Below are 57,671 nucleotides of genomic sequence, written 5' to 3' on the forward strand. Positions count from 1 at the left end.
ACATGAGACGGGAAGATGTGCAGAAATTATATAAAGAAGCGTCAAGTACGAGGATTTCTCCTACAAGAAAGAAAAAAGTAAAAGCAACTCCCCAAAAGTCCTCTTTCAAATTCAAAGGGTGCGGCTGTGGAGCTAGGTAAGCATTCACCGCCATGTTTTTTGATGAAAGAAGCTTATGATGAAATGATTCTTCACTGTATGCAAGAAACACCATTCGAAGCTTGCGGCCTTCTCTCGGGCAGGGGAAAGAACTGTGAAACGGTCTGGAGAATGAAAAACGTGGAAAGAAGTGAACATTCGTTTGCCATGGATCTGGGTGAAATGGATAGGACTTTTGCTGCAATGAATGAAGCCAAACAGAATTTCAATGGAATCTATCATTCCCATCCAACCGCCCTTCCGACTCCTTCCACAGAAGACATTCAGTATGCGGTGTATCCGCACGCTTTCTATTTCATCGTTTCATTGAAAGAACCCAAACCGGAAGTGGCCTGTTATCTTATTGACAAAGACGGCGTCACAGAAGTGGAGATCATCATTTTATAGAATGGCCTGCTGCTGCCATTTTAAAAGGCAGCGGCTCCTTCCTGGCCGATTGCCGGTAAAAGGCTGAGTGAAAGCAGAAAACACTACCTGGCAAGGTATGAGTGTAAATTTTTAAAAAGAGGTGATGAAATGAAAGTTTCTATTATTATTCCATTTTACAACTGCCCATATGTTGACCAGGCTGTCAAAAGTGCTCTCAACCAGACCTATCCCAATATCGAAGTCATCGTGGTCAACGATGGGTCCACGAAGCATAAAGAAAAACTTGCTCCTTTTCTTGATAAGATAAAATATATTGAAAAAGCGAATGGAGGAACTGCAACCGCCCTTAATGCGGGCATTGATGCGGCGACCGGGAATTATTTCTCATGGTTAAGTTCCGATGATCAGTTTTTGCCGGACAAGACTGCTGAACAATTGGCTTTTATGCAAAATTCGAAAGCTCAGGTATCCTATACCGCCTTCCGACACATAGATCCGAATAGTATAGTAACAGGTGAAATACGATATAAATCATTAAATTGGCGGAAAACCATTAATACATTGGCAGCAAGGTGCCCAATCAATGGGTGTACGGTCATGGCGGATATGAATTTGATCAGACAGGCCGGAAAATTTGATGAAAGTTTAAAGTACACCCATGATTACGATATGTGGTGCAAACTCTCCCTTCGTGTCCATATGTTGTATTTTGATAAATTCACTGTACACTACCGGGTCCATGATGAAATGGGGACGAAGAAGCATTTTCCGAAACTGGAGCAGGAAGCGAATGAGGTCCGCATGAGATATAAAAAAGCATTTCTAGAATTCAATGAGAGTAAAAGAGCAGCCGCGAATGTGGGAACAATTCCTTTAAGGAAAATGCGGAAACCTCTGAAGTAATCTGGATTTACGGAAGGAGGTGTACTGTAGTGAGAATGAGCATTGCGCTCCTTCAGAAACTAACCAGTCTGAGAAGGGACAGGGTGCTGCCTGCTTTCACCCCGCCAGAAGGTATATTGTATTGGCGGGAAAAATCAGGAATCTTTTATTAGGGATAGTTTAATATCCGTACCGCTCAACAAGAGGAGTGACATCATGAAAATATTATTGGCAACGGTATATCCGCTTCCCGGCGGCGGGGGCATATGGTCCTTTGTTTCCAATCTGCGTAATAGCCTGGAGCGGAATGGACATACGGTGGACATCTTAAGTACGGATGAAAAGAATACAAAAGTGAAGATATTGAACAGCGGCGTGGAGGTGAAGTTTGACACTCATCAGGATGCGGTCAACCACAAACTGCAAACAGCATTACCTGACATTCCACAGGCTTCTTTTAAATACTTCTGGGAAAAACACCGGTCCTTGTTTGAGGCTGCAGTTTCAGAAATTTCAATGGAGGCGTATGACATTATCCATGCGCAGGATATTACAGCTGCCCTCGCCATCAGCGCTATTAAGCCTCCGTCCGTTCCATTGGTCACTTCAGTGAACGGATACTTGGGCGGTGAAATTTTCTTCGAGTGGAAATTTCAAAACCCTGGCAAAACGGATGAACAGATCTGGAGCATGCCCGAGTTACTATACTCCCAGGAAATCGAACGCCTCGGCTGCCAAGCAAGTGACAAGATCCACGCTGCTTCAGAATGGCTGACGAAGGTGCTTGCAGGAAAGTATGGCGTTCCCCTCTCAAAAATCAGCACCTTCCCCTATGGAGTAGATATAGGTAAGCTGCAAAAGAAAGGAGCAGCCGCCCCTGTTAAAAAAGAAGGAGGAAAAAAGATCATCCTCTGTATGGGGAGGCTGGTATACCTTAAAGGGATTCACCATTTAATCAGCGCACTGCCTCACCTGCAAAAGGAAAGAAATGACTGGGAATGCTGGATTCTCGGGGAAGGAGACATGAAGGAAACCCTCAAGAAGCAGTGTGAAGAACTTGGGGTTCGGAATTCTGTGAAATTTAAAGGGTATGTGAAAGACGCAGTGCCCATCTTACAGCAAGCAGATATACTTGTTCATCCAAGTCTTCAGGAAACGCTCCCGCATACTGTCATTGAAGCGCAGCTTGCCGGGATCCCGGTCATTGTCAGCGACGCCTCAGCCATGCCCGAGATGGTCATTCACGGAGAAACAGGTCTTGTCTTTCCTCATGGAAACAGCCATGCTCTGTACACACAGATATCAACTCTCCTGAAAGCCCCGAAAATGAGGGAGGAGATAAGCATTAAAGCATTAAATAGAGGAAGACAAAATTGGGATTTAGACAGGATGACCCTCAACATGGAGAAGTTTTACCGGGATGCCATCCAGGAGAAAAAAGGAAGCTGAGTGAAGCCTCAAGCAAGGTTCACAGGGGCAGGCACTCACAAGGGTGAAAGCCCCTGATTTGTTTAATATTAAAAAAGTTGTTTCATCCACTGCAGCTTGATGATCGCATTCAAAGTCATATCAACGGAAAACCAACCCCCGTTAGCTCCGATGCTGTGAAAAGCACTTTTATTAAATTTGTACAAGAGCTGCCTCTTTTATTAAGACCCTTTTCTATGAGATTATTGCTTTTTAATACTATTTTATCTTCCTCCCCTTTTTCCTGGAAGGATTGGAGCGGAAGGAGTGCGACCTCCTGCGGGAGTAGCGGGACAGGTGAGAACCCGCAGGCGAAGCCGAGGAGGCTCAACGCCCGCCTGGAGCGGAAATCCATTACTATTAATAGACAGAATCTTTGTGAAAAAGATTTTATTAATTAGAAAGTTTTACAAGAGGCATCTTTACCCGAAACAGTTTAATGTTTAGGCCAAGTAGATTATAATAGTAGATTGTGAGCTTTATTTAAGGTACGAAAGAGAGCATCAGGAGGTACGACTTATGAAAACAATCGGCCGGAACGATCCGTGTGAATGCGGAAGCGGTAAAAAGTATAAAAAATGCTGTGGAAATCAGTCAGCTGTCAATATTGATGATTTGGTCCTTGGGGAACTTGAGATTCTGCAGGCCCAGGCTTATGACTATATTGCCGTACATAAAAGTGATGAACTTGAAAATGATTACCATCGTTATTTCTCCGAGATGACGATGATGAATAAAGACCAGGAAATTTATGAGATGGCGTTCTTAAGCTGGTACGGTGTGACGAAAAAGCTTGAAGAAGGACAGTCGCTTATAGAAATGTTTGTGGAGAAACAGGGCAAGGCTGTCGGAAGGCCGCAAACGCTGGAAAGCCTGGAAGAGTGGAAATCCCCGCGTCTTGCGGCTGGGATTGTGACATCCGCAAAGGGCTCGGAGCTTGTGATTCAGGATACCGTTGAAGGTGAGACATTCAATGTTGAAGGAGCCAACCCGGAAATCGTCGAAGGCTGCTTCTTTATCGGAATCCTTCTGCAAAACGGAATCAGTTATCTTCCGTTTGCACAGTACTTTGTGTATCCGGGGATTGCTGAGACTTGTAAAGATGCAATGGTTGAAAAAATGAGAAAAGCCGGCAGGGATTCTGTGGAAGAATATCTCGCTTCGGATTATCTTTATCTCGCCGATCATTGTTTCGACCTTTTCACCGGACGAGGAAAAGGTGTTTCTGAGGAGACGGAAGCTGTGAAGGAAGAGAAGGAGAACATTGATAATCCTGCTTATGCAGAGGCGATCGACTCCATGAAAGCTTTCTTGACGGAACAGGCAGAATCCTCTTTCAGCATTGAAAAAGCTGCTAAGCTTCTGACTCAATACTTCGAGAGCGAAACTCCGAAGATCCGCAACCCGCAAATCTATTCAGCTTCAATAGTGGAAGTCATCAAGGCTGATACAGAATTGAAAAAAGATTATTTGCAGAAAGACCTGGCCGAAGCGTTCGGCGTATCCGCCAACAGCATTTCCAGACGTGCGAAGGAAATGAAGAAAATTTTGCTGACCGCAGTTTAATGCGTCACCAAGTAAAGAGGGGCAGTCCCTATTAGTGCTTTAGAGCATTAAAAGGGACTGTCCCTCTTTGTGCTTTAAAGGGTTAAAGTGTCTTTCTCCAGACGCATTGTAAAGATTTTATTAAGAGAGTCGATATATATGGAGAGTCATTATTTTACATTTTGGAAGAAAGAAGGAATTATTGATGAATGCAGTAGAGCAGCTTAGATTAGGCGATGTGAAAAAGAAGAATTTACTTATGTTTATCACGTTTTTGATTTCTCTGGTTGCAGCCGGTACTTCTTCGGCGGTATCCGGTGAATTTTCTAAGACCCTATTATACTTAACAGAATCAATTGTTTTCACACTCATATTTGTTGCAGTTCAACTTGTAATGAAGAAGTACAGGCTTTTTCCTTTGGTAAGCATCATAGTCATTCAGGCCTTTACGTTCTCGGCACTATTCATCCTGTCACCAACTTGGGATATCATCCCGATTTTATTTGTGATTGCACTGATTTCGGCACTGCACTTTAGCAAGCTTGTCTTTGGCATAGGGTATCTGTTGGGTTTGGTCATTCTGGTTACCAACTTGGCACTAATTGAAAAAAAGCCCTTAATGGAGACTTTCATCCCTACATCTATTTTGGCGTATGTATTGAGCGGTGTGATTATGGGAGTGATGATTTTCCTAAACGCAAAGCAGGACCAAAAGCTGCAGGAAATGATGCTGACAGCCGAAGAAGAGGCTGAAAGGCAAAGAGAACTCAAACTGAATCTTGAAGAAAAGGTAAGCGGAATCATTGGAGATTTATCGGCGGTGAACCAGCAGGTACAGACAAATCTGGCTTCACAGGAAGAGATGAAAACAGCCATCAGCGAAGTTGCTTCCGGGAGTCAGGTCCAAACTGAGCAAATTACGGATATTACCGACAATGCCCTCAATACGAAAAGCTCTATGGATCATTTATTCTCTGTTTCAACCCAGCTCCAAGAAGAAACGGACAAAGCAAATCAGCAGATCACAGAAAGTGAAGAGAAAGCCAGTGAGTTGAACGAAGATACCCAGGAGCTTGCTGTATTGGTAAAAGAATTAAACCAAACGTTCTCCGTCCTGACAGAAACAATCAAGGAAACCAATACGTTTACAGGCACGATCAAAGAAATAACCGATCAGACTAATCTTCTTGCTCTCAATGCATCCATCGAAGCCGCACGTGCAGGCGAAGCGGGGAAAGGCTTTGCCGTAGTGGCTGAAGAAATCCGAAAGCTCGCTGAGATGAGCAGCCGGACAACAGACCGAATCAACGATAATTTGGTGAAGCTGAACCAAAACAATGATGAAGCACTGCTGAAAGTTAAAACAAGCAGTGAGTTCATCACCAAAGGCATTCAGTCAACCAAGCACGTGACCAATTCATTCGGCCAGACATCTTTAGTTTTCACCAACCTGCAAGAGCATGTGAGAACACTTCTTCAACTGGCAGAAGAAGTCGGCAGACAATCTGAAAAGACGCAAGGATCCACAGCTGAATTGGCAGCAATCATTGAACAATCTTCGGCCAGCCTTGAAGAAATGAGTGCTACCGTCGAAAGCTTAACAAACGATAACCATTCCATTGCTGAATTAATGGGTGAAACAAGCGAAAAAGCCAATTCCATCTTAAATACCTAAAGTCTATATCCAGAGTGGCCTGCGCAACTGATGCAAGCCACTCTTTTAATGTTTGAGCTCTGTTGCTTTAAAGCGCTGAAAGGGACTGTCCTTCTTCGTGCTTTAAAGTGCTAAATCGGAGGCCTTTGCCGGTTGTTGTCACTCTTTGACGATAGTGGTAATATTAATAGGGAATATTGCGTTTTTTTAAAAGAGGATTTTGCTTTTAAATAGAGAAGATTAATTAGTGTATATTGATCTTGTTTGCGAAGGCAGATGCTCTGCCTGTATATATGAAGGATAATTCAATGGCTGCAAAATTGGGCAGCTTTTTACAATACTATTTCGACTAGAAGGAGCGCTCATAGATGATTGGAATTTTAAATAAAGTGTTCGATCCCAACAAACGCGAGCTGAAGAAGCTTGAGAAGTATGCAGACCAGGTTGAAGCCCTTGGTCCGGATATGGCCAAGCTATCTGATGACGGCATCCGCCAGAAAACGGAGGAATTCAAGAAACGCTATCAGGATGGCGAACCCCTGGATAGTCTGCTTGTCGAGGCGTTTGCTGTTGTCCGGGAAGCGGCTAAGCGCGTCCTTGGTCTATATCCATACCGCGTTCAGCTCATGGGTGGTGCTTCCCTTCATGAGGGTAACATCTCCGAGATGAAAACAGGTGAAGGTAAAACATTGACATCCACCATGCCGGTCTACCTCAACGCTCTGACAGGCAAAGGGGTCCACGTTGTTACCGTCAATGAATATCTGGCCAGCCGTGACGCCGAAGAAATGGGAAAGTTATATAACTTCCTGGGTCTCACTGTAGGCCTGAATCTGAACTCCTTGTCGAAAGAAGAGAAGCGTGAAGCTTATGAAGCAGATGTCACGTACAGCACAAACAATGAGCTCGGCTTTGACTATCTGCGAGATAATATGGTTCTTTATAAAAATCAAATGGTGCAGCGCCCGCTTCACTTTGCCGTCATTGATGAAGTGGATTCCATCCTGATCGATGAAGCACGTACACCGCTGATCATCTCAGGACAGGCACAAAAATCGACACAGCTCTATATGCAGGCGAATGCGGTTGTACGTCTGCTGAGCAAAGACACAGATTTTACTTATGATGAAAAACAAAAGGTGTTCAGTTGACAGAAGAAGGGATCACGAAGGTCGAAAAAGCCTTCAATATCGAAAACCTCTTCGATTTGTCCCATGTCACATTGAACCACCATATCCTCCAAGGATTAAAAGCACATGTCAGTATGCACAAGGATGTTGACTATGTAGTCCAGGACGATGAAATCGTTATTGTCGATTCCTTCACCGGCCGTCTAATGAAGGGCCGCCGTTACAGTGACGGTCTTCACCAGGCGATTGAAGCCAAGGAAGGCGTAGAGATCCAAAACGAAAGCATGACAATGGCAACAATCACGTTCCAGAACTTCTTCCGTATGTATGAAAAGCTTTCCGGCATGACCGGTACAGCCAAAACGGAAGAAGAAGAATTCCGAAACATCTATAACATGAATGTTGTCGTGATTCCAACGAACAAACCGATTGCCCGTGATGACCGCGCAGATTTGATTTATGCGTCCATGGAAGGCAAGTACCGCGCAGTGGTGGAAGAAATCGCTGAACGCTATCACAAAGGCCAGCCGGTGCTGGTCGGTACGGTTGCGGTTGAAACATCCGAATTAATCTCCAGGCTTTTGACGAAAAAAGGAGTACGCCATAACGTATTGAACGCGAAAAACCATGAACGCGAAGCGGAAATCATTTTGGAAGCAGGTCAACGCGGTTCGGTGACCATCGCGACGAACATGGCCGGCCGTGGTACGGATATCAAGCTGGGAGAGGGTGTCATCGACCTTGGCGGATTAGCCGTCATTGGTACAGAACGCCATGAATCCCGCCGTATCGATAACCAGCTTCGCGGACGTTCCGGACGTCAAGGCGACCCGGGTGTGACGCAGTTCTATCTTTCTATGGAAGATGAATTGATGCGCCGCTTTGGTTCAGATAATATGAAATCCATGATGGAACGATTGGGCATGGCAGATGACCAGCCAATCCAGAGCAAGATGGTCAGCAGAGCCGTCGAGTCTGCACAGAAACGTGTCGAGGGTAACAACTTCGATGCCCGTAAACAGCTTCTTTCTTATGATGATGTTCTTCGCCAGCAGCGCGAGATCATCTACAAACAGCGTTTTGAAGTTCTGGACTCCGAAAACCTTCGCGGAATCGTCGAGTCCATGATCAAATCGGTCATTGCCCGCTCAGTGGAGGCACACGCACCGATCATCGAAGAGGAAGAAAAGTGGAACCTCAAAGGAATGGTTGATTACATTAATGCAACTCTCCTGCAAGAAGGTGACATTACCGAAGCAGACTTGAAAGGCAAAGAGCCTGAAGCAATGATCGAAATGATATACGCTAAGGTTCAAGAACGATACAACCAAAAAGAAGAAGAACTGACATCAGAGCAAATGCGCGAGTTTGAAAAAGTTGTCCTTCTTCGCGCCGTTGATACTAAATGGATCGACCATATTGATGCAATGGATCACCTCCGTCAGGGTATCCACCTGCGTGCCTATGGACAGACAGATCCTCTTCGCGAGTACCAGCATGAAGGATTCGCGATGTTCGAAAACATGGTGGTTGCCATCGAAGAAGATGCTGCCCGCTATGTGATGAAAGCAGAAATCCGCAACAACCTTCAGCGCCAGGAAGTCGCGAAAGGCCAGGCCGTCAATCCAAAAGAGGATACGAGCGGAAAAACCAAGAAGAAACAGCCTGTACGCAAAGCAGAAGATATCGGCCGAAATGACCCATGTCCTTGCGGCAGCGGCCAGAAATATAAAAACTGTCATGGGAAAGTAGAGTAGTTTTTATTCATTTAGCTTGCTGAATTTTTGCTCAAGTGATGATGAGGATTTCCTCACGCTTGTTATGATGAGTGAGTTCCTGTCTAATTTACCTCATATTAATTCACTCTAGATGAGAATAAGAATAGTAGATTGTTGCGGAAGTGAGAAATTCGAGTACTTCGTTATAAAAGATGTGATTTGAGGAAAGTTTTATAAAATTCATTCTCACTACATTTCTTTATATATGACGGATTGAAGCGGAGTCGGACGCCTGTAGCGGAAACCCACTGGTTTACTAACTAGAATAATACGTACGTTAATAACGAAAAAAACTACCTGATGCCCTTATAGCTAAAAGAGTGTCAGGTAGTTTTTTGCAGAAAGAACAACCATGAAACTTTGCTAATACTATGAAATAAACGTTATAATTAAACTTATGCTTACTAATTAAACAGAGGTGAATTTGATGGAACTTTTTGAAGTGAAATCACAATTGGAAAATACAGCTAGGAAACTTGCGGACTTCAGGGGGTCTCTTTGACCTCGAGAACAAAGAAGCACGCATAGCTGAACTGGATGAAGTCATGCTCCAGCCTGACTTTTGGAATGACCAGCAGTCAGCACAGGGAGTCATCAATGAAGCGAACGGATTGAAAGAGCTTGTCAATGAATATAGAGACATGCAGGAGATGCAGGAAAATCTTGAAGTGACGCTGGAACTTGTCAAGGAAGAAAACGATGCAGAGCTTCAGGAAGAGCTGGTAGAAGAGACAATGGATTTAAACAAACGTTTGAATGAATATGAACTTCAGCTTCTGCTGAGCGAACAGCATGACAAAAACAACGCAATCCTCGAGCTTCACCCAGGTGCAGGCGGAACGGAATCGCAGGATTGGGGCTCCATGCTGCTGCGTATGTATCAGCGCTGGGCTGAGAAAAAAGGATTCAAGGTGGAGACGCTTGATTACCTTCCTGGAGATGAAGCGGGAATCAAAAGTGTTACCCTGCTGATCAAGGGCCATAATGCTTACGGATATCTGAAAGCTGAAAAAGGGGTTCACCGTCTTGTCAGGATTTCACCATTCGATTCATCTGGACGCCGCCATACTTCATTCGTTTCTTGTGAAGTGATGCCGGAATTCAATGAAGAAATCGAAATTGAAATCCGTACCGAGGATCTGAAAATTGATACGTACCGTGCGAGCGGTGCCGGCGGACAGCATATCAATACAACTGACTCGGCTGTGCGTATCACTCACCAGCCGACAGGAGTAGTCGTGACTTGCCAATCTGAACGGTCCCAGATCAAGAACCGTGAGCAGGCAATGAAAATGCTGAAAGCGAAGCTCTATCAGAGACGGATTGAAGAGCAGGAGCAGGAGATGCTGGAAATCCGAGGAGAACAAAAAGAAATCGGCTGGGGAAGCCAGATCCGTTCGTACGTATTCCATCCTTACTCTATGGTCAAGGATCACAGGACCAATACAGAGGTGGGGAACGTGCAGGCGGTCATGGACGGAGACATCAACAGCTTTATCGATGCTTATCTTCGTTCCCGCATTAATTAAATAACATATTAAAGCCTTCCTTATAATAAGGAAGGTTTTTTTCGTGAATATAATCCTTTACCTCGCTAAAAGGGACAGTCCCTCTTTACGCGGTGGTGCATTAACACGTTAAAGTGGCAATATTTACAGCCCCCATCCCTCATGCTATACTCTCAAAGGCTGAATCATAAATCGGCAAAAGTTCACACCTGTTTCAAAATCGATAGATCCCTTTAATCCTTTAAAGCAAAAAAGGGACAACCCCTATTCGTGCTTTAAAGTACTAAAGCGTTATCAATAATAGTGAATCTGGTGTTGTTGGCTATACTAACTATTACTACATCAAAGGAGAATGACTGAGATGGGAAAGAAGGAAAGAAGACGCCGCGGGAATACTTATAATCCCGGGCTAGAGAAGTTTTTGGAATATGTCTATGTACTCGTTGGATCGGCGATAGTCGGGATTGCCTTCAACGTATTTTTACTCCCGAATGAAGTGGCATCCGGAGGCGTGAGCGGAATTTCCACCATTACGAAAACGGTCTTTGACTGGAAGCCAGCCTTTGTTCAGTGGGCATTCAACGTTCCTCTGTTCATTGCAGGGTTGATTTTCCTGGGTTTTCAGTTTGGTTTCAAGACTGCATTGGGAACCATTTTCCTTCCGTTTGTCGTTTATTTGACAGAAGACTGGGAAGCCTGGTCGATGGATCCTCTTCTAGGTGCTCTTTTCGGAGGTATAGGGGTCGGCCTGGGACTTGGAACAGTTTTTAGAGGAAAAGCTTCCACGGGCGGAACCGATTTGGCTGCTCAGATCATCAACAAATATTCCGGCCTTTCGCTCGGTACGTGTGTGGCCATCATCGATGGAATGATCGTTCTGGCTGCCGCCATAGTTTTCGATATTGAAAGAGGGTTATACGCCCTGATTGGATTATATGTGACAAGTAAGACCATCGACCTTGTGCAAGTCGGCTTCGGCCGTTCCAAGATGGCGATGATCATCACGAACCGCCAAGAGGAAATCCGGGAAGGCATCCTGAATAAAATCGACCGTGGTGTGACAAAACTATCTGCATACGGCGGATACACCGATGATGAGCGTCCGATCCTGATGGTTGTGGTCGATCAGAGAGAGTTCACAAGATTGAAACAACTGGTCAAAAGCATTGACCCATCTGCGTTCGTCGTCACAATGGATGCTTCAGAGGTCCTCGGGGAGGGTTTTAAACGGGTGTAATCCTGGTATAATAAGGAATGAGAGGAAGTACCATTTCTCATTCGGGAGGAATTACAATGAAAAAACATTATTGGCATTTTTACTGGGTTCAACCTTAATATTAGGAGCGTGCGGTAACAACAATGAAGATAATGCTTCAGAAGAAGCGAGTGACGCCAACAATCCGCAGGAAGCTGCAGAAGGTGCGATGGGGACTGATATTGATCCGGAAAAGATTGTTAACCAGAAATGTTCCAGCTGCCATGGCGGCGACCTTTCAGGAGGAATGGGGCCGGCTTTGAAAAACATAGGCTCTGAGTTAAGCGAAGATGAAATCCTATCAGTCATCCAAAATGGTAAAGGCTCGATGCCTAAGAATATCATTGAAGGCGATGAAGCGGAAGCCGTTGCTGAATGGTTAGCGAATAAGAAGTAATTAAGAAAGAGAGTCTTCGGACTTTCTTTTTTTGTTGAATCCTAACCAAAAATATCGCACACCTTCAGACTTTCAGCTTATCAACACCGAGTTAAAAAAGTTGAGGAAGCCTTTTGCAGCAAGAGAGGAGACCCCTCCATCCAATCTTTCCAGCGGAATACCCGGGGATATATGGTAAGGTTTTCGTAAAAAAGTATAAAACGGCATTAAATTGGTTAAACTTCATATTAATTGGCTCCTTCCGTAATGCAGCTCTGATTTGGGAATCCCAAATTAACCTGCAATCTTACGAGTAAGCGGCCAATTTTTTTCATGATGAAATTGGGTAATTCGGATTTAATTTATTTAAACTGCAGTGAAATTCAGCTATGATGAACCAACATATTAAAGAAAAATGTTTTTAAAAGAGTTTATGAACATTCTGTGAGGGTATAGATGAATAAAGAATGCCACCCAACGCATTTTATATTAATAAAACACTCCTCCAATAATCCGACAGCGAAATCCTTCCTTAAATCTTCAATGGCTCTCCTGCCGCCTTACAAAAAACATCATATAGTGATATTCTCCTATAATAAATCTTCCTTATTCTCGTATTTTCGTTAAATTTTCCCATTGTAATTCTGAATAAAAAAACCAATTCTTTAACTAATTGATACCAAACTGTAATATAAATTATCCTTAACTTCTTAGGCAATGATGTTATAATACTTTTAGAAACTTTTTAATTCGAGTTTTTTCTACATTATATTTTATAGTTAACTTCTTATTCCTTGTGAAAATAACATCTTCGCTAGAACACTATAAATGTTTAACTTGGGTGGTTGAAAAATGATCAAAATGAAAGACGTATATAAGCAGTACCCAAATGGAATCATGGCTGCTAATGGATTCGATGTACATATCAAACAAGGTGAATTCGTTTATGTAGTAGGACCAAGCGGGGCTGGCAAGTCGACCTTCATCAAAATGATGTACAGGGAAGAAAGGGCGACAAAAGGAGAGATCATAGTTAGCGGCATTGACTTGGTCAAGCTCAAGAACAAACGTGTTCCTTACTTAAGAAGGAATATCGGTGTGGTCTTCCAGGATTTTAAACTCCTGCCTTCTCTTACAGTCTTTGAAAATATCGCTTTTGCTCTGGAAGTCATAGAGGAAACACCAAAAAACATCCAGAAACGGGTCATGGAAGTCCTTGACCTTGTAAGGCTTAAACACAAAGCAAGGATGTTTCCGGATGAATTGTCAGGCGGGGAACAGCAAAGGGTCTCACTTGCACGCTCAATCGTTAACAAGCCGCACCTAATCATCGCGGATGAGCCAACAGGTAACCTTGATCCTGAAACTTCCTGGGAAATCATGAATGTATTCGAAGAAATTAATACACAGGGCACTACGGTCGTAATGGCCACACATAACCGTGAAATCGTCAACACAATCAAGCATCGGGTAATCGCCATTGAAAATGGCCGGATTGTCCGGGATGAACAGCGAGGTGACTACGGTTATGAAGCCTAGAACAATTTTAAGGCACTTTCGTGAAAGTTTGAAGAGCCTGGGGCGTAATGGCTGGATGACCTTTGCATCGGTAAGTGCCGTAACAGTCACGCTGCTTCTAGTAGGCGTGTTCGTCGTCCTGATGCTCAACATGAACAAGATTGCTTCAGACATTGAAAAAGATGTCGAGGTAAGGGTGCTTGTAGATATAGGTACCGAGAAGGCTCAAGTAGAAGAGCTGCAGACAAAAATAGAGCAAATAAATGGCATAGACAGTATCGAATTTTCCTCTAAAGAAGACGAGTTGAGAAACTTGATGGAAGATATGGGGGAAGATTTCAGCCTGTTTGAACAGGATAATCCGTTATACGACGTGTATGTTGTAAAAGCGGTCAATCCGGTTGAGACACAAAGGATTGCCAATGAAATAAAAGGGTTTGAAAATGTAAATGATGCACTTTATGGGGAAGCGAAGATCGAAAGGCTTTTCAGTTTCCTGCAAATGAGTCGCAATGTTGGTTTGGTATTGATAATTGGCCTTCTTTTCACTGCAATGTTCCTAATCTCCAATACAATTAAGATTACAATCGTTGCAAGAAGGAAAGAGATTGAAATTATGAAACTTGTCGGCGCTACCAACTGGTTTGTCCGCTGGCCGTTCATACTCGAAGGTTTATGGCTGGGGGTACTCGGTTCCGTTGTCCCAATTGCAGTAATATCAACAGGGTATTACTACGCACATCAGTTCATTGAACCAAAATTGCGAAATCATTTTATTCAGATATTAGATTATACCCCGTTCATCTATCAGGTAAACTTCCTGATTATCCTTATGGGATGCCTGATTGGCGCTTGGGGAAGCTTTATGTCCGTCAGAAAGTTTTTAAGAGTTTAATAGGTTGAGAGAACCGAAAGGAGCATGTCGCTTGAAAAGGAAAACATTAGTCACTTTATCAATTGCTGCAACACTAACAATCGGGGGTCTTCAAACTACTGGGAGCACAGCCAGCGCTCATTCTTCAGTCTCAGATTTGAAGAATAAACAAGAGGACGTAAAAAGCAAAAAAGATGATGTTAATCAAGAGATTGATAAGAAAGAAAGTGAAATCTCTGATAATATAAACCGTCAGGAGTCCATTAAAAAAGAAATTGCCGAACTTGATAATAAAACACGCGATACAGAAGACCGCATTAAAGAGAAAACAGCAGAAATTGAAAAAACAAATGCGGAAATCGAAAAGCTGAAAGCAGAGATAGAAGAGCTTAAGAAAAAGATCGCCGAAAGAAATGAACTTCTTAAAGAACGTGCCCGTTCCATGCAGGAAAAAGGCGGTTCTGCAAGTTACATGGATGTTTTGCTCGGAGCGGAAAGCTTCGGTGATTTCATCAACCGTATCACAGCTGTCAATGCGATTGTAAGCGCGGATAAAAAAATCATTGATGAGCAGAAGGCAGACCAGGCTTCCCTGGAGAAAAAGCAGGCTGAAGTAGAGGACAAGCTTGCGGAGTTGGAAGACGCTAAGGCAAACTTGGTTTCCCTTAAGAAAGATTTGGAAAGCCAAAAGGGCCAGAAACAAGAGTTGTTCAAGGAATTAGAAAAGGAACAATCACAGCTGAAAGTTGAAAAAACAGAACTAGTGGCTCATGCAAGTGAGCTTGAAGAAATGGAAAAAGAAATAGGCGGCCAAATCCAGGCTGAACAGGCACGTCTGGCTGAACTTGCACGCCAGAAAGAAATCGAGCGCCAGAAAGAACTGGAAGCACAGCGCAAAGCTGAAGCTGAAAGATTGGCAGCACAGCAAGCCGCTCAACAAGCAGCCCAGAAGAATTCAGGCAGCAGCAATACAGCTGTGTCTACACCTGACCCTGTTCAATCTAAACCTGTATCCGAAGGCAGATGGACAAGACCGTCAGCAGGTTATATCACAACGGAATTCGGACATGATATGTTGAATGGCAAGCCTCGCTTCCATTATGGAACTGATATTGCCGCAGGCGGAAATGTTCCTATCGTTGCAGCGGCTGATGGATATGTCATCAAAAGCCATTACAGCTCAAGCTATGGAAATGTAGTTTACATCACTCACTCCATAAACGGTAAGACATTTACGACAGTTTATGCTCATATGTCTGGAGCTGGCGTAAGCAGCGGACAGTTTGTTGAAAAAGGACAAAGAATCGGAACAATGGGTAATACTGGTTACTCTTTCGGTCAGCATCTTCACTTCGAATTGCATGCCGGAGAATGGAATAACAGTAAATCCAATGCAGTCAACCCGCGTCAATATATCAATATGTAATAATGCCAAAACGGCGAAAAGGAATTTTCCTTTTCGCCGTTTTTTTAGCCTAAAAATTTATAAAATCTCCTGTGTGGGTCATTCTTTATTGTCATCCACGTCCAGTTCAGCGTTCCAGGATGCGCACCAATTGGACAGGACTTATCCAATCGGTTTCTAAATAAGGAGAAGCATTACTGCTAATTAGACCAACTCGGGTATCCACCTGTCTCCAGTGGATACATATCTTCGCATAAAAAGTCTAACTCATGTATCCATCCGGCTTCAGTGGATACATATCTCCTCATAATAAGACCAACTCATGTACCTAGCCAGCTCCAGTGGATACATATCTCCTCATAATAAGACCAACTCATGTATCCATCCGGCGCCCGTGGATACATATCTTCACACAGAAAGTCTAACTCATGTACCCACCCGGCTCCAGTAGATACATATCTTCGCACAAATAGACCAACTCATGTATCCACCGGGCTCCAGTGGATACATATCTTCGCATAAAAGTCTAACTCGTGTATCCACCCGGCTCCAGTGGATACATATGTTCGCGCAAAAAGCCTAACTCGTGTATCCACCGGGCTCCAGTAGATACATGACTTCGCGCAAAAAGCCTAACTCATGTATCCACCCGGCGCCAGTGGGTACATATCTTCGCCCCAAAAGTCAAACTCATGTACCCACCCGGCGCCCGTGGATACATATCTTCGCGCAAAAAGCCTAACTCATGTACCCACCCGGCGCCAGTGGATACATGACTTCGCGCAAAAAGCCTAACTCATGTACCCACCCGGCTTCAGTGGATACATATCTTCACAGGAAAAGTCAAACTCATGTATCCACCCGGCGCCCGTGGATACATATCTCCTCATAATAAGCCCATAAGGCCACCTTTTTGTCTCTCCAGGAAAATTTTCCTGACAGATGGACAGGCTGCTTTCATTTATATCCTTCATTTGTCCAAAAACAACCAAAAGTTAAGGAAAGGCATTGTGAATAATATGATTGCCAATAGTCCGACCATGGAAGCTCCAAGTTTATTTTTGTCTTTCCAGACGAGCCTTGCATAACGGAGGGAGTAATTGCTTAAATAAGCACAGAGTATAAGTGTTAACCAGAACATGATATCACCCCTTTTTAATCAATGATTGCCTCTTTTGAACGAGGGCGGAGTATTTTGCCGAAGCTTTCAATGTTTGTGTGGACCTTAATTGTCACTTTGGCATCGGGATAGGAGTGCATCCAATCATATTCCTGGTATTCTTTAACCGTGAAGAACTTTTTGCGCGCAGCAAGAGACCAGTTGAATGCCTCTGCTTTTAATTCAGTTTGTGTTTTTTCTACCAGTTCGTCTGCGCGTTCTTTAAACCTTTTTTCAAGTGAATCATCGAGGACTTCTTGTTTTTGTGAATCTTCAACGTAGTTGATCATACTGGGGATTCCAAGTATCTTTACACTCAGCCAAACATCCACTGTTATATCAGGTGCTGGTTTGCTGACATCGACTTTAACTTTGGTTTTTGTATTGGTCAACTTTCCTGTAACACGAAACTCCTCATTCAATGGATCAGGAAAGGTAAAGGTGACTTCCTTTGGCTGCAGGTGTTCTGTCAGCATGGCTCTGGCTCGGACAGCCTCGCCAGTCAATGCCCCAACCATCTTTCCGTCCCTGAAGGCGGCTGCACCGATGATTTGGACAGGTGTACCTCCTTTTTTCAGTAACTCACCTGGATAGTAGTTGTCTTCATTCGTTTTTAAATTCACATCTTCTTCAGTAGTTGCATAAATAGCCAGTGCCAGTCCTGCATCCGCTTCTGTATCATGTATGATCGTATGAAGGGTGGCTCTTGGAACCAAAGAGTTATTTTCCCACCTCCTGGTAACAAAGTCATAAAATTTATGAGGACTTGCTTCAAAAGCAGGGTCATTATTATTCAGGAACTTATTCGCTCTTTCCTTGGATATCAGTAGGTTCATATCCCTTCTTGACTGAGTATCACGGGCAATAGTGGATAGGACCTCAAGGAATTGATCCGACCTGGCCAGGTCTTCACTGATTATCATTGCTTTTGTATGGTAAAAATTAATATTCCTTGTTTCAGAGACATTCAGCATATCTCTGGCGGCGATAAGGTCCGGCACGCGGATCATGACGGTTTTGAACTCTGTAGAGCCAGGCTGGCTGCCCGGATTGCCTGCCTGAGGGTCCGCCATTTGAAAGGTAATGTCATATCCTGTTCCTCCCTCCTCAGGAAGGTCTACTCCAATCACCAATACGAATCCTTCTTCTTCCACTTCTATTTTGTCTGCGCATCCAGCCAATAGCAGTATGGATAAAAAAAATGCAGCCCGTATTTTCACCTGTTTAATTCCCCCTTAAGTTTAGCGGTCAACAATAATGCCACTGGAATGGTGAATATGATAATGGAGGTTACCATTAAAATGGCCTGGCTTCTTAAAATAAGGACATTTTGGACGACATTTTCCGGTATGAGGCCAAGCATGATTGTCAACCCCGCAAATGGCAGGATCAATGGTTCAAACTCTTTGATTTTCACAGTATAAGAAAAAATCGCAGTAGAGATATACAGATAAAGAGCAAACCGTATCAAACTGGCAACACTCCAAAATGCAAAGAATAGAGCCTCAATATTAGAGACATACCTCCCGAAGGTGACCATACGGGTAATTTCATGAAATGGGTAGGCGATATATTTGATCAATGGGTAGTCAAAAAAAGCAATGAATACGGCAAAAAAGACCGCCAATTCTATACTTGCCAAAACAATTCCTAAAATGGTCGCTTTTTTGAAAGATTTATAACCTTTGAAGAATGGGTAAAGGACAGTCAGGAAAAGCAAGTCACTGGTAATGGACGCGTAGCTTACTCCATTGTGTGCAATTTCCTTCAGACCATATCCACCAAAAGGAAAAAGATAGCCGAAAAATAACTCATTCCAAATCAGTACTATAATAAAGAATAAGGAAGCCTTTATGTATGGAAGCGATATCCAGGCTGTCCTTCCGATAGCGAGCAATCCCCTGTTGGCCAGGAAGTAGCTTGCCCCTACCAGGATAAAATAGATTTGGGTGGTACTCGTCGATGTAAAATACATGGTATTGATGATATCGATATAGCTTCTGCTATCAACGACAGTTGCAGAAAATGCAATATAAAAGAGGACCATTCCAATAAAGAAGCCTATATACTTGCCAGTGATCTGGTAAGTAATGTCGATGATGTTTCTATCCTTGAAGTTTTTAACTAGTTTGAGCAGGCATATCAATGGAATCGTCATGACCGCCCCTGAAATAAGGGGGATCATCCAAGCAGCTTGAGCTGTTTCTTTGAATAGAAGAGTAGCTGTCATATCTGTAAATTTAATACCCAGCGTAATGGTCACCAGGGCAAAGAGCTCTCGGGTCCCAAGTGTTCTGTCTGCAGGAGAAATCATTTATTGTTCTCTCCTTCCGGTTCTTTCATCTTTTCCTTCTCAATCGGGAAAATATTCAATGGGCGCAGCCACTGTTTCCATATTGGCGGACGGACTATCAAATCTTTTGAGGAAGGATAGTGGGGGGCCATTGGTGAAAGGTATGGAACATCAAATGAAGTGACTGTTGACAGATAGCCGATGCATAATGTTATACAAATACCCAAACCGAGAAACCCCCATAAACTGCCAAACAAAAGAAAGATATAAGTCGATAATCTGATCATGTAATTGAAGGAGAGGTTGGGGACTGCAAAAGAGGCCAGTCCCGTCACTGCAATGACAATGACAAGAATCGGGCTGATGATATTAGCCTCTACTGCAGCCTGGCCCAGGATCAAAGCTCCTACAATTCCGATTGTCGGACCGATTGGGTTAGGCACCCTGACTCCACCTTCTCTTATCAGTTCAAAAGCAAGCAGGAGCATAATCACTTCAAAAATAGCCGGAAAAGGAACTTCTTCCCTTGTGGCCGCGATAGCCAAAACTAGATCAGTTGGCAGCATTTCGATATGATAATTTGTTACTGCGATATAAATCGCAGGAGTCAAGATAGTAATAAATATAGCTGCAATTCTTAGAAGTCTTGTGAAGTTTCCATAAACCCATCTTGCATAGTAATCCTCTGATGTATGGAAAAATGACCAGAATGTCACAGGTGCAATCAGGCTGCTGGGTGAACTGTCCATTAATAAGACTACATGCCCTTCATTAATAAAGCTGACTGCTCTATCCGGCCTTTCGGTGTACAATACAGTCGGAACCAGCGAGTAAGGACGTTCCTCAATATGCTGTTCGAGAAGACCGAGATTCTGCACCTCATCAGCTTTGATTTCCTTTAAGCGTTTTTTCATTTTTTCAATCAGGGTGGGGTTTGCTACATCCCTTAAGTATAGAATTGCTATTTGGCTCAAGCCTTTTTCTCCAACGGTTACATATTCTGTAGTCAGTTGGGATGAACGAAGCTGCTTGCGGACAAGCGAAATATTAACGGCTATTGACTCAATGAAAGCTTCTTTAGGTCCTTTTAAAATGTTTTCATCTTCTGCTTTTTCTACTCCGCGTTTTTCAAAGCCTGATGTTCCAAAGATGTAAGCTTCCTTTTTTCCATCTATAAAAAGAATAGCGTTTCCCAATAATAATTGGTTGACCACCATGCTGTATGTGTATTCTTCTTTAATGTCACTTAGAGGAACATGATTTGAAATGAACTCTAAATCCAATTCGGCATCCATCACATTGAGTGAGAGCAGATTAGGAATCAGAACTTTTTCAATGATGTCACCCTCACACATACCGTTGAGAAAATATAAGACCGCATTCCGGTTGCAGCCGGAAAGCGTTAATTTCCTTACTGAAAAGTCTTGATTAAGAGGAAAGTTGAAAACAGCTTGAATTCTTTTAGTTTTCTCCTCTAAAGAAATGGGGATTTCTGTTCCGTCTTGTTGTTTTTCTTCCTGAATCTGGCGCCGCCTTGATTTGAACATGCTTCCACCTCCTCTAGTCCTTAGAATGTACAATAATTACTTTGTTATGTAATTATTGGGTCCCCAATTTGTTTCACTTTGTTCAAACTTTGGAGTCCGATGGAGGAGCGGCGCTGGTATGATGGAAGAGAGAAACTTTTCGTTAGGGTGGTGTCGGTTTGAAGTGGTACAGTATTGGGGCCTTCACGTTTCCTTCGTCATGGGCAGCGCTGGTGGCGTCGTTTATAGTGACGGGCGTATTTCTATGGCTCTATTATGGAAAAAATAAGACAGAATGGTTTGGGAATAGTGTGTTCTGGTTTATCGTCACATGGAAATTCAGTGTGATTTTGTTCGACTTTACGGGTTTTATTCAACAGCCTCTGACCGCGCTGTATTTTAACGGCGGTTCTAAAGGCTTTTGGCTTGGTGTAACAGTCGCTTTGATTTACATATATTTTAAAGGAGAAAGACAGCAGTTGATCAGTGGATGGCTGCTGGTTGTCCTGGTGTATGAAGGCGCTTCTGAATTTCTTGCCGACAGCGGTTCAATCCTCAGTGCTGTAAATATCCTGATTGGCTTCTCCCTGTTTTTTCTTCTTTTGAAAAAAGGGAAAGAGGCAATATGGCTTTTGGTTTTCATAAGCTGGCAGCTGCTGGTCAATTTAATGCAGGGGAATATAACCTCTGCAGAAAGTATGGCTTATATCGTGGTTACTATAGCCGTGCTGTCCATCAGCAGGCTAAGGAGGGATTCTCATGAATAAAAGAGTTTTGGGGATAGCGCTGATTGCTGTCCTTGTGGGTCTTTTTGTACTTAATATTATTCAAAATCAATCTTCCCAGAAGAAGATGGATGAACAGGTTGCTGAGCAAATGGAATCTGGTCTTGAGGCAGAGTTTGGAAGTGAAGGACCTGGTGAAGGAGATGCAGCTCCTGACTTCACATTGACAACATTAGCGGGAGAGGAAGTTTCGTTATCCGATTATAAAGGGCAGAAGGTAATACTGAATTTCTGGGCGACATGGTGTCCCCCGTGCAAGGCGGAAATGCCGCATATGCAGGAGTACTACGAACAATACCATGAGAAGGCGAATGTCGAAATGCTGGCTGTGAATTTGACCACTATCGACAATGGGAAAGAAGCTATTGAAAAATTTGCCGGGGAATACGGATTGACCTTCCCGATTCCATTGGATGAAGAAGGAGTGCAGGGAACCGTCTACCAGGCCCAGACCATTCCCACCTCCTATATGATCGACACCGATGGAATCATCCGTCACAAAATCCTCGGCCCCATGAACAAAGAAATGATGATTCAGCTCGTAGAAAATATGGATTAATAGGGGTGCTTTATTCCATTAAAGCACTGAAAGGGACAGTCCCCTGTGATGCTTTAAAATATCACAGGGGACTGTCCCTCTTCGTGCGCTAATGCGTTAAAGTGATAAAGACTGACAGGCTTGAATCGTTGTCGTATAATGGGGAAAAAGGTGTTTTTACTAGATAAAGGGGTTTTTTACAGATGAAGTTCAATACAAAAGTCGTGCACAGCACAATGCATAATCGCAGCATCAAAAGCAAATCCACTCCGATTTATCAAACCTCCGCATTCACTTTCTCGTCTTTGGAGGAACTGGAAGGTTTCTATGAAGGAAAATCTCCCTACCTTTATTCAAGATCCGGAAATCCAAATACAGATGAACTGGGCGAAATGGTGGCGGCTCTTGAAGAGGCACCGGCAGGAGTGGCGGCAGCATCGGGACTGGGAGCCATCCTTGCGGGAATCCTTGCTGTCACCCAAAGCGGGGACCAGATTATTGCGGCAGAAGATATTTATGGAGGGACCTATCAGCTTTTAAATGAAGAGCTGAAGTCCTTTGGAATTACCACCACTTTTGTGGACTTCCGTAACCCTGAAGAAATCGAAAGCAGCATCACACCGCGGACGAAGCTGCTGTATAGTGAAAGCATTACAAATCCCTTTCTAAGGGTGGAAGATATGAATGAGATGGTTTCGATTGCGAAAAAACATGGCATTCATACAATGATTGATAATACATTTGCGACTCCATATTTGATGACTCCATACAGCCAAGGAGTGGACATTGTCGCACACAGCGCTACAAAATATATCGGCGGCCACAGCGATGTGACTGCTGGAGTGACGGTTGGATGCGAAGAGATTATTGCTAAAGCGAGAACGAAAGTCATCAATCTGGGGATGAACCTAAGTCCTCATGAAGCATGGCTGACGGTCAGAGGCTGTAAAACATTGTCTCTGAGAATGAAGCAGCAATGTGAAAATGCCGCTGAACTTGCTGAGGCACTCAATGGATATGTAGGTGTAAAAACAGTTTATTATCCTAAGAATACATCTGAAAAAGGCAGCGGAGCCATCGTGACGATCGAGCTTTCAGAACAAAATGATATCCACAGGTTTTTCACAGGTTTAAGCTGGGTGAAAATCGTCCCGACACTTGCCGGCGTGGAAACGACTGTTTCCTATCCGCAAGGAACATCACACCGCGCTTTGTCACAGGAAGCCAGGGAGAAAATCGGCGTGAACCAGCAGGTTGTCCGTATTTCTGTGGGGATTGAAGATTCTGAGGATATCATTAAGGCATTTAAGGATGCTGTTGATTCTTCGAGATGACCTAACCTTTGTAAGTTTAAGCTTAAGACGGACGCCAAAGAGCTTTGGTATGGATATAGGTGTCTTATCGTCTGCCAGTTGAGTACATGAGATGTACTTTTTGTAAGGAGATATGTATCCACCGAAGCCGGGTGGGTACATGAGATGGACTTTTAGAGAGGAGATGTGTATCCACTGGAGCCGGGTGGGTACATGAGTTGTCCTTTTTATGCGAAGATATGTATCCACTAAAGCTGGGTGGATACATGAGTGGGTGTTTTAGAGAGGAGATGTGTATCCACCGGAGCCGGGTGGATACATGAGTTGGTCTTATAGAGTAGAGATATGTATCTACTAGAGCCGAGTGAGTACATGAGTGGGTCTTTTAGAGAGGAGATATGTATCCACTGGAGCCGGGTGGATACATGAGTGGGTCTTTCTGAGAGGAGATGTGTATCCACTGAAGCCGGGTGGATACATGAGTGGGTCTTATAGAGTAGAGATATGTATCCACTGGAGCCGGGTGGATACATGAGATGGTCTTTTAGTGAGGAGTTGTGTATCCACTGGAGCCGGGTGGATACATGAGTGGGTCTTTTAGAAAGGAGATATGTATCCACTGGAGCCGGGTGGATACATGAGTTGGTCTTTTAGAAAGGAGATATGTATCCACTGGAGCCGGGTGGGTACATGAGTTGGACTCTTAGTGAGGAGATATGTATCCAGTGAAACCGGGTGGATACATGAGTGGGTCTTTTAGAGAGGAGATATGTATCTACTAGAGCGTAGTGGATACGTGAGTTGTCGTTTTAGTGCAAAGCCATGTATCTACAAAAGCCTAGTAGATACATAAGATGAACTCTTTATGTAAACATATGTCTACATAGAAGCCAATTCCGCGACAAAAACTTTCGTTGCAACAGTGACTTCACCTCAAATTCGATCCCTCAGCAAAAAGCTCTAATTACTCCAAACTAAAACCAAGAAAATAAAAAATTCAGATAAATCATTGACCATACAAAAATAGTCAGTTATAATCCAATTCATACGACATATATATTTTCATAAGCAATTCGATACTCTTATCGAGAGCGGCGGAGGGAATAGGCCCGATGAAGCCCGGCAACCAACAGGCAGTTTACTGCTTGGAAAGGTGCTACATCCTACAGGCTCACGCAGTCTGGAAGATAAGAGGAGGAGCATGGACCTTTCAAGCCCTCTTCTTAGCGGAGAGGGCTTTTTATATTGAGCAAAATAACCTCTTCGCGTCAGGCTAAATAAATTTTAAAAAATTTGAGGAGGAACTAATTATGACAAATCATCAATTCGATCAGGAAACTTTATTATTGCATGGAGGCCAGGAGCCGGACCCTGTCACAGGATCCCGCGCAGTGCCGATTTACCAGACGACTTCCTATGTTTTTAACGACACAGAGCATGCCCAGAATCTTTTTTCCCTGAGTGAGCCGGGAAATATCTATACAAGGATCGGCAACCCGACTGTGGATGTTTTTGAAAAGAGAATCGCGCTTCTTGAAAAAGGGGTTGCGGCAGTGGCGGTGTCGTCAGGAATGGCGGCGATTTCCCTTGCGATTTTGAATATAGCTGGAGCTGGTGATGAGATTGTTGCCTCTTCCAAGCTATACGGAGGCACTTATAATTTGTTCGCGGTCACCCTTCCTCGTTATGGAATCAAGGTGAAGTTCGTTGACAGTACGAATCCGGAAAGTATCCAGGACGCCATCACGGAAAAAACAAAAGCAGTGTTTGCTGAAACAATCGGAAATCCGAGCTTGAATGTGCTGGACATTGAAAAAGTGGCGGACATTGCCCACGCCAACGGTATTCCATTGATCATCGATAATACGTTCCCGAGCCCGTATGGCTGCCAGCCGATCCATTTTGGAGCCGATATTGTCATTCATTCTGCAACCAAGTGGATCGGAGGACATGGAACAGCGATTGGAGGAGTGATCGTGGATGGCGGCCGATTTGATTGGAACAGCCCGAAATTCAAGGATTTCACTGAACCGGATCCAAGCTATAACGGCCTTCGCTATGTGGACGTTGGCGAAGCGGCTTATGCCGTCAAACTGCGGGTCCAGCTGCTGCGCGACCTGGGAGCCTGCATAAGCCCGCATAATGCTTTCCTTCTCCTTCAGGGTCTTGAAACACTGCACTTGAGAGTACCGAAACATAACAGCAACGCACTTGAAATCGCCCGTTATCTGGAAGATCATCCTTCTGTCGACTGGGTCAGCTATCCCGGCCTGGAAAATCACCCGGCAAATGCCCTTGCGGAAAAATATCTGTCCCACGGTCACGGCTCCATTGTGAATTTTGGCATTAAAGGCGGCAGGGAAGCGGGCAGGAAGCTGATTGACAATATTACGCTGTGGTCGCATGTGGCCAATGTCGGCGATGCCAAGTCACTGATCATCCATCCGGCTTCCACGACACATCAGCAGTTGAACAGCGAGGACCTGAAAACGACGGGCGTGACAGAGGAATTAATCCGCTTGTCCATTGGACTGGAATCTGTGAAGGATTTGCAGGCTGATCTCAATCAGGCGATTACAAAAGCAACGGCAGCCGCTGCTTCTGTATAAAAATGAAAGAATTCATCTGCAAAACAGGAACGGTTTCCATAGGAAACCTGAAGCTGGAAAATGGAGAGGCCCTTCATAAAGCTAGTCTTGCTTTTGAAATGTGTGGAAGAAAGGACGGTCCTGCCATCCTTGTCTGCCATGCGTTGACAGGCAGCCATCTCAGTGTCGGAACGGAAGAAAGTCCAGGCTGGTGGAGGGGGCTGATCGGCCCTTCCGCCAATATTGATACCGACCGGTTCTTAGTCATCACATTTAATATATTGGGAGGCTGCGATGGTTCTACAGGCCCCCTTTCACTCAATCCGGAAACAGGGGGAGCTTACAGGACCTCTTTTCCGGAAGTGACTGTAAGGGACATCGTCCATGCTCAATATAAGGCACTGGCTGAACTGGGGATTCCTTCTTTGGAAGCTGTAATCGGAGGTTCGCTGGGAGGTATGCAGGCTCTGGAATGGGGCATGCTTTATCCTGGTTTTACGAGGAAAGTGTTCCTGCTGGCAAGCACACCTTATTTTTCCGATTATGGTATTGCGTTCAATACGATCGGAAAAACCGTGATTACGTCGGATCCCCATTGGCGTAATGGACATTATGAAAGAGCAGAAGAGTTATCAGGATTGAAAGTCGCAAGGATGGCCGGTATGGTCACCTATCGTTCCCCGGAACTCTTTGAAAAAAGGTTCAATCGCAGCAAGACGGAAAATGGATTATTTCAGGTTGAGTCCTACCTTGCTTATCAGGGAGAGAAACTGGCGGGCCGGTTTGATCCCAACAGCTACCTGTATCTCATGGCGGCTATGAACAGCCATGACATCGGAAGGGAACGGGGCGGATGGAAAGAAGCTGCTTTACAGTTTCAGCCCGAATTGATTGCCCTGGCCTATAGCGGCGATTTGATTTATCCTCCATCACTGATCAGGGAGTTTGCCAGCCTTGTCCCTGGCTCAGTCTTCTATGAAATAGATACGCTCTTCGGTCATGATGGCTTTTTAACCGAATTTGAAAAATGGGGTAATATTATTACACAGCATTTAGAAAGTTAGATAACAAGACTCATAACTTGTCCCTCCGAGGCATATATTTTCAGTAGCAAAGACATCGCACCGCTTTTAAGCGTTTTTTGTGTGGTGTCTTTTTTATCCGGAAAATCTCAAGGATGCTGAAAAGCTTAACTATAGGAGGGAATGGAATGGAGCAGAGGAAAGGACTGATTATAATCGCGGCCGCCTCTCTTTTGGCAGGGGCAGGGGGGATGTACGGCGGGATGAGTTTACTGGATGCATTTGAGAGGGATGCAGAGAACGGAGTGGCCATTGAAGGCGGTCCATTGAGTGACAGGCTGCATAAAGTGGAAGTCGCCTATGATCTCATAGCGGATAAATATGTAGAGGAAGTGGACAAGGGAGAACTTGTCGAAGGGGCGATCCAGGGAATGCTGGCAACGCTTGAGGACCCTTATTCGGTTTACATGGATGCCAAGACCGCCTCGCAATTCAATGATTCTCTTGGATCTTCTTTTCAAGGGATCGGAGCAGAAATCACCGTCATGGATGGGAAGCTGCTGATCGTGGCGCCGTTCAAGGATTCTCCGGCTGAAAAAGCAGGCCTGCGTCCCAATGACCAAATTCTGAAAGTGGATGGAGAAGATATCACCGGCCTCGACTTATATGAGGCTACTCTGAAAATCCGCGGTGAAAAAGGGTCCAAAGTAGAGTTGGAGATTAAGAGAGAAGGGCTGTCCAACCCTGTGAACGTCAGTGTGAAAAGAGATGAGATTCCTCTTGAGACAGTCCACTCTGATATAAAAAATGAGAACGGTAAACATTATGGCGTCATTGAAGTTTCTTCCTTTTCGGAAAACACCTCCAAGGATTTTAAAAAGCAGCTGAGTGAACTGGAAGAGAAGGGGCTGGCCGGGCTTGTAATTGATGTACGCGGCAATCCGGGGGGCTTGCTGTCGAGTGTCAATGAGATGCTCGAAGTACTGGTCACAGAAGAAAAGCCATATGTGCAGGTGCAGGAGCGGAATGGCGAGACACTGAAATATTTCTCGGAAAACAAAGAGAAGAAGGCGTACCCGATCACCGTACTGGTGGATGAGGGAAGTGCTTCCGCTTCTGAGATACTTGCAGGGGCTTTAAAAGAAGCCGGTGACTATCCGTTGATCGGAACAAAAACGTTTGGAAAAGGAACAGTCCAGCAGCCGGTGCCGATGGGGGATGGAAGCAACATCAAGCTGACTATGTTTAAGTGGCTGACTCCCGAAGGCAACTGGATTCATAAGAAGGGAATCGAGCCCGATATCCCGGTGAAACAGCCAGCCTACTTCTATGCCCATCCTCTCGAAGCAGAAAAGCCGCTCGTCAGGGAAATGAACAATGAACAGGTCAAAAACGCACAGCAGATGCTCGAAGGCCTCGGTTATAAGACCGCCCGCAGCGATGGCTATTTCAATTCAACGACAGAAGCTGCCGTAAAGAGTTTTCAAAAGAAACATGAACTTGAAGCAAACGGCAAGATTGACAGTGAAACGGCCGCCAAGCTTCAGGAGGAAATTTATCAAGCGGTTAAAGATGAGAAGAATGACGTGCAGTTGAAGGCAGCCTTGGAGTATTTGAAAAGGTTGAATTAAGCTTATTGAAGCCCGGGACATTTGTCCGGGCTTTTTTATATATTAGGGAAAAAGCAAAGTGGAAATAAAAGGAATTAAATATTATAGACCAAATTATTTTTGAAATAAACTCCAATTCTTCCAAATTAACAGAAAAATCGTCAATTATTTACTCTGATTTACAAAATTACAATAAAGTCTAAATATCAATGCGTTAGGGTTAGAAGGCATGATAATAGTTTACTATTTTAGGAGGAGAAGAATGAAGTTGAACATTTTTAAGAAGATTACGGTCTTATCACTCGTTTTCATGTTGGTTATTCCTTCGTTTTTAGCTAACTTTGCAACTAAAGCAAGCGCGGCAGCAGTTGCTGAGGACTTATTTATTTCAGAATACATAGAGGGCAGCAGCTTTAATAAAGCCTTCGAAATCTTCAATGGTACTGGAGACAGTGTAGATCTCGCTCAGTACAGTGTAGAACTTTACTCCAATGGAGGCACTGAGGCTGGCAGCACTGTTAATCTAGAGGGCGCCCTCCAAGACAATGACGTGTATGTTATTGCTCATGGAAGTGCAGCAGATGCCATTAAGGGCCAAACTGACCTTACAAGCGGAGTGGCCAATTTCAATGGAGATGATGTTCTTGTATTAAAGAAGAATGATCAGATCATTGATATATTCGGAGCCGTGGGATCTGCAGATAAGTTTGCCGCAGACCAAACATTTACAAGACAATCCGGCATCATGAATGGAAGCACAGTTTATTCTGCAGCGGAATGGAACGTACATCCCTCAGACACCTTTTCTTTCTTGGGAACGCATGACTTTGCTGGAACAGAAGTAGTTGAACCAGACCCGGAACCAGCGCCAGAGCCAGATCCAGCACCGGAACCTGAGCCGGAACCAACCCCCGAGCCAGACAAAGGCTATCTGACAGTAGCTGAAGCAATCGCTGATAACACCGGAGAGGCATCGGTGCAGGGGTATATTGTAGGAACGAAGAATGAAGCAGAGGCACCTTTTGGAACTGCCACTAATTTGATGCTGGCAGATTCTCCAACTGAAACGGATGCTTCTAAAATGATTCCCGTTCAATTAAGTTCAGGTTCTTCAACAAGAGCGGCATTGAATCTTGTGGATAATCCTGAAATGTATCTTGCCAAGGTTCAAATTACAGGAAACCTGGAAACTTATTATTCAATGCCGGGATTAAAAAGCCCGAAAGAATTTACAATCCTCGAAGAAGTACAAGCACCTGAAGAGGAGAGAGATTACCTTACTGTAGCAGAAGCAATTGCTGATAACAGCGGCGATGCAAAAGTACAGGGGTATATCATCGGTACTCAAAACGAAACAGAAGGACCTTTTGGAACTGCCACTAATTTGATGCTGGCTGACTCTCCAACAGAAACAGATACATCTAAAATAATTCCCGTCCAACTAAGCTACGGTTCTTCAACAAGAGCCGCTTTGAACCTGGTCGATAATCCTGAAATGTATCTTGCCAAGGTTCAGATTACAGGAAGCCTGGAAGCTTATTTTGGAATGCCTGGCTTGAAGAGTCCATCTGACTATTCCATCCTTGAAGAAGGACAGGCACCTGAAGAACTGCCACAGCCTGAGCCGGGTGAAGTCATTTCCATCCAAGAAGCCCGCAGCATGGGCAATGGATCTGAGGTTACTGTAGAAGCGGTTGTCACTGCGGATAATTCCGCCATCGGAGCAGGCAAGCTCTCTACCTACATCCAAGATGAAACAGGCGGAATCAATATTTTTGATTACACTTCCCAAGATCTAAAAGAAGGCGATAAAGTAAAGGTTACTGGAAAAATCGCTGAATACAAAAATTAAAAGAAATTATTTCACCGCAAATCGAAGTACTTGGTTCCGGTGAAGCTATACCAGAACCAAAAGAAATCACACTAGAAGAATTGCAATCTGCTGAGAAAGCAGAGGAATTGGAAGGCCAGCTTGTAACAGTGAATGGTTTTGTAAAAGATGTTCCTGCCACTCCTGTTGGAGGCGGATATAACGTCAACCTTCTAGATGAGGATTATAACGGAGCTACACTGCGTGTTATTGAAGAAACAAACAGCATTGACTCTATAGAGTCTGGAAAATGGTATGAAGTTACAGGGATACTCAGTCAGTATGATTCCTATCAGATCCTTCCGCGTAAAGCAGGAGACCTGAAATTAGCAGATGAGCAGCCTGAAGCGCCATCCGCTGCAGGAGAGTATACTTCAGAGGTCTCTAGAGTCGTTGATGGAGATACCATTAACCTTTCTGATCCTGTACTGGGATCCACGAAAGTGCGTTTTCTGAATATCGACACGCCTGAGACTTATGCGGCTCATAATTCAGATCCTGCGAGAGATGAATTCAGTGCCAACCAGCTTGAAAAAGGCAAGGAAGCAACTGAATACATCAAAACCCTGATTCAAGAAGGCGATGAAGTCATCATTAAAATCGGGGAAGAGCCGATGGATGATTACGGAAGGCTTCTTGCGCAGGTCATCCGCAAGTCAGATGGAAAAAATATTAACCTGGAAATGGTTGAAAAAGGATATGCGGTAACTTATTTCATCTGGCCTGTAGGCGAAAAAGAAGAGTACGAGGAATACCAATCGGCTGTTAAAACAGCAAAGGAACAGGAAATTGGCATTTGGAATCCGGAAAATCCGTTATTGGAACTTCCTTTTGAATTCCGTGCCAATGATGATGAAAAAGGGTTCTCACGTGTTGTAGGAAACTCAGATACCATGAAATATGTTGAACCTGAAGAATGGGCCGAAGTTGCGGTCGAAAAGCGTATTTTCTTTAGCTCTCCAGAAGAAGCTGAAGAACAAGGATACACACCTGCTGTTGAAGAAACTGACGAAGAAACTCCAGAAGTACCAAGCGGCGACCTTGTCTCCCTTCAGCTGTTAAGTGCAAACGACCTGCACGGAATGATTGATTTAACGACTGCTCGTGATGGTCTGGATTATGGCCGAGCTGACTATCTTGCAGCTTACATGAGGGAGCGCGAACAGGAAAACCCTAACACACTCATGCTCCACGCGGGGGACATGATTGGCGGAAGTCCTCTTGTTTCAGCATTATACCAAGATGAGCCGACAGTGGAAATTCTGAATTCCATCGGTTTTGATATCGGGACTGTTGGAAACCATGAGTTTGATGAAGGAACTCAAGAACTTCTCCGCATGGTAAATGGAGGAGAACATCCAGAAGGAAAAGGTACGGAAAACTACAGCGGAATGGATACCAAGATGCTGTGTGCAAACTGTGTTTGGAAGGACTCCGGAGAGACAATTCTGGATGCCTATACAATTGAAGAAGTTGACGGTGTGGAAGTAGGTTTCATCGGTGTCAATACACCTGCAACAGCCACTATGGTCATTCCTTCAGGGATTTCTGACATTGAGTTTACTGATCCAGCGGCTGCTGTAGACAAAGCAGTGGCAGAACTGAAAGCTCAAGGTGTCAGAGCCATCGTGGTACTTACGCATATGCCTGCCACTCAAAATGGCGAGGGGGCTGCCGGTGATGCAGCGAACCTAGCCAAGTCAGTGGATGATGAAGTGGATGTCATTTATGCCGCCCATAATCATCAGAAAGTAAATGCGGTAGTGGACAATAAATTGATTGTCCAGGCTTGGGAATATGGAAAAGCTTTTGCTGATGTAGATGTAGAAATTGACCGCTCAACTGGAGATATCGTTCAAAAGTCTGCTGAAATTGTTGAGGTTGTCCAACAAGGAGCAGAACCTGATACTGAAGTAGGGGCAATTCTTAAAAAATACGAAGATTTAGTTGAGGAAACGAAAAACGAACTGGTTGGAAACTCAGCTCAGACACTTGACAGAAGTTATCCAACAAAGGATCAGTACGGTGATCCTGGAGTGGGGAACCTGCTTGCTGATTCTATGAAAGCATCAATGGAAAGCGACTTTGCTTTGATGAATGGCGGAGGAGTGCGTAACCCATTGGAAGAAGGGCCTATCACTTGGGGAGAACTTTTCAATATCACTCCATTCGGAAATTATCTTGTGAAGGTCGAGGTTACAGGCGATCAATTCAAAGAAATCCTGGGAGCGATGCTGGACCCTAATTATGGACCGGATTCATTCATTGCAGGCGCAAGGTATACTTGGAATCCGATTGAAAATGAAATCGTGGATGTGTTTATGGCTGATGGCAGTGAATTAGAGCCGGACAAAACATACTCTGTAGTAGTCAATAATTATATGTATGAAAATACAGAACACAGTGACTACAAGCTTCTTTCACAATATGGAAAAAATGTTGTGAATGGGAAGATAGATGTCGAGGCATTAGTGGATTATGTAAAGAGCTTTGAAATGGAACCAATCGTCTATGCAAATGAAGGAGAAGGACGAATCGAGGCTATTAAGGTAAATACAGAGGATCTTGGAGAGGTAACGATCCAAGAGGCACGTGATGCTGGTGCGAAAAAACAAGTGACAATTGAAGGCGTTGTAACAGCAGCTCCTGGAGTATGGGGCAGCAACGGTTATTATGTACAAGATGAAACATCAGGCATCTTCGTGAATGGTGCAGATGTAGAACTTGGAGATCACATTAAAGTTACAGGAATCACAGTTGATTCTGCAGGTGAATTCCAACTGAACAATCTGATTGGTGATGTTGAAATCATTGACAGTGTTAGTGTTCCAGATCCAATTGAACTGGATATTGATCAAGTAAATGATGAGAATGAAGGAAAGCTTGCAGTAGTTAAAAATGTGACTATCGCTGATTTAGAAAAAGTGAACAGCTACGGAACATTTGAATTCAACGCTGTTAAGGACGGAGAGTCTGTTCTTGTACGCGTCGATAACCGTGCGGGCGTATCTTATGATTCATTTGCGTTTGCTAATGGAGATTCAGTTGATGTCACCGGCGTAGTTGGAGAATTCAATGGAACTATGCAGTTGAAGCCAAGAATGGAATCTGACATTGCTGCTGCTTCAAAAGAAGAGGAAGATCCAGCATCTGAAGATGGAGATGAAGATGAAGATCAAACAGATTCAGATGAAAATCCATCAAATGAAGAACAAGATAACCATAAGACAATTGAAGCTGAAAAGAAAAACGGGAAGTATGTTCTAAACATTGAAGATATCGATCAGTTAGAAAGTAACTCGGTGTTAACAGTGATGATCAGCAAAGAGATGAAATCAATTGTCAGCTTGACAGCTCAACAAATTGCGGAGCTTCAAGAATCAAATGTTCATTTGGAAGTGGACAACGGAGAAGTGGCCGTAAAGATTCCTGCGATGAACCTTCCGGAAGGGAAATCAGCAGAGATCACTGTTACTGAAGTTGAAGTAAAAGGAGCGTTTGCTGCTTATGATTTCACCATTACGGTGGATAATGAAGCAATTCACCAATTTGAAGAGGAAATGACGCTTGTATTCACCATTGATAGTACAAAGGTGAAAAATACAGAAAACCTTAAAGTATTCTACTTCAACGAAGAGACCAATGAATGGGAATTAGTTGGTGGAGTTTACAAGGATGGAAAGGTGTCAGCCAAGACTGATCATTTCAGCACATTTGCTGTAATGGAAACAGCTGGTACAAATCCTGACACGGATGAAGACACTCAGCCTGTCCAAGATCCAAGTGGGGATGATAACAGTGAATCTGATGATTCTTCAAATCAAGATAAAGAAACAAAAGAAACTGACAGTACTCCTGCTCCAGTTGAAGAGTCAAAGGATACTAAACTTCCTGAGACTGGAACGGACGTTTACAGCTTATTGCTATTAGGCTTTGTGCTAATTAGTTTTGCCGGTGCATTCTACTGGGTTAGAAGAAGAGCATAATTCGAAATGATGAATCCCTCCTGAATTTAGGAGGGATTTTTTAATAGGCTGTTTTCTAAGAGCTGTTTTCGCATAAATTGTGGCTTTCGGAAAAATCCAAAAAGCACGGATTTTTTCCCGAATACTAGGATTGTTCTCTCTATTGGGGATGAGCAAATCTTTTGATGAATTATGGCGTCATCTTACCAAATTCATATAAAAAAGCAACAAAGTTTACGAACCTTTCTAAAAGATTGTTGCTTTTGAAAGCTATTTTAGCCTCCTCGTCTTTACATATAAGGACTGGAGCGGAAATCCACACTTTCTTTGTGAAAACAGCCTTTAATAATATTTATTCTTTAACTCCTCAAGGCGGGGTAAAGGAAATTCCTTATTATTCAGTTTGCCAAGTAAATAAGAAAGAGCTTTTAAACTATGTCCCACCTGCTCGCCCGAAAGCACCCCCAATCGATAGGCCTCATGAAACTCATCCATATCGACCACATGATAGCTTCCATCCTCAAACACCCGGATATCAATCAACAAATCATGCACACACAGAAGACCATTTGGCTTCCTCTCAAATTGAACAATATCGATCAGCCAACCGTGATGGGAACTTTTAAAGCCATAGGAAAATTGAAGACCAAGATCCAGCATATAAATGATGATAAAATCTTTAGGGGAATTTTCAGGGGGGAGCTCAATGATGAGTGATTCCTCCAGAACAAGAAAACGATGGCAATATACTTGTTTCAAAGCATATTCTTCTTTCAAGGCAAGGGCATTGCTAATCACTTCTTCACTATTATGTCTTATATCCTTTGTATAATTTAATCCTCCATGCTCTCTTCCGACATGGTTCCAGTAAACAACGACGCTCATTTGACATTCCTCCTGACAATAATCACATTACCTTTCGCCAGTTGTTTGCAATTTCCTCTATATTTCCCGGGAAAATATATGAATGTCGAGCGCTGGAAAATTTAGTAGTGCAAGAAAGACAAATATAAATAGGTTTTATAGAGTCTATTTGTTAAAATGATAGAAAAGGTTAACACGTTGAGGATGGTGGATACCATTGGTACAGCTTTGGCTTAAGGAGGTATTGGAAGCAGGAGGAAAACTGTTTCTGAACCCGCTGCTTTATTTTTCTATTATACTTGCTTTGTTCATCGGCTTCTATCGCGTGAAACGAGAGAGACGGGAGCTTAAAACCAGAATTTTTGATGTGTACCACGAGCTGCGTTTTCTATTTCCGATGGGTATCCTGCTGGGGCTTGGCTTTTCACTACTGACTGTCGGTGCGGGTCTTGTCATTCCGTTTGGCGGACTATTAGTGATAGGGGCCGTTACTGTCCTGTTGGCGCTGACCTTCCAGATTAGGCTGCTGACACCAGCGTTTACTGTCGGAATAGGTTATTTTGTGCTTCTGGCGCTGCGATATTTCAAGGTGGAAATGCCATTATTCAATACATATTTCGAGCAGCTGAATGATGGCTTGCTGAATGCTGTTGTCGTTTTACTGGGGACACTTCTTTTGATCGAGGGGGTCTTGATCAATTTAAATGGAGGAAAGAAAACTTCTCCCAGGTTGATAAAGAGCTCCCGGGGCCTCAAAGTCGGTGCTCAAGAAGGAAAGAGGCTTTGGATTGTGCCTATGTTCCTCCTGATTCCAGTCGGCTCACTGGAATTGCCTTGGGGTTGGTGGCCGGTCTTCACCTTGGGATCAAACACCTACTCTCTTATTCTATTTCCCTTCCTGATAGGATTTAGGCAGTTGGTCAGAAGCACTCTTCCTCAAATCAGCATCAAAGAAACAGGAAACCGTGTCTTCTGGCTGGGTGCCCTTGTTTTAACGGTTGCGGTGGCGGGTTATTATGCTCCCTACATCTCAATAGCGGGAGCCGCGATGGCCATTGCCGGACGTGAGTGGATTTCTTATAGACATCGGAAACAGGATAGTGAGAAATCCTATTATTTTTCAAGGAAATCCCAGGGGATTATGATCTTGGCGGTACTGCCTGGTTCCCCGGCTGAAAAAATGTCCCTGATTTCCGGAGAAATGATTACTAAAGTGAATGGCTTCAGGGTTCAGACAGAGGAGGAGTTTTACGAAGCTCTTCAGCAGAACCGTGCTTATTGTAAATTGGAAGTAATCGATACGAACGGCCAGATTCGCTTTGCGCAAGGGGCGCTTTACGAGGGTGATCATCATGAGCTGGGGATCATTTTTGTAGAGGAAGAGCGTGAATGGTCCTCTGAAGTCGGTTATCATTTTGTGTGAAGTAAGGCCTTATGGGAAGTGTGATTCTCATAGGGCTTTTGCTTTATGTAAGCCTATTTTTAGAAAAGTATGTAACTTTCTCTGGATTGGTATCGTCCACTTCATTAACAAGGTTTTATTTATGGAAAGGAGTGTAAATACATGATAAAGCGTTTTTTAACTTTTATGATGGTGCTCTTCATGATGTCCATGACAGCCGCTTGCGGGATGAGCGTTGAGCAGGGAGAAGACTCCGGAGTGGAAGAAGTGGAAAATGGAATGCAGAATGACGGAGAAAACAGCGAAGAAGACACCAAGCAAGATGGGGGGCAGGGCATAGTGGCAGGTGAAATCGAACCAAGCATTACGAAAAATGAAAATGGAAAGTTTGTTTACACTGTAAAGAATCAGACGGAAAAAGAAGTGACTTTCGAGTTTACAAGTTCTCAGCGTTATGATTACGCAGTGAAAGACGCTTCGGGTGAAACCGTATTTTTATATTCAAGTGCAGCGGCCTTCATGCAGGTCTTAGGTACAGAAACATTGGCGCAGGGTGAAGAGCTTACCTATACAATCGAGCTTCCTCCGGGAGAAGATTTTAAAGATGCGACCACATTGGAAGTATGGCTGACACCAAAGGGCGGCAAAAAAGCGCCAATCACAACAACTTTGAAATAAGCCGAAAACCGCACCCTGAATGGAGGTGCGGTTTTTTATTATGAATTAACGTGTAATGTGCTGACTGCTTTAATGCACTGACTCGCTAAAAGGGATAGTCCCTTACACAGTGTTAATGTGCTAAAGTTAAAGTGAAGAATTTTGAGGTAGCGGGGGGATGGAGATGAACGGTTACACTTTCGTAAAAGGCTGCAGGGATAATGCTGATTTGAGGGGGAGCTTCAATACTCTGGCTGCTCAAGTTTTCGGCATCAACTTTGAGAGTTGGTATAACAAGGGTTTCTGGACGGATAAATATGAGCCATACTCTTTTTTGGACGGAGATAAGGTCATTGCCAATGTTTCGGTGAACAGGATTAATATGATGGTTGAAGGTGAAAGAAAGAGAGCGGTTCAGCTCGGTACAGTGATGACACATAAGGATTACCGTGGAAAAGGACTCTCCGGTGCGTTGATGCGAAAGGTATTGGAGGATTATCAGTATGTTGATGCCATGTATTTATTTGCCAACAGCACAGTGCTGGACTTCTATCCTAAATTTGGCTTTCACGCAGTGGAAGAGCAGCAGCCTGTCATGAAGCTTGCCGGGGGAGGAGAAGGAGTTCTCCTGAACAAGCTGGATGGGCAGAAGGAAGAAGATATACGTTTCATTTTTCAATGTGCGGAAAAAAGAATTCCGCTGACCAGGCGATTCACCACGACTGATGCCGCTGAGCTGCTGATGTTTTATTGTACATATGTATTTCCTCAGAACATTTTCTTCTGGCCGGAGGAGGAAATGATCATTCTTATGGATGTCGAAGGAGAAACACTTCATATATTTGACATAATTACGAGTAAAGAGGTGGATTTGCAGGCGGCAGCCGCGAAAATTGCTCCGCCAGAAGTAAGGAAGGTGAATTTCCACTTTACAGTCCCAACCGGATCACAGATAACGACAGAGGCCTTTAGAGGTGATGAAGTTCTGTTCGTGAAGCCGTCTAAAGAGTTTGTTCTGCCGGAAAACTTTAAGCATCCTATTACATCGCAAGCTTGATCATATAATTGAGAGTCGGAACCTCCCTTACTGGATAAGGGAGGTTCTTTTTTACCGAAGCTTCAGGACTTTAAAGCGCTAAGAGGGACAGTCCCTTTCAGTGTTTTAAAGTCCTAAAGCTTGTATGTTATGGGGGTGTTCTGCCAAAGCTAAAAGTAATATTGGGACAGGGGGAGAGTGGAATGGGGTATTGTGACTTCAGAGATAGAGAGCTGTATTTTGAAGATTACGGGGAAGGGACTCCGATATTATTGATTCATCCGCCTGGACTCGGACGTAAGTCATTCATTTATCAGAACCCTTTAAAGGAAAAGTTCCGTTTGATCATTCCCGATCTCAGCGGGCATGGCGACTCTTATAATGAAGCGGACTACGTCAGTATTGAAACATATGTAGAGGAAATCAGAGCCATTCTCGATCATCTCTCCATTTCCAGATGTGTTCTTCTGGGCTATTCGGCCGGAGGAGTGGTTGCGCAAGAGTTCACCTATAAGTATATGGATATAGTGGAGCTTCTTATATTGGCGGGAGGATATCCCAAGGTACAGACCGTCCGGCTGAAGGTGATGCACCTTCTTGGGATGAAGGCCATCAAAGAGCGTCCGCAGCTGATGTTTTCCGTTTTATCCAAAGCCCACGCCAAAACGCCGGAAGCAGAGGACGAACTTTATGAGCACATGGAAAAAGCGAATCGGAGCATTTGGTATCACTTCTATAAACAATCGCTATATTATAACTGTACGGATCGCATTCTTGACCTTAAAGTTCCGCTCCTGCTCATTTATGGAGCCAAATCGGATTGGATCAATAACCAATACAAGCTATACAAGGAGCATCCGCAGCACGAGCTTGTTGTTATCGAAAATGCCAAGCACCAGCTCCCGACACTTTTTTCTAATTCCTTTAATAAAGCTGTATATTACTATGTTAAAAAAATGTTGAAGAGGGAATGAAAAGGGGTATAATGAATAATCAAAATAGAGACTAGTTTCACCGGGAGGAGGATTACATGGGGATTCATCATTATTTTAAAAGTCTTTCAGACGTGGAGAAGCTTGTCCGGTGTCCTGGAAGATTTAAATATCAGGATCATAATGTTGCAAGCCACTCATTCAAAGTCACCAAAATTGCCCAATTCCTTGGGACGGTCGAGGAACACAAAGGAAATGCCGTCAATTGGAAGGCGTTATACGAAAAAGCCTTGAATCATGATTATGCGGAGCTTTTTACAGGGGATATCAAAACACCTGTCAAATATGCCTCAGAGGAGCTGCGAAGGCTGTTCAGCGAGGTTGAAGAAGAAATGATCGGCAAGTTCATCAAACAGGAATTCCCTGATGAGTATCAGGATGTTTACAGGGAGCGATTTAAAGAAGGCAAAGACTCCACTCTTGAAGGGCGGATCCTTTCCGTAGCGGATAAAATTGACTTGCTGTATGAATCGTTCGGTGAAATTCAAAAAGGAAATCCGGAGCCGCTGTTTTTGGAAATTTACGAAGAAGCGCTCGCTACGATCTTGAAGTTTCATGAAATGGACAGCGTGCAGTTTTTCCTCAACGACATCCTTCCAGAAATGCTTTCAGAAAAAAATATTCCTCATGAACAGCTCAGTGAAATGACAAAGAAAATTGTTGAAGGATTCAACTCTCCGAAAGAATAAGTATCTCTTCTAAATTGTTTTCTGTTAAAATGACATTAACAGAAGTTCTGAGGAGAGAGACGAATGGTTTCAAAATATATATTGGGCATTTTCCTGCCCGGACTGCTTGTAGTCCTATTCACAAGGGTGACCTATAACCATATTGTCGGTTTGGTGCTGACTGTTGCCCTGATAGCGGCCTCCGTATATAAAGGGTATACAGATACATGGGCCCTGATCGTTGTTGATGCTGCATCCCTGACAGCCGGCTTTTGGTACAGTAACCGAATGAGAAATAGAGCAAAAAATCAAAGCTGAAGCCCTGATCCCGTCAGGTGCTTTTTTATTTTTATAGAAGGCTGTTCAGGAAAGATACCAACGGCCGGATTCTCACCCTGGGTCCTAATAGGTTTCTCTTTGGATATGGGGTGTTTTGTGATGACCAGGAGTTAAGTTAAAATGATATTGTTTATAATTCACAGGTTTTTTTAAAAAAGTGGATAACCTGCTGTTTATTGTGGATAACGAATAATTTTCCACAAATTATTTTCTATAAAATTTAATTACACACAAGATATTAACAAAAAATAAGATTATCAACATTCTATCCACATAATCAACAGATTATCAACAGAGTTATTAACAAGGTGTGGGGATTTCTTTCTAGAACACAGTAAGTATCGAAGAAAAGGAGAGGTTACCTATGTATGAAAACCTTGTTTCGTGGGTTGAAAATATCAAAGAAAAGAATCACAGCTCTGGTACTGCTCTTCTGATTATGAAAGATAACCAGACGGTGCTTGAGCATTACAGCGGAACTCAATCCAATTACTCAGGGGCAAGGCCGGTCACCGCCAAAACCAGATTCAATATTGCTTCGGCACGCAAAAGCTATCTGGGGCTTGCAGTTGCCTTTGCTGTACATGAAGGGAAAATCGAAAGTCTGGATGACTTAGCTCTAAAGTATTTTCCAGAATGGGACACCGGTTTGCTGGGAGAAACCACGATCAGGCATCTCCTTACCCATTCCCATGGCCTGCATACCACTGAGGAAGGAGTACCTTTCCGTGAATTTCCGCCGGGAAAAAGCTGGGCATACAGAGGCATCAATATAAGAATGATGACAGAGCTTGCAGGTAGATTATTTCAAAAAAGCTTTCCGCAGCTGCTAAAAGAAAGGGTCTTTGATCCGCTGGGCTTCAAAGAGACAGGCTGGGAAATAACCTCTGAGGAAAATCTCGCTGAAGTGATTACGGACCCGGAAAAAGGAGCGGACTCCGCGCTGGGTTCTACAACTGATGGAACCGACAAAAATCTGTTTGTTTCCGCAAGAGAAATTGCGCAGTGGGGGAATCTGCATTTAAATCTTGGTAAGGCAGATGGGAAGCAGATTGTGCCGGAAGAAGTGATTAAGCTCGCCACGTCCATTCAAAGTCCTGTCTATGAAAATAAAAATCTTCCGCAAAACGGATTTTTCTGGTTTGTCCAAGGAGAACCTGCCCTTCAAAGTGAATTGGGTGAAAAGGTGCCAAGAGGTTCCTTTCAAATCCTGGGTGTAACTGGTTCGACAGTACTTGTCGTCCCTGAACAAAATATGGTGATAGTTAAAATGTATAACAAGCGGTACAACTACGGAGGAGACAACTATCTCCACTATCTAAGAGAATTCAGCAATCTGGCTGCCTCACTTTAACCCTTTAAAGCACGAGGGACAGTCCCTTTTCGCGCTTTAAAGGATTGCAGAAAAGAATGATCATGAGGAGGCAATTTCTATGCAAAAGTGGCAAAGAGACCTTTTGCAGACAGAGAGGGGTTCATTCGAGATTTTTACTGCAGGGAAGGGGGAACTGCTATGCGTGACCCATCATTATTCTATATTTAATGAAACCGGCGATTATTTTGCTGATGAGTTCACCAAGACCCACAAGGTCATCTTAGTCAATTTACGGGAAGCGGGAGAGTCGGAAAAAGCCCATGAACCCTATCAGCTCAGCTTGCTTGAGACCATTTTTGACTTAGAGGCGGTGCGGAAGGTAATGGGCCAGGATCAATGGATATTTGCCGGCCATTCGACAGGCGGGATGCTTGGTATCATATATGGAATCTATTTCTCCAGCAGTCTTAAAGGGCTGGTCATCGCCGGTGCGGCTGCCCGGGATTATTTCACCTTCTCCGAGGGGTGCATCTACCACTCCTCCCATCCTCAATTTCAACTCATGCAGAATTATAATGAAAGACTTAAGCAGCCGGACTTATCCGCAGAAGAAAGAAAAGAAATCTCGGTTAATAGGACGAAGCTTTCACTTTATAATCCTGAAAAGTATGAAGAATACTTCAGTAAAAGCATACATAAAAAGTTGTCCGCTGTACGAATGAATTTCATGAACAGAGAGCTTCAGGTATTTGATGTGACAAGGAAACTTCCGCTGATCAGTGCTCCTGCTCTGATAATGTGCGGCAGGCATGACGTTCAATGTCCTTTGGAATATTCAATTGAAATGGCAGGCGGGATTAGAGATGCAGAACTGGTTGTTTTTGAGAGAAGTAATCATTATCCATTTTTAGAAGAACACGAAGAGTTTCATGAAAAACTGGATTCGTTTTTAATGAGGATCTAATGGCCAGGCCTTTGGAGTGGTGTTATGGGATGTTATTTTGTGAACTTAAAGGCACCTTAATCAACCCTGAGAAACCTATAGAGGTAAAAAGCAAACACGAACTTTTGTTCGCTTATTGTTGGTTATTTACATAGTGCCTGTGGTAGAATGGGAGTAACGAAAATAAGTTATCGTTACGCTATTGATGATTTTACCCTCCGGAAGGCAGGGCTTCATATTTTTTCGAAATGCTCTTTTTTATAGGAATGCTACTTTTTTCTCCTCCTCCTTCTCCACAGAAGGTTGGGAGCGTAAACCCTAAATTCTCAAAAGACGCACTCTATGCAAAAACAGCCTTTCGAAAAGAGCAGGATTAAAGTGAAAATATATTCAAAAGAGCTATTTTCCAAACAAAAGCTTTAGAGCAGCCGTTAACAGGGTATATTTTATATATATATAAGTTTAGTTGAACGGGAGGCAGGATGGTGAAAGATCAATTTCAGTTAAAGTCTCATTATGAGCCGCAGGGGGACCAGCCCGCGGCAATCAAAGAAATCGCCCAGGGAATCCGTGATGGAAAAAGGCATCAGACCCTGCTTGGCGCGACAGGGACAGGTAAAACCTTTACCGTCTCCAACGTCATAAAGGAAGTCAATAAGCCGACACTGGTCATCGCGCATAACAAAACGCTCGCAGGGCAGCTTTACAGCGAGTTCAAAGAGTTTTTTCCTGACAATGCGGTAGAGTATTTTGTCAGTTACTATGATTATTATCAGCCGGAAGCATACGTTCCGCAGACAGATACTTTTATAGAAAAAGATGCAAGCATCAATGATGAAATCGATAAACTGCGGCACTCGGCAACATCTTCGTTATTCGAACGGAAAGATGTCATCGTCATTGCCAGTGTTTCCTGTATTTACGGTCTCGGTTCTCCAGAGGAATATAGAAATCTCGTTGTCTCATTAAGAACGGGCATGGAGATAGAACGCAACCAGCTGCTGCGGAAGCTTGTCGATGTTCAATATGCGAGGAATGATATTGACTTCAAGCGCGGTACCTTCAGGGTGCGGGGCGATGTCGTGGAGATTTTCCCGGCTTCTAAAGACGAGCACTGCATGCGGATCGAGTTTTTTGGAGACGAAATTGACCGCATTAGAGAAGTGGATTCACTGACAGGAGAAATCATCGGAGAAAGAGATCATGTCGCGATTTTCCCGGCTTCCCACTTCGTTACCCGCGAAGAAAAAATGAAGGTTGCCATTGGGAATATCGAGCAGGAGCTTGAAGAACAGCTAAAAATAATGAGAGAAGAAAATAAACTTCTGGAAGCGCAGCGTTTGGAGCAGAGAACAAGATATGACCTGGAAATGATGAGGGAGATGGGATTCTGTTCAGGAATCGAAAACTATTCACGCCATTTGACCCTTCGTCCTGCCGGGTCGACACCTTATACCCTGCTGGATTATTTCCCTGATGACTTCATGATTGTCATCGATGAGTCACACGTGACCCTTCCGCAAATCAGAGGAATGTTTAATGGTGACCAGGCGCGGAAGAAAGTATTGGTCGATCACGGATTCAGGCTGCCTTCAGCGATGGATAACCGTCCGCTGCGATTTGAAGAATTTGAAAAGAAAGTGGATCAGCTTGTGTATGTCTCAGCGACACCGGGGCCTTATGAGGAAGAGCACAGCCCTGAGATGATTCAGCAGATTATCCGTCCGACAGGTTTGCTTGATCCAACGATCGATGTCCGTCCGATTGAAGGGCAGATTGATGACATGATTGGAGAAATCAATGAGCGGATCGAGAAGAATGAACGGGTTCTTGTAACGACACTGACGAAAAAAATGTCTGAAGACTTGTCTGCTTATTTGAAGGAAATCGGTATAAAGGTACAGTACCTTCACTCTGAAATCAAAACTCTTGAGCGGATTGAAATTCTGCGTGACCTGCGGATGGGCAAGTATGACGTCCTGGTCGGAATCAACCTGTTAAGGGAAGGACTGGATATTCCGGAAGTCTCGCTTGTCACTATTTTGGATGCAGACAAAGAAGGTTTCCTCCGCTCGGAACGTTCCCTTATCCAGACCATTGGACGTGCTGCACGTAATTCCAACGGTCACGTCATCATGTATGCAGACAAAATTACTGATTCCATGAGAAAGGCGCTTGATGAAACAAGCCGCCGCCGTGAAATTCAAAAAGCTTACAACGAGAAACATGGAATCACTCCGCAGACGATCAAGAAGAACATTCCGAACCTTATCCGTGCCACCTATGCGGCAGAAGACCAGGCGGAGTATGAAGGAACACCGAAAAAAACAGCAAAGCTTACAAAACCAGAGAGAGAAAAGCTTATTGCAAGCCTAGAAGGAGAAATGAAGGAAGCAGCGAGAGCGTTGGACTTCGAACGTGCCGCACAGCTGCGTGACACAGTTCTAGAGTTAAAAGCGGAAGGATGACCAGTAATGGCTAAAGATCAAATTGTAGTTCAAGGAGCTAGAGCTCATAACCTTAAGAATATAGATATTACCATTCCAAGGGATAAGCTTGTCGTATTGACGGGCTTGTCCGGTTCCGGTAAATCCTCTTTGGCCTTCGATACCATTTATGCTGAAGGCCAGAGAAGATATGTCGAGTCCCTGTCTGCTTATGCCAGGCAGTTCCTCGGACAAATGGATAAGCCGGACGTCGACGCCATCGAGGGGTTGTCCCCGGCGATTTCAATCGACCAGAAGACTACAAGCCGAAACCCGCGTTCAACGGTGGGGACAGTCACGGAAATCTATGATTATCTTCGTTTGCTTTACGCCCGTGTCGGCAGGCCGATCTGTCCGATTCACGGGATTGAAATCAGTTCGCAGACGATCCAGCAAATGGTTGACCGAATCATGGAATATCAGGAGCGGACCAAGCTTCAGGTTTTGGCCCCGATTGTATCCGGCAGAAAAGGGACCCATGTCAAAACGCTTGAGGATATCAAAAAGCAAGGATATGTAAGGGTCCGAGTCAATGGAGAAGTACTGGATCTTGGAGACGATATCGAGCTTGAGAAAAATAAAAAGCATGACATAGAAGTCATCATTGACCGAATAGTGGTGAAAGAAGGCGTGGAAGCCCGTCTTTCCGACTCCCTTGAGACAGCATTGCGGCTGGCAGACGGAAGGGTCCTCATCGATGTGATCGGTGAAGAGGAGCTTTTGTTCAGTGAACACCATGCCTGTCCTCAATGCGGATTCTCGATTGGTGAACTGGAACCTAGAATGTTTTCATTCAACAGTCCTTTTGGAGCCTGCCAAAGCTGTGACGGGCTCGGTTCGAAATTGGAAGTCGACGAGGACTTGATCATTCCCATCTGGGACAAGACGCTTAATGAGAATGCAATTGCCCCTTGGGAGCCGACAAGCTCTCAATACTATCCGCAGCTGTTAAAAGCGGTCTGCAATCACTTTGGCATCGATATGGATGTCCCTGTTAAAGACCTGCCGAAGCATCAGCTTGATAAAGTGCTTTACGGCTCAAAAGGTGAAGAAGTTTACTTCCGTTATGAAAATGACTGGGGACAAGTCCGCGAGAACTATATCGAATTTGAAGGTGTCGTTAGTAATGTAGAACGCCGTTATAAAGAGACAAGTTCGGACTACATCCGTGAGCAGATGGAAAAATACATGGGACAGAGACCGTGCCCTAAATGTAAAGGACACCGTTTGAAAACGGAAAGCCTGGCCGTAAAGGTGGACTCCCTCCATATAGGAGAAGTGACGGCTTTCTCAATCGAAGAAGCAGAAGGATTCTTCGCCGGGCTGGAATTGTCCGAAAAAGAAATGAAGATTGCTAAGTTGATTCTGAGGGAAATCCGCGAGCGGCTTGGATTCCTGAATAATGTCGGGTTGGACTACCTGACGCTCAGCAGGGCAGCCGGTACGCTTTCAGGCGGGGAAGCCCAGCGCATCAGGCTGGCGACTCAAATCGGGTCACGCTTAACAGGTGTCCTGTATATCCTTGATGAACCATCTATCGGGCTTCATCAGCGTGATAATGACCGCCTGATTTCGACTCTGCAGAACATGCGCGATATCGGAAACACCTTGATTGTCGTCGAGCATGATGAAGATACAATGCTTGCTGCAGATTACCTGATCGATGTGGGTCCGGGAGCCGGAGTCCATGGTGGAGAAATCGTCTCAGCTGGAACACCGCAGGAAGTCATGGATGATTCCAATTCCCTGACAGGGCAGTATCTCAGCGGTAAAAAATTCATTCCGCTTCCGGTCGGACGAAGGAAGCCGGATGGCCGCTTCATCGAAATAATGGGCGCGAAGGAAAACAACCTGAGAAACGTAAAAGTGAAAATTCCTTTAGGCATCTTCACTTCCGTAACGGGAGTATCAGGATCTGGTAAAAGTACATTGATCAACGAGATCCTTCACAAATCTCTTGCACAGCAGCTTCATAGAGCCAAGTCGAAGCCAGGGCTGCATAAGCAGATCAAAGGTGTCGAGCATCTTGATAAGGTAATAGATATCGACCAATCACCAATCGGAAGGACACCAAGGTCTAATCCAGCTACTTATACCGGGGTGTTCGATGATATTCGTGATGTTTACGCGACTACCAATGAAGCCAAGGTACGCGGTTATAAAAAAGGGCGTTTCAGCTTTAACGTCAAAGGCGGACGCTGCGAAGCCTGCCGCGGGGATGGAATCATCAAAATAGAGATGCACTTCCTTCCAGATGTCTATGTCCCTTGTGAGGTATGCCACGGCAAGCGGTATAACCGTGAAACACTGGAAGTGAAATATAAAGGCAAGAATATTGCAGATGTACTCGAAATGACAATTGAAGATGCTCTGCAATTCTTTGAAAACATCCCGAAAATCAGCCGCAAGCTGCAGACGATTGCTGATGTGGGGCTCGGCTATATCAAGCTTGGCCAGCCTGCGACAACCTTGTCGGGAGGGGAAGCGCAGCGTGTGAAGCTGGCGTCTGAACTCCACCGCCGTTCAACCGGCCGTTCGCTTTACATCCTTGATGAGCCGACAACGGGTTTGCATGTGGATGATATTTCCCGCCTGCTCGTTGTTCTGCAGCGTCTAGTGGAGAACGGCGATTCAGTACTTGTCATCGAGCATAATCTGGATGTCATTAAAGCATCGGACTACCTCATTGATCTCGGTCCAGAGGGCGGGGACAAAGGCGGCACAATCGTCGCTTCCGGCACCCCGGAAAAAGTGGCCGAAGTGCCTGAATCCTATACCGGGAAATACCTGAAACCCGTCCTCCAACGAGACCGGGCCAGGATGGAGAAACGCATTAAAGAAAAAGAAGAAGTTGGCAGCAGCCGATAGCAGCGAAGCCAGCCCTCGGATGCGGGGGCTGGCTTTTTAATATAGCACGTTAATCCTTTAAAGTGTGAAAAGGGACAGTCCTTTTCAGTGCTTTAATTCGATAAAGCGGAAATCCTAAAAAACACATCTTGGTACGTATGGTTTATCAGCCTGAAGATGGAGGGAGAATTGATGAAAATATGGGATGATATATATACCGAAAGGGTCTATTTAAAAGATTGATGATCCGAAATGGATACCCCTATTACCCTTTAATTTAGGAAGGTTGGAGCAGAACTCGATTTTTTTATCAGCCACAACCTTTGCGAAAACATCGTGCAAAAAAGAGGTAATAAACCAAGTAAGAAAACAAAATTTGCTTCAATAGTGAAACCTTTGGGAAGTCACATCGTAAATATTAGTAATAGAGAGAGGAGTGACTTCCTTGGAGACGAACAGACTGCTGTCATCTCTTAGTTATTTCAGCATTTTCTTTGCAGGATTTATTTTTCCAATCATTGTGTATTTCCTGTCGGACCAGCCTGAAACGAAAAGGCATGCAAAATCAGCCTTTTTATCTCATTTGGTTCCGTTGATTGCAATGCCGCTTGTCGTTGCAGGGGTTTTCTTTGACATTGGACTTCTGTCGGCAGGAAACGGTATACCGGTTTTTATGTTCATTGCCATTGGTTTTTCGCTGCTCATATCATTGATCGTAGTTATATGGAATGTTTATAAGGGAATAAAGGTACTGTTATAACTTTGAAGGAGTGAAGAGGTATGAATGAAGAACGTAAACGCATTTTGGATATGGTTGAAAAAGGACAGCTCTCGACAAAGGAAGCCCTGACACTGCTTGAAGCGCTGGACAAAGAAGGTTCTTCCCATAAAGAAAAACAACCTTATAAAGAAAAAGAAACGGATCTCCTGGATGACCTTGCGAATCTGTTTACGGGAGAGAAGAAAGACTATCAGGATGATTATGGTGAAAAAACAACGTATACAAACAACAACGGCAAGGATAAGCTGATTGACTTTTTCCAATCCGCTTTGAATAAGGTGAAAAATTTCGATTTGGATTTCGAATTTAATAAATCAATAGAGCTTTCTCATGTTTTCCAGGAAACCGAAGTGGGAGCGTTGAAGGAAGCAGCCGTGGATGTAGCGAACGGCAAGGTAGAGGTCCTGCCTTGGGAGCAGGATGAAGTAAGAGTCGAATGCCAGGTGAAGGTGTACAGGACAGATGATATTGAAGAGGCACGCAGATCCTTCTTGGCCAATACTGATTTCTATATTGAAAATGGAAAGGTGCGGTTGTCCACAGAGCTGAAGTGGATGAAGGTGAATACGAAGGTTTATATTCCCGCTTCTCAGTATGAAAAAGTATCAATCAAGGTCCTCAATGGAACTGTCAGCTCCGAAAGGGTGAAGGCCGACTCTTTCAAGGTACGGTCCGCTAATGGAAAAGTTGAATTGAAGGATATGGTAACAAGGCACATAGAAGTGGACACTTCCAACGGGGCGATTCACTTAGCCAACATCATCTCAGACAGTGTGGAAGCTGAGTCCATTAATGGGAAGGTGTACTTGGAAGGCGATGTCGCAGAGACTGACCTTCAGTCACTGAACGGAACAATTGTGTGCTGCCTGAGAGGCGACAGAGCAGACACCCTTCACGCCAAGGCGGTAACAGGCGGAATCGACTTGTATGTACCGGAAAACATCGGAATCAAAGGTGAGGCAAAGTCCAACCTCGGCAGTTTTAAGATCGAGATGGAGGGTATAAATATAGTAGAAGAAAAAAATGAAGTGGTACAAAAGCATGTTCACTTTTCTAAAGAAAGTGACTCAGATAAGAAGCTTCATATCTTTGCTCACACAAAAACAGGTTCTGTCGTCATAAAAAAATCAGAAGTGAAGAATGATATGTAGGACAGAACATAAGATTTAAGAGAGGATGATAATTGAATGGCATTAGCTCGTTCACGAACAAATAAGGTCTTGGCAGGAGTGCTTGGCGGTATTGCCGAACAAACTGGCATGAGCGCTAACCTATTGAGGATCATCTTCGTCATTTTGCTTTTCCCGACAGGATTTTTCCCGTTAGGTCTTGCTTATATTATCGGTGCGTTTGTACTCCCTAAAAGATAAGAAGGAGTAAAACTTGAATGAGATGGCTGATCGGTATTTTAATCAATGCGGTGGTCTTTGTCAGTCTGGCCGGATATTTTGATGGGTTCGAAGTATCCAGTTTCGGGGCGGCTGTCATTGCCAGCTTCATTCTGGCAATCTTGAATGTGCTGGTAAGGCCGATCCTGATTCTGCTGACACTGCCCGCGACAATTTTAACACTTGGGCTGTTCCTGTTTGTCATCAACGCAATCACCTTATGGCTGACTGACGGTATAATGGGAAGCAGCTTTGAGATGGATGGCTTCGGAATGGCTTTACTCGCCGCTGTCATACTTTCCATTGTCAATATCGCGATTCAAAAAGCGGTTATTGAACCTATGAAGAAGAAAAAAGAGTGAGAAGCATAGCTGCTTCCCGCTCTTTTTTGTTTTGATCGAGTTTATCTGCTGGCTAGGAATCACCGCGATTGGAATTTGGATGAAAGGCGGTGGGGAGTCAAGACCTAGAGATGAACCCTTCAAATCCCGCCCTTTTTAATTTGCTGAGCAATGCCTCTGCATTTTCTTTTCTTGAAAAAGCTCCTGCCTGAACTTTGTATAGCCTGCTCTCTTTTTTGGCAAGCCTATAGTGATCAGCTAATGCAAGTGCAATAGCCTGCCCGCAGGTTTTGCGGTAGGAAGGCGTTTTGAGGAGCTCTGCCTCTTTTTTATTGGTCATAAATCCGCATTCCACCAAGACCGCCGTCATTTCGGTTTCCCGGAGAACATGAAAGTCTGCTGCCTTTACGCCTCTGTTTTTAAGGCCTGTCCTTTCTGTCAGCTTGGTCTGGATGTTATTTGCAAGACTTAGCGCAGCTGCCGGTTTCGTTTGATATACATAGGTTTCCACACCATGAGCATCGTTCCAGCCGCTTCCGAAGGCATTGGCATGGATGGAGATGAAGACATCGCCTTTCATTCTGTTGGCGAAGTCGCTTCTTCTTTTTAAACTCACATCCTCTTTATCGGAATGAGTGAAATAGACTTCTGTTTTTTCATAGGAAAGGAGTAACTCTTTTGCCGCCAAGGCAGCCTCCCTATTGAATTCATACTCCCTCATTCCAGAGGGGCTGCGCTTTCCGGGCGTGCTGTAACCGTGTCCTGCATCAATGATAATCTTCAATTTTCCCACCTCTTCTCTTGATTTTCATTCTATATATAGGATTTCACGGCAGTCTTGGACACCTATTCCATAAAAAGAAGGTTTGCGAAGGTGGTAGTCCGCCGTTGAAAAGTGCTAAAATGGGTTAGAATGAATTCTTTATGGCTGCACTGTTAAAAATGGATTGAAACACGGGGCAGCAGGTAAAAATAATCCTGGTGGAAAACGTTCGATACATATAAACGTTTGAAGATAAAAAAAGGAGGACTTCTTTTTGGCAAAAGTACGCGCAAAAGATATTGTTGAGAAGTTTAATCTTGAAATGGTCAGCGGCGAGGAAGGCCTTCACCGTCCGATTGTCACGACCGATATTTCAAGGCCGGGTCTGGAGATGGCCGGTTATTTTGATTATTATCCCGCAGAGAGAATCCAGCTTCTTGGTAAAACCGAATTGAGTTTTCTTGAAAAACTGGATGACATTCAACGGAAATCAAGGATGGATCAGCTGTGCACGGATATTACACCCGGCATCATCATCAGCCGTGATATGGAAATTCCTCCAGAATTAATCGAAGCATCCAACCGGTGTGACGTGCCAGTCATGAGAACCCCGTTGAAGACGACAAGGTTTTCGAGCCGGCTGACCAACTACCTTGAAAGCAAGCTCGCACCTACGACTGCTATCCATGGCGTTCTTGTCGATATTTATGGTGTCGGTGTCATGATCACAGGGAAAAGCGGCGTTGGTAAAAGTGAAACTGCGCTTGAGCTTGTTAAAAGAGGCCACCGCCTTGTCGCGGATGATTGCGTGGAAATACGCCAGGAGGACACTGATACGCTTGTCGGAAGTTCTCCCGAGCTGATTGAACATCTGCTGGAAATCCGCGGTCTCGGCATCATCAATGTCATGACGCTGTTCGGAGCAGGAGCAGTCCGCAGCTACAAGAGGATCACCCTCTGCATCAATCTCGAGCTTTGGGATAAAACCAAGCAGTATGACAGACTGGGCTTGGAAGAAGAAAAAATGCGGATCATTGATACTGATATCACCAAATTGACGGTCCCTGTCCGTCCTGGGCGAAATCTTGCTGTCATCATCGAAGTGGCTGCCATGAACTTCCGTCTGAAAAGAATGGGAGTCAACGCCGCCGAACAATTCACAAACCGTCTGAGTGACGTCATTGAAGACGGAGACCAGGAAGATTTCTAGAACTAGCTTTACTCCTTTAAAGCATTGAAAGGGACAGTCTCTTTCAGTGCGGTGATACGTTACTGTGTAGCAAGGGAAAGTCCCTTTTCGTAAACGACCGTGTTAAAGCGGCAGCAGGGACAGTCCCTCTTAGTGAAGCAGCGCGTTAATGAATAAATAACATCAAGTAATGATTTGATATGTAGAATGGGAGTGTTTGAGGTATGGAGTCTACAATTACACCGATCAATCCGGTTGCGTTAGATCTTGGGCCGATTCAGGTTCATTGGTACGGGTTGATCATCGGGCTGGGCATTGCATTGGCGTTGTATTTCGCTGTGAAGGAAAGCGACCGAATGGGATTTCCGAAAGATACATTCATCGATTTGATTGTGTGGGCGATTCCGATAGCGATCATTTGTGCCCGCATTTACTATGTTGCTTTTGAATGGGATCATTATTCGCAAAATCCAGGTGATATCTTTAAGATTTGGAATGGCGGGATAGCCATTCACGGAGCCTTGATTGGTTCCGTGGCGACCGCTTACTTTTTTGCAAAAGCTAAAGGGCTGTCATTTTGGAAGCTTGCTGATATCGCGGCACCGAGCATCATACTAGGCCAGGCAATCGGCCGCTGGGGTAACTTCATGAATCAGGAAGCCCACGGCAGGGAAGTGAGCCGCCAGTTCCTGGAAAACCTGATGCTGCCTGACTTTATCGTGAATCAAATGTATATTAACGGTGCTTACTATCACCCTACTTTTTTATATGAGTCGCTCTGGAATATTGCCGGGTTCATTTTGCTGCTGGTCATCCGCAGGAAATTGAATCTCAGAGTGGGGGAACTCTTCCTGTCTTATGTTATCTGGTATTCAATCGGCCGTTTCTTCATTGAAGGAATGCGCACGGACAGCTTGATGCTGACAGAAATGCTCCGGATCGCCCAAGTGATTTCCATTGTGTTGATTTTGCTTGCGGTAGGCTTATGGATTTTCAGAAGAATGAAAGGTTATGCTGCCAAGCCTTATAATGACGTGGAAGCCTAGAGAAATTTAACAAGAGCTGTTTTTTATTCAGCATGTCACCAGACAAACTTGATGAAAAACAGTTGTAAGGGGAGTAAGGAGAATGCTTGGAACATCTGTAAAAAACGGTTGGATGGCCGGTTTGAAGACGACCTGGTCACTGGGGAAAGTCATTTTTCCCATCACCATGATTGTCGTGCTGCTGCAGCATACACCGATTTTACCGTGGATCATCGATAAGATTTCTCCATTCATGCGATTGTTCGGCCTTTCCGGGGATGCGGCGATTCCGCTCGTTCTCGGAAACTTCCTGAACCTTTATGCAGCCATAGGAGGGATCCTTTCCCTAGACCTCACCGTAAAAGAGGTATTCATCGTCGCAGTGATGCTCAGCTTCTCTCATAATCTGCTGATTGAATCGACGGTCGCTGCTAAGGTAGGCGTGAAAATATGGATCATCGTCGCAGTCAGACTCGGGCTGGCCATCATTTCAGCCATTGTGATCAATCTGGTTTGGAATGGAGGCGGGGAATTGGCCCAGTATGGAATGGTTCCTCCACAGGGAGCAGATCCGGAAGGCTGGGGCCAAATAGTACTGCTCGCCTTTGAAAAAGCCGGTTACGGGATCCTGCAGCTGGCACTGATTGTCATACCGTTGATGATTGCCCTTCAGATCATGAAGGATAAAAAATGGCTGGCAGCCTTCTCGAAATGGATGTCGCCGTTCACAAGAGCAATGGGAATGAATGAAAATACATCGACGACATTGGCAGCGGGATTGCTGATCGGACTTGCGTATGGAGCAGGGGTTATGATCCAGGCGGTCGAAGAGGATGGGGTAAGCAAGAAAGATGTAACCATCGCCTTTATTTTCCTTGTGGCCTGCCATGCTGTTGTAGAAGACACCTTCATCTTCATCCCGCTCGGCATCCCAGTACTGCCGCTCTTGATCATCAGGCTTGTGACGGCAATTCTGCTGACACTGGCTGTCGCCCATATTTGGAGACGTGTCGAAGTAACTAAAGCCAAAGGAAAGGAAGCAACTCTATGAGTGAAAAAATCACAACAGTGTTATTTGACTTGGATGGAACGTTGATCAATACAAACGAGCTGATCATTTCTTCATTCCTGCATACCATGAACACTTATTTTCCCAATCAGTACAAACGGGAAGATGTCCTGCAATTCATGGGGCCTCCGCTCGAAGAATCTTTTATAAAAGTGAATCCTGATGCGGTTGAAGATATGGTTAAAACCTACAGAACCTATAATCTTGAAAAACATGATTCTCTGGTAACGGAATTCGAAGGCGTTTTTGAAACCGTTCAAACTTTGAGCCAAAACGGTTACAAACTGGCGATCGTTTCTACTAAGATTCGTGATGTCGTCATTAAAGGATTGAAGCTTACTAATTTAGACCAATTCTTCGATGTCATCGTCACGCTGGATGAAGTAGAAAACGCCAAGCCGGATCCTGAACCGGTACAGAAAGCATTGGCAGCCCTTGATTCAACACCAGAGGAATCAATTATGGTGGGAGATAACCACCATGACGTCCTTGCCGGGAAAAATGCGGGAACACTTTCTGCAGGTGTTGCCTGGAGTGCAAAGGGCCGTGAATATCTGGACCAGTATGAGCCTGACTTCATGCTGGAAACGATGGCTGATCTTTTAGATGTTGTCGGGTTGGATAAACGATGAGAAGGACAACCCGTTATCGAGTTGACGGGGCAAATTCTCTCTGGCATGTGTACAAGACCGTTCCCTTCTTGAAGGTGGTCAAGAACTTCGCCGTTATCCAGCTGGCAAGATACACGCCTTTCTTAGGAATGAAAAACTGGCTGTATAAGAAGTTTCTGCGAATGGAGATCGGCAAAGAAACGTCATTCGCCTTAATGGTCATGCTCGACGTCATGTTTCCTGAAAAAATTTCCGTCGGCCGCAACACTGTGATCGGCTACAATACCACCATACTCGCGCATGAATACTTGATAAAAGAGTACCGCCTCGGTGATGTGGAAATTGGCAGTGAAGTCATGATCGGAGCCAACACGACGATCCTTCCAGGTGTGAAAATCGGCGACGGAGCCATTGTATCCGCGGGCACCCTTGTCCACAAGGATGTACCGGCGGGCGCTTTTGTCGGCGGCAATCCTATGAAGGTTGTTTACACAAAAGAAGAACTTGCGGACCGATGGAAAGATGATGAAATATATGGAAATAAGGATTGATAAGAACCCCCTTGGCATTAGCCGAGGGGGTTTATTTGTGCTTTAAGAGATTACTTAACAATTATATCTCCACATCCGGCTGATCTGTAACCGCTTGAACGGACTCCGCCCTTAAGGCTGAATAATCTCTGGAGAAAAAAGGAGGAGACCGCCTCTTCTGAGAAACCTCCGCCTGCGCTGTTTCTAGTAAACAACCGTAAGTTGTACATGTTCATTAGACGCTAAAAAAAGTTTGAATAATAAGGGGAGAAATTCCCCTTATTTAGGGAAAATCACTAAAACCAGGCTTAAATAGAGGGAGAAATTACCGCTATTTACTTAAATAACGAGAAAATGGGTCACTTTTATTTGAATAAGGGGAAAATTTCCCCTTAAATACCCGCATTTGAGTTGGATTTTTACATTTAACGGGAAATTATCCCCTTATTTTATTGGAACTGGTTACTCAATTAAGTATAAGCCCTTTAAAGGGTTACACTTCTAATGTAAACCCATTAGGCTTTTGCCCATAATATTTTTACTATAGAGGACTCTTCCACTTAGCAGCCTGGTCTATTTTTCATAAAGCAACTAAAACAGGGAAAGAACGAGAATGATAAAAATTGCTATACTTACGGTGAATATAAGCGTATAAAATAGTCATACTTTTCTTCGCAAATCCACAAATGCCTTTCCCTTATTAAGCACAAACTACCCAAAGAAGTTTTTCGGTTGACGGAAGAGGGGGAAGAAGTTACACTACATATAACTTTAACTTATTAGCACATTAGCGAACTAAAGGATTTTAAATATTTTCAATAAAACGACTGCAGTGGGATAATGAATAGATACTGTAAAAATTCAGATAAAAGGTGGTTGTCATGTCAAAGCTGTTCATGTTTGAGAAACCGTTGGGGATGAGAGATACATTCCCGAATCTCTATCAAGCGAAAGCTTCATTGAAAACGAAGATGGAAGAAACAATGAAAGCCTGGGGTTATCAGTTTATTGAAACGCCTACCCTCGAGTACTTTGAAACTGTCGGCGAGGCATCCGCCATCCTGGACAGGCAGCTGTTCAAGCTTCTGGACCAGCAGGGCCACACACTTGTGCTGCGTCCCGATATGACAGCGCCGATTGCAAGGGTTGCCGCCTCTAAACTTCTGCAGAACAAGCAGCCATTGAGGCTTGCGTACTGTGCAAATGTCTTCCGCGCTCAGCAGAGAGAAGGCGGACGTCCCGCAGAATTCGAGCAGTTCGGAATTGAATGCATTGGGGATGAAACCATTTCTGCGGACGGTGAAGTGATTTCCTTGATGATTTCCTCCTTAAAAACCGCCGGACTGAAGAATTTCACGATTTCGATCGGGCACATTGGGTTTGTCAGGGAGCTCTTTAAAGAAATTTTAGGAACGGAAGAACGGGCCAATACATTAAGCCGCTTCCTTTATGAAAAAAATTATGTAGGATTCAGGGACCATGTCAACAAGCTGTCTCTTTCTTCGATTGATAAGCAGCGCCTGCTTTCATTCTTGAAAATAAGGGGCGGAAAAGAAATGCTTCAGGAAGCGTATCCCCTTATGGAGGGGCAGGCTGGCAGGGAAGCAATCGGGCAGCTGGAAGAGTTATCAGAGCTTCTTGAAGATTACGGTTTGGCTGAGTTTGTAAAGTTTGACCTCAGTCTTGTAAGCCATATGAGCTACTATTCAGGGATACTGTTTGAAACGTACGCCGAGAATGTCGGTTTTCCGATAGGGAACGGCGGACGATACAATAAATTGATGGAAAAGTTCGGTAAGGAATCGGGTGCGACAGGTTTCGCCCTTAAGCTGGATC

Annotated in this window: 44 protein-coding genes, 1 pseudogene and 1 riboswitch (1 of these 46 only partly in view); of the genes and pseudogenes, 40 read left to right on the forward strand and 5 right to left on the reverse strand. The window is 44.2% G+C overall.

The annotated features are described in order from the left end of the window. Positions 1–162: 162 nt before the first annotated feature. The 12 genes and pseudogenes from B9Z54_RS23540 (at position 163) to B9Z54_RS23600 (ending at position 15,941) form a co-directional block, all read left to right on the forward strand. Positions 163–546 carry a M67 family metallopeptidase gene (locus tag B9Z54_RS23540; RefSeq protein WP_113930765.1) on the forward strand — a complete coding sequence of 128 codons (384 nt, stop codon included), beginning with the start codon at positions 163–165 and terminating at the stop codon, positions 544–546. Between the two features lie 129 nt (positions 547–675). After that, positions 676–1,431 (forward strand): glycosyltransferase, encoded by a 756-nt coding sequence (locus B9Z54_RS23545; protein WP_113930766.1) that lies wholly within the window; start codon positions 676–678, stop codon positions 1,429–1,431. A 195-nt stretch (positions 1,432–1,626) separates the two neighbouring features. Beyond that, positions 1,627–2,859, forward strand: a complete 1,233-nt coding sequence (locus B9Z54_RS23550) for a glycosyltransferase family 4 protein (RefSeq protein ID WP_113930767.1) — start codon at positions 1,627–1,629, stop codon at positions 2,857–2,859. Between the two features lie 537 nt (positions 2,860–3,396). Next, on the forward strand, positions 3,397–4,443 hold the full coding sequence (locus B9Z54_RS23560) for a YecA family protein (protein ID WP_113930769.1): 1,047 nt from the start codon (positions 3,397–3,399) through the stop codon (positions 4,441–4,443). A gap of 937 nt (positions 4,444–5,380) precedes the next feature. Further along, a complete protein-coding gene (locus B9Z54_RS26835; RefSeq protein ID WP_481747824.1) occupies positions 5,381–6,097 on the forward strand; it encodes a methyl-accepting chemotaxis protein in 717 nt (238 codons plus the stop codon). Positions 6,098–6,444: 347 nt separating this feature from the next. Beyond that, positions 6,445–8,963, forward strand: a pseudogene (secA, locus tag B9Z54_RS23570) (preprotein translocase subunit SecA). Positions 8,964–9,411: 448 nt separating this feature from the next. Beyond that, positions 9,412–10,513 (forward strand): peptide chain release factor 2 gene (gene prfB / locus B9Z54_RS23575; RefSeq protein ID WP_113930771.1). Its coding sequence is split into 2 segments (ribosomal slippage): positions 9,412–9,483 and positions 9,485–10,513, totalling 1,101 coding nucleotides; the frame shifts between segments, so codons are not numbered across the junction. A 340-nt stretch (positions 10,514–10,853) separates the two neighbouring features. Beyond that, on the forward strand, positions 10,854–11,729 hold the full coding sequence (locus tag B9Z54_RS23580) for a YitT family protein (RefSeq protein WP_113930772.1): 876 nt from the start codon (positions 10,854–10,856) through the stop codon (positions 11,727–11,729). Positions 11,730–11,799: 70 nt separating this feature from the next. Beyond that, positions 11,800–12,144 carry a cytochrome c551 gene (gene cccB / locus B9Z54_RS23585; protein ID WP_240190071.1) on the forward strand — a complete coding sequence of 115 codons (345 nt, stop codon included), beginning with the start codon at positions 11,800–11,802 and terminating at the stop codon, positions 12,142–12,144. Positions 12,145–12,975: 831 nt separating this feature from the next. Beyond that, complete coding sequence (ftsE, locus tag B9Z54_RS23590) at positions 12,976–13,662, forward strand: cell division ATP-binding protein FtsE (RefSeq protein ID WP_113930774.1); 687 nt, start codon at positions 12,976–12,978, stop codon at positions 13,660–13,662. Next, positions 13,652–14,536: a permease-like cell division protein FtsX gene (gene ftsX / locus B9Z54_RS23595; protein WP_113930775.1), complete on the forward strand. Its 885-nt coding sequence runs from the start codon at positions 13,652–13,654 to the stop codon at positions 14,534–14,536. The genes ftsE and ftsX overlap by 11 nt, the downstream gene beginning before the upstream one ends. Positions 14,537–14,567: 31 nt before the next feature. Beyond that, positions 14,568–15,941, forward strand: a complete 1,374-nt coding sequence (locus B9Z54_RS23600) for a murein hydrolase activator EnvC family protein (RefSeq protein WP_113930776.1) — start codon at positions 14,568–14,570, stop codon at positions 15,939–15,941. Between the two features lie 1,134 nt (positions 15,942–17,075). Here the strand turns inward: B9Z54_RS23600 and B9Z54_RS23610 are convergent. Genes B9Z54_RS23610 through B9Z54_RS23620 form a run of 3 tightly spaced genes read right to left on the reverse strand, consistent with a single transcriptional unit; the run spans position 17,076 to position 20,919 of the window. After that, the gene (locus B9Z54_RS23610) at positions 17,076–18,299 is read right to left on the reverse strand and encodes a Ger(x)C family spore germination protein (RefSeq protein ID WP_162785346.1); all 1,224 of its coding nucleotides are present in this window, start codon (positions 18,297–18,299) and stop codon (positions 17,076–17,078) included. Further along, positions 18,296–19,393, reverse strand: a complete 1,098-nt coding sequence (locus B9Z54_RS23615; protein ID WP_113930779.1) for a GerAB/ArcD/ProY family transporter — start codon at positions 19,391–19,393, stop codon at positions 18,296–18,298. Before B9Z54_RS23615 ends, B9Z54_RS23610 begins: the two co-directional genes overlap by 4 nt. Beyond that, the gene (locus B9Z54_RS23620) at positions 19,390–20,919 is read right to left on the reverse strand and encodes a spore germination protein (protein ID WP_113930780.1); all 1,530 of its coding nucleotides are present in this window, start codon (positions 20,917–20,919) and stop codon (positions 19,390–19,392) included. Before B9Z54_RS23620 ends, B9Z54_RS23615 begins: the two co-directional genes overlap by 4 nt. A 158-nt stretch (positions 20,920–21,077) precedes the next feature. Between B9Z54_RS23620 and B9Z54_RS23625 the strand changes: the two genes are divergently transcribed. The 8 genes from B9Z54_RS23625 (at position 21,078) to B9Z54_RS23660 (ending at position 34,610) form a co-directional block, all read left to right on the forward strand. Next, complete coding sequence (locus B9Z54_RS23625; RefSeq protein ID WP_113930781.1) at positions 21,078–21,665, forward strand: hypothetical protein; 588 nt, start codon at positions 21,078–21,080, stop codon at positions 21,663–21,665. Next, positions 21,658–22,242: a peroxiredoxin family protein gene (locus B9Z54_RS23630; protein ID WP_113930782.1), complete on the forward strand. Its 585-nt coding sequence runs from the start codon at positions 21,658–21,660 to the stop codon at positions 22,240–22,242. The genes B9Z54_RS23625 and B9Z54_RS23630 overlap by 8 nt, the downstream gene beginning before the upstream one ends. Before the next feature lie 182 nt (positions 22,243–22,424). Further along, a complete protein-coding gene (locus B9Z54_RS23635; protein ID WP_113930783.1) occupies positions 22,425–23,555 on the forward strand; it encodes a trans-sulfuration enzyme family protein in 1,131 nt (376 codons plus the stop codon). A gap of 1,058 nt (positions 23,556–24,613) precedes the next feature. Beyond that, a riboswitch (SAM riboswitch) is annotated at positions 24,614–24,728 on the forward strand. A gap of 116 nt (positions 24,729–24,844) precedes the next feature. Continuing rightward, positions 24,845–26,143 carry an O-acetylhomoserine aminocarboxypropyltransferase/cysteine synthase family protein gene (locus B9Z54_RS23640; protein ID WP_113930784.1) on the forward strand — a complete coding sequence of 433 codons (1,299 nt, stop codon included), beginning with the start codon at positions 24,845–24,847 and terminating at the stop codon, positions 26,141–26,143. 2 nt (positions 26,144–26,145) lie between these two features. Further along, complete coding sequence (metX, locus tag B9Z54_RS23645) at positions 26,146–27,186, forward strand: homoserine O-acetyltransferase MetX (RefSeq protein WP_113930785.1); 1,041 nt, start codon at positions 26,146–26,148, stop codon at positions 27,184–27,186. 146 nt (positions 27,187–27,332) lie between these two features. Beyond that, positions 27,333–28,775 carry a S41 family peptidase gene (locus B9Z54_RS23650; RefSeq protein WP_113930786.1) on the forward strand — a complete coding sequence of 481 codons (1,443 nt, stop codon included), beginning with the start codon at positions 27,333–27,335 and terminating at the stop codon, positions 28,773–28,775. Positions 28,776–29,016: 241 nt separating this feature from the next. Next, a complete protein-coding gene (locus B9Z54_RS23655; protein ID WP_162785347.1) occupies positions 29,017–30,606 on the forward strand; it encodes a DUF6359 domain-containing protein in 1,590 nt (529 codons plus the stop codon). Positions 30,607–30,686: 80 nt separating this feature from the next. After that, positions 30,687–34,610, forward strand: coding sequence for a 5'-nucleotidase C-terminal domain-containing protein (locus B9Z54_RS23660; protein ID WP_113930788.1), 3,924 nt, complete (start codon positions 30,687–30,689; stop codon positions 34,608–34,610). 321 nt (positions 34,611–34,931) lie between these two features. Here B9Z54_RS23660 and B9Z54_RS23665 read toward each other — a convergent pair whose 3' ends face one another. After that, positions 34,932–35,474, reverse strand: coding sequence for a DUF402 domain-containing protein (locus B9Z54_RS23665; protein ID WP_113930789.1), 543 nt, complete (start codon positions 35,472–35,474; stop codon positions 34,932–34,934). A gap of 196 nt (positions 35,475–35,670) precedes the next feature. Here B9Z54_RS23665 and B9Z54_RS23670 point away from each other — a divergent pair, with 196 nt between their 5' ends. The 14 genes from B9Z54_RS23670 to B9Z54_RS23735 all read left to right on the forward strand — a co-directional run bounded on the left by B9Z54_RS23670 (position 35,671) and on the right by B9Z54_RS23735 (position 50,669). Next, positions 35,671–36,876, forward strand: a complete 1,206-nt coding sequence (locus tag B9Z54_RS23670; protein WP_113930790.1) for a PDZ domain-containing protein — start codon at positions 35,671–35,673, stop codon at positions 36,874–36,876. A gap of 141 nt (positions 36,877–37,017) precedes the next feature. Beyond that, positions 37,018–37,533, forward strand: a complete 516-nt coding sequence (locus tag B9Z54_RS23675; protein ID WP_205207759.1) for a BsuPI-related putative proteinase inhibitor — start codon at positions 37,018–37,020, stop codon at positions 37,531–37,533. A gap of 163 nt (positions 37,534–37,696) precedes the next feature. Continuing rightward, complete coding sequence (locus B9Z54_RS23680; protein ID WP_162785348.1) at positions 37,697–38,569, forward strand: GNAT family N-acetyltransferase; 873 nt, start codon at positions 37,697–37,699, stop codon at positions 38,567–38,569. A gap of 182 nt (positions 38,570–38,751) precedes the next feature. After that, positions 38,752–39,522 (forward strand): alpha/beta fold hydrolase, encoded by a 771-nt coding sequence (locus tag B9Z54_RS23685; protein WP_113930792.1) that lies wholly within the window; start codon positions 38,752–38,754, stop codon positions 39,520–39,522. Positions 39,523–39,578: 56 nt separating this feature from the next. Further along, positions 39,579–40,229: an HD domain-containing protein gene (locus B9Z54_RS23690; RefSeq protein ID WP_113930793.1), complete on the forward strand. Its 651-nt coding sequence runs from the start codon at positions 39,579–39,581 to the stop codon at positions 40,227–40,229. Positions 40,230–40,292: 63 nt separating this feature from the next. Continuing rightward, positions 40,293–40,526 carry a CsbA family protein gene (locus tag B9Z54_RS23695; RefSeq protein WP_113930794.1) on the forward strand — a complete coding sequence of 78 codons (234 nt, stop codon included), beginning with the start codon at positions 40,293–40,295 and terminating at the stop codon, positions 40,524–40,526. A gap of 385 nt (positions 40,527–40,911) precedes the next feature. Further along, positions 40,912–41,901, forward strand: coding sequence for a serine hydrolase domain-containing protein (locus tag B9Z54_RS23700; protein WP_113930795.1), 990 nt, complete (start codon positions 40,912–40,914; stop codon positions 41,899–41,901). A gap of 79 nt (positions 41,902–41,980) precedes the next feature. Continuing rightward, positions 41,981–42,826 carry an alpha/beta fold hydrolase gene (locus B9Z54_RS23705; RefSeq protein WP_113930796.1) on the forward strand — a complete coding sequence of 282 codons (846 nt, stop codon included), beginning with the start codon at positions 41,981–41,983 and terminating at the stop codon, positions 42,824–42,826. 464 nt (positions 42,827–43,290) lie between these two features. After that, positions 43,291–45,273, forward strand: coding sequence for an excinuclease ABC subunit UvrB (uvrB, locus tag B9Z54_RS23710; protein WP_113930842.1), 1,983 nt, complete (start codon positions 43,291–43,293; stop codon positions 45,271–45,273). 6 nt (positions 45,274–45,279) lie between these two features. Then, positions 45,280–48,159, forward strand: a complete 2,880-nt coding sequence (uvrA, locus tag B9Z54_RS23715) for an excinuclease ABC subunit UvrA (protein WP_113930797.1) — start codon at positions 45,280–45,282, stop codon at positions 48,157–48,159. 415 nt (positions 48,160–48,574) lie between these two features. Next, entirely contained in the window at positions 48,575–48,898 is a 324-nt protein-coding gene (locus B9Z54_RS23720) for a magnetosome magnetite crystal formation protein family (protein ID WP_316247211.1), read from the forward strand. A 20-nt stretch (positions 48,899–48,918) separates the two neighbouring features. Then, a complete protein-coding gene (locus B9Z54_RS23725) occupies positions 48,919–50,070 on the forward strand; it encodes a DUF4097 family beta strand repeat-containing protein (protein ID WP_113930799.1) in 1,152 nt (383 codons plus the stop codon). Positions 50,071–50,106: 36 nt separating this feature from the next. Next, positions 50,107–50,289, forward strand: coding sequence for a PspC domain-containing protein (locus B9Z54_RS23730; protein WP_113930800.1), 183 nt, complete (start codon positions 50,107–50,109; stop codon positions 50,287–50,289). Between the two features lie 17 nt (positions 50,290–50,306). Then, entirely contained in the window at positions 50,307–50,669 is a 363-nt protein-coding gene (locus tag B9Z54_RS23735; protein ID WP_113930801.1) for a phage holin family protein, read from the forward strand. A 97-nt stretch (positions 50,670–50,766) separates the two neighbouring features. On the opposite strand, the gene B9Z54_RS23740 is transcribed toward B9Z54_RS23735, so the two are convergent. Continuing rightward, positions 50,767–51,441 carry an N-acetylmuramoyl-L-alanine amidase gene (locus tag B9Z54_RS23740; RefSeq protein ID WP_345840766.1) on the reverse strand — a complete coding sequence of 225 codons (675 nt, stop codon included), beginning with the start codon at positions 51,439–51,441 and terminating at the stop codon, positions 50,767–50,769. A 244-nt stretch (positions 51,442–51,685) separates the two neighbouring features. On the opposite strand from B9Z54_RS23740, the gene hprK reads away from it, so the two are divergent. The 6 genes from hprK to B9Z54_RS23770 form a co-directional block, all read left to right on the forward strand. Next, a complete protein-coding gene (hprK, locus tag B9Z54_RS23745; RefSeq protein WP_113930803.1) occupies positions 51,686–52,621 on the forward strand; it encodes an HPr(Ser) kinase/phosphatase in 936 nt (311 codons plus the stop codon). Positions 52,622–52,824: 203 nt separating this feature from the next. After that, entirely contained in the window at positions 52,825–53,646 is an 822-nt protein-coding gene (lgt, locus tag B9Z54_RS23750; RefSeq protein ID WP_113930804.1) for a prolipoprotein diacylglyceryl transferase, read from the forward strand. Positions 53,647–53,728: 82 nt separating this feature from the next. Then, positions 53,729–54,676: a nucleoside recognition domain-containing protein gene (locus tag B9Z54_RS23755; RefSeq protein ID WP_113930805.1), complete on the forward strand. Its 948-nt coding sequence runs from the start codon at positions 53,729–53,731 to the stop codon at positions 54,674–54,676. Then, on the forward strand, positions 54,673–55,326 hold the full coding sequence (gene ppaX, locus B9Z54_RS23760) for a pyrophosphatase PpaX (protein ID WP_113930806.1): 654 nt from the start codon (positions 54,673–54,675) through the stop codon (positions 55,324–55,326). The genes B9Z54_RS23755 and ppaX overlap by 4 nt, the downstream gene beginning before the upstream one ends. Beyond that, positions 55,323–55,856, forward strand: a complete 534-nt coding sequence (locus tag B9Z54_RS23765) for an acyltransferase (RefSeq protein ID WP_113930807.1) — start codon at positions 55,323–55,325, stop codon at positions 55,854–55,856. The genes ppaX and B9Z54_RS23765 overlap by 4 nt, the downstream gene beginning before the upstream one ends. A gap of 860 nt (positions 55,857–56,716) precedes the next feature. Further along, positions 56,717–57,671: the 5' portion of an ATP phosphoribosyltransferase regulatory subunit gene (locus tag B9Z54_RS23770; RefSeq protein ID WP_113930808.1), read on the forward strand. 233 nt of this gene lie beyond the right edge of the window; 955 of the gene's 1,188 nt are visible here — the first part of the coding sequence; the start codon lies at positions 56,717–56,719; its stop codon lies beyond the right edge, outside the window.

The organism is Bacillus sp. P14.5, from assembly GCF_003316765.1.
In the GTDB taxonomy this organism is placed as follows: Bacteria; Bacillota; Bacilli; order Bacillales; family Bacillaceae_B; genus Rossellomorea.

What these genes read in the sequence shown, in the direction of transcription:
- B9Z54_RS23635 (WP_113930783.1), top strand. Translation starts at nt 22,425, where the DNA reads ATGAAGTTCAATACAAAAGTCGTGCACAGCACAATGCATAATCGCAGC.
- B9Z54_RS23560 (WP_113930769.1), top strand. Translation starts at nt 3,397, where the DNA reads ATGAAAACAATCGGCCGGAACGATCCGTGTGAATGCGGAAGCGGTAAA.
- B9Z54_RS23730 (WP_113930800.1), top strand. Translation starts at nt 50,107, where the DNA reads ATGGCATTAGCTCGTTCACGAACAAATAAGGTCTTGGCAGGAGTGCTT.
- B9Z54_RS23540 (WP_113930765.1), top strand. Translation starts at nt 163, where the DNA reads ATGAAAGAAGCTTATGATGAAATGATTCTTCACTGTATGCAAGAAACA.
- B9Z54_RS23650 (WP_113930786.1), top strand. Translation starts at nt 27,333, where the DNA reads ATGGAGCAGAGGAAAGGACTGATTATAATCGCGGCCGCCTCTCTTTTG.
- B9Z54_RS23765 (WP_113930807.1), top strand. Translation starts at nt 55,323, where the DNA reads ATGAGAAGGACAACCCGTTATCGAGTTGACGGGGCAAATTCTCTCTGG.
- B9Z54_RS23640 (WP_113930784.1), top strand. Translation starts at nt 24,845, where the DNA reads ATGACAAATCATCAATTCGATCAGGAAACTTTATTATTGCATGGAGGC.
- B9Z54_RS23615 (WP_113930779.1), bottom strand. Translation starts at nt 19,393, where the DNA reads ATGATTTCTCCTGCAGACAGAACACTTGGGACCCGAGAGCTCTTTGCC.
- B9Z54_RS23685 (WP_113930792.1), top strand. Translation starts at nt 38,752, where the DNA reads ATGGGGTATTGTGACTTCAGAGATAGAGAGCTGTATTTTGAAGATTAC.
- B9Z54_RS23695 (WP_113930794.1), top strand. Translation starts at nt 40,293, where the DNA reads ATGGTTTCAAAATATATATTGGGCATTTTCCTGCCCGGACTGCTTGTA.
- B9Z54_RS23680 (WP_162785348.1), top strand. Translation starts at nt 37,697, where the DNA reads ATGAACGGTTACACTTTCGTAAAAGGCTGCAGGGATAATGCTGATTTG.
- B9Z54_RS23755 (WP_113930805.1), top strand. Translation starts at nt 53,729, where the DNA reads ATGCTTGGAACATCTGTAAAAAACGGTTGGATGGCCGGTTTGAAGACG.
- B9Z54_RS23550 (WP_113930767.1), top strand. Translation starts at nt 1,627, where the DNA reads ATGAAAATATTATTGGCAACGGTATATCCGCTTCCCGGCGGCGGGGGC.
- B9Z54_RS23545 (WP_113930766.1), top strand. Translation starts at nt 676, where the DNA reads ATGAAAGTTTCTATTATTATTCCATTTTACAACTGCCCATATGTTGAC.
- ftsE (WP_113930774.1), top strand. Translation starts at nt 12,976, where the DNA reads ATGATCAAAATGAAAGACGTATATAAGCAGTACCCAAATGGAATCATG.
- metX (WP_113930785.1), top strand. Translation starts at nt 26,146, where the DNA reads ATGAAAGAATTCATCTGCAAAACAGGAACGGTTTCCATAGGAAACCTG.
- B9Z54_RS23700 (WP_113930795.1), top strand. Translation starts at nt 40,912, where the DNA reads ATGTATGAAAACCTTGTTTCGTGGGTTGAAAATATCAAAGAAAAGAAT.
- B9Z54_RS23630 (WP_113930782.1), top strand. Translation starts at nt 21,658, where the DNA reads ATGAATAAAAGAGTTTTGGGGATAGCGCTGATTGCTGTCCTTGTGGGT.
- B9Z54_RS23725 (WP_113930799.1), top strand. Translation starts at nt 48,919, where the DNA reads ATGAATGAAGAACGTAAACGCATTTTGGATATGGTTGAAAAAGGACAG.
- B9Z54_RS23580 (WP_113930772.1), top strand. Translation starts at nt 10,854, where the DNA reads ATGGGAAAGAAGGAAAGAAGACGCCGCGGGAATACTTATAATCCCGGG.
- B9Z54_RS23735 (WP_113930801.1), top strand. Translation starts at nt 50,307, where the DNA reads ATGAGATGGCTGATCGGTATTTTAATCAATGCGGTGGTCTTTGTCAGT.
- B9Z54_RS23705 (WP_113930796.1), top strand. Translation starts at nt 41,981, where the DNA reads ATGCAAAAGTGGCAAAGAGACCTTTTGCAGACAGAGAGGGGTTCATTC.
- B9Z54_RS23665 (WP_113930789.1), bottom strand. Translation starts at nt 35,474, where the DNA reads ATGAGCGTCGTTGTTTACTGGAACCATGTCGGAAGAGAGCATGGAGGA.
- B9Z54_RS23655 (WP_162785347.1), top strand. Translation starts at nt 29,017, where the DNA reads ATGAAGTTGAACATTTTTAAGAAGATTACGGTCTTATCACTCGTTTTC.
- lgt (WP_113930804.1), top strand. Translation starts at nt 52,825, where the DNA reads ATGGAGTCTACAATTACACCGATCAATCCGGTTGCGTTAGATCTTGGG.
- ppaX (WP_113930806.1), top strand. Translation starts at nt 54,673, where the DNA reads ATGAGTGAAAAAATCACAACAGTGTTATTTGACTTGGATGGAACGTTG.
- uvrA (WP_113930797.1), top strand. Translation starts at nt 45,280, where the DNA reads ATGGCTAAAGATCAAATTGTAGTTCAAGGAGCTAGAGCTCATAACCTT.
- ftsX (WP_113930775.1), top strand. Translation starts at nt 13,652, where the DNA reads ATGAAGCCTAGAACAATTTTAAGGCACTTTCGTGAAAGTTTGAAGAGC.
- B9Z54_RS23690 (WP_113930793.1), top strand. Translation starts at nt 39,579, where the DNA reads ATGGGGATTCATCATTATTTTAAAAGTCTTTCAGACGTGGAGAAGCTT.
- B9Z54_RS26835 (WP_481747824.1), top strand. Translation starts at nt 5,381, where the DNA reads ATGGATCATTTATTCTCTGTTTCAACCCAGCTCCAAGAAGAAACGGAC.
- B9Z54_RS23620 (WP_113930780.1), bottom strand. Translation starts at nt 20,919, where the DNA reads ATGTTCAAATCAAGGCGGCGCCAGATTCAGGAAGAAAAACAACAAGAC.
- B9Z54_RS23675 (WP_205207759.1), top strand. Translation starts at nt 37,018, where the DNA reads ATGATAAAGCGTTTTTTAACTTTTATGATGGTGCTCTTCATGATGTCC.